Here is a 57671-nt window from a genome sequence, read left to right as displayed (position 1 = left end):
TTAAAAGGTTCTTTTTAGTGGTTGTCGTTCTCTGTGTAGTAGCCCTGGTTGTTGTGGTGATAACCAATAACAATGTAAGGGCTAAAACAGATTCGGCGATTTTCACGGAACTTAAAGATGTGCCAAGAACCAAGGTCGCCATAATTTTTGGCGCTGGTATTAATGGTGATCAGCCAAGTAGGTATTTGAAAGATAGACTCGATGCCGGGATTTCGTTGTACAAAAACCACAAAGTGGATAAAATATTGTTGTCGGGAGACAACGGAAGAGACGAGTACGATGAGCTTAGCGTAATGAAGTTGTACTGTCAGAAAAATGGCATCGATACCGCAAAAATTTATATTGACTATGCTGGGTTCGATAGCTACTCGACCATGTACCGGGCAAAATATATATTTAATGTTGATACGGCAATCTTGGTATCTCAGAAATATCATCTAAATAGATGTGTTTATCTGGGCGATAAATTGGGCATAAAATCATTCGGCTATAGTGCAGATCGGGGCGCTTACCCGGGGTATAAATATTATGCATTTAGAGAAAAACTATCAGTTACGAAAGCTGTTTTGGATATAATGAGAAATAGAAAACCAAAGTATTTAGGTAAACAGGTGGATGTAAACGGAAAGTCGAATTATACGAAAGAATAGGTTAGATTTTATAGACCGATAGACTATTTATTATCGTAAAATTGTTTGAGAAACCAGGTATTAATTTAATATTAGATAACAGACAAATGAAAGTTATTCTAAAAATACTCCTAGTTATATGTGGGATAGGGATCGCAATTTTCGTGGGTTTTATCGTTATGATTCAGGCCGCTTTTGGTGGTTTTGACAAAGATTATTCCGTAACGGAACTTAAAGAAAACTTTGAGAAAAAAAGAGCCGAGATTTATGAAGTCAAAAATTATATAAACAAAATAATTCCACCAGATAAATCTGTTGAAATAGAATTTAGCAAAAACAATACTTTAGGTATTTTTCATTTGAAAGTGGGCGGCAAGTTTGAAAGTAACTGGGATGTGAAAATTAATTCGAATAAAGCAGACTCTTTATTGCAAAAACTTGGTTGGACAACAGGGACTTTAAAAACACTTAAAGAAAAGTTAGATAATGCAAATTGTATCGGTATCACAAGCGGAGAACCGTGTAATATTAGCTTTCAACGAAGCGGAATGGGAATGTATTCCTTTAATGTGTTTGATAAACCAATTGCTGATAGCTTAAAAACGGCTTATAATGACGGTTGTACTTACATTATGGTAAATGACAGGCTTGTGCTGGAATATGGTGGTGGCGCGATTGGAAGTCAATGCTTTTATAATAGGTAGAAAGCTTAGTCGCTAAAAAGAACAGGCCGTATGAAATTGACTATTAAAACCTTACTATTTGTCATGCTTTCTCATTTTGCTTTTGGGCAAGCCAAAATGAGAGAATTAAAAGAACTTATTAATAAGGATGAAGACGCCATAAAGTTAATCATGGCTTGGAAAAATGCTGCAAAAAATAGGATTCAAATTTTAGCGAATGACTCATTAAGGTCCAATGAAGCATTATTTAATACCCAAATATCAACACGTTCACCAATGGGTGCAATAGTTTTTCATACGGGTGGTATTTTGATTGATAATGGATGGATCAGGATTTACGGTTCTGGAAGCGAGAAATTAAATCGAAATCTACCAAATTGGAATAAAGGGAAAACTTTTCAGAATTTTGGCGACAAACCCGGTTATTTAATTATTGCAGATGATGCTGTAGGTGGATTTTTCTTATTAAATGGAGGTGATTTAGGAAATGATTTAGGCAAAATATACTATCTGTCTCCGGATAATAATGAATATGAACAACTCGATCTAACTTATACAGAATTTATTAATTTCTGCTTTAGTGGAAATATTGATGTGTTTTATAGGGATTTACGTTGGAAAAATTGGGGAGATGACTTCAAGAAACTAAGTGCCAATGAAGCTTTTATCTTTTATCCCTATTTATGGACTAAAGAAGGAAGGGACATCAATAAAGTGGAAAAAAATAAAGCAAGTATGGAAGAAATCTATACATTGAGAACACAGCAACTATAATATAAATACTACAAAGATTGTATCCTCCGCTTAAGATATCCAAACTACTTTTTCAAGCAGAAATAAGTCACCTTTTTCATATAAACCATTGCATATTAGTTAGCAGTAATCGAGTTCAAGCTCTTTTGAAATAACTCATACGATGGAATAGTTGATTACTCCATCTTATCTTCAACCGAAGAGTTGTTCTTTGGTACCTTAACTATTCATAATTCCTTCAATAAACAAAAATCGTCATTCAGAAGTTTAAAATCATTTTAAAACTTCTGAATTGTTTGACTTGTAAGATCGCGGGATAAGAGTGAACGCTAGAATTAACGAAGTTTAATCTTCTGTAGCGCCAGTATTCTTCTTTCTTTTACTAGGAGCATTCGGGGATAAAATAGCTAAAGCTAATGTCTTCAGGAGTTTGCGGGAATCAAGTTGAATAAGTATTTTCGTATAAATTCCAACTTGATATGAAATTCCTTTTAACCTTTATTTTTTGTTCCTGCTTTTCTTTTTCACTATTTTCTCAGGTTGGGAAAGTAGGCAGGCAGAAAGATCAATTTGAAGTAATTGATTCTGTTCTCGGCCAAGTTTTAAAAGATCATCATGTGGCGGGTTTTGCCGTTGCGGTTGTGAAAGGCGATAAAATAATTTATAATAAGGGATTTGGTTATCGTGATTTCGCGAATAAAAAACCCGTCACACCCAATACGCTTTTTGCAATTGGTTCAAGCTCCAAAGCTTTTACTGCTTCATTGTTAGGTTTGTTGAGAGCAGATGGCAAACTAACATTTGAGGACAGAGCGGTATCTTTACTGCCAACGTTGCGGTTTTACAATGATGAGATGGATAATCAAATCGTTGTTAAAGACCTAATGGCTCATAGGACAGGCTTGTCCCGCTATGATTTATCTTGGTTTCTGTTCAATAGCAAAAATAGAGATAGTCTGATTTCGCGGGTCAGATTTATGAAACCCAGCTCAGGCCTGCGAATGAAATGGTTCTATAATAACTTCATGTACCTTGCTCAAGGAATGATTGTGGAGCGATTGAGTGGTAAGACATGGGAACAAAATATACAAGAAAAGTTTTTTGCCCCCCTACAAATGACCCGTTCTAATACCGATCTCTTAGCATTTCAACGAGACAGCGATGCTTCTTTGCCCTATACACTTTCCAAAGATAACACGATAAAACTGATTGATTATTATAATATTAGTGGTATGGGCCCAGCAGGAAGTATAAATAGCAGTGCTAATGACATGTCTAATTGGGTCAAGGTTTGGCTCAACCGAGGTTATTTCAATGGGAAAGAAATACTTCCTGCAAATTATATAAATGAGGCCGCGAGCTCCCAAATGGTGATGGATGCAGCTTTACCAGACAAACATAAAGATGTCTTCCTTTCCAATTATGGTTTAGGCTGGATGATTGGCTCCTATAGAGGACATTATCAAGTAGAACATGGTGGAAATATTAACGGATTTTCTGCGAATGTGGCATTTTTTCCAACAGATACACTCGGAATTGTCGTATTAACCAATCAAAACGTATCTAAAGTTCCTACGGTGGTCAGAAATTCTATAGCGGATATACTTCTTGGTTTGAATCCAATCGACTGGAATGGTGAAAAAAAGGCTGAAATCGACTCACTGCGTCATATTAAAAAAGAAGACGAAGAAAAGTTGCCCGTTACAGCGACGAAACCTTCCCATTCCTTAAAACAGTATACTGGTTCTTTTGAAAATCCTGCATATGGAATTATTGAGGTAAGGCTGAAGGATAACAAGTTATACAGTGAACTCGGTTATGAGAGGGTTGTTCTCATCCACCGACATTATGATGTTTTTGACCCGCGGTCTGTCGATAAAAATGGGGTAGCGGATACTGAACCAAGTAATCTTCTCTTTAACTTCTCTAGCGATGTGGACGGTCAGATTCAAGGTATAGGAATTCTATTGGACGGTAGTGAAAAACCAGTTATGTTTGATCGTAAACCCAGTTCCGTTGCTGCATCGCGATAACAGAACAATCGTATGGACCAATAAGATGAAAAGGAAGGTGCCGATGACACGCTTAAGCCAGTTGCCACAGAAAGGATGAGGTGTCAAACTGTAATTGAATATACGAAAGCAGAAGATTGGATGGATTTTAGAATTGGCAACTTTCGAATGACTTCTTTACCAAAATTCTTATTAATTGGGATATTCTTCTTATGGAGCGGAGCCCTTTATGGGCAGGCTACGGAAAATATCGTGCAGGGTAAGGTCGTCAATCCTGATCACGTACCTGTTTTCCTGGCTACAATAAGCTTATATAGTATTGATAGCAAACTGATAGCTAGTTCAATGACAGATAGCACGGGCTGTTTTCGGATTGCGCATAGACTAACGGGTAACTATTATTTGTTGATTAAGCACCTTGGTTATAAAGAGTTGAGGAGCAGTTCGTTTAACCCGTCCAATGGCAACGTTGGGACACTACATCTTCTCCGACAGGAGAATACACTGGAAGCGGCAGAAGTCGAAGGTAAAAAGAAGTTGTTTTCTGTAGATGGAGGTACAGTCGTCTATCATGTAGAGAATAGCATAGGCTCACAGGATATATCAGCTCTCGATGCTTTGAAGAGATCCCCTGGTGTGCAGATAGAAAACGATACAGACATTACACTCAATGGGAAAAGTGGGGTACAGATCCTTCTGGACGGAAAACAAACTTTTCTTTCAGGAAAAGAACTTAGTGATATATTGAAATCGATGTCATCCAATAACCTAAAATCCATCGAAATTATCAATAATCCAAGTGCCAGATATGATGCCACTGGAGCTGCAGGTATAATCAATATCAAAACCAAAAAAAATCAGACAAAAGGATTAAATGGAAACATTTCCACGGCCTTTGCCTATGGTGTCAGTCCCAAAAAATTGGAAAACCTTGCATTTAACTATCGGGTTAATAGGATTAATGTCTATGGAACTTACAATCATACATTGGGGTATTACAATTACCTCTATGGTACGGATCGCCAGCAAAATGGAAAGTCGTATGACAGCCATACGATCGACGTGGACAAACGTCAGAAAATGGCGGCTCAAGTCGGGGTCGACTATTTTATTGACGAAAAGAATACGGTCGGTTTTTTGGCAAATGGCAATTTTATCTTTGGAGGAGGTCTCACCAATACCGCTACAGCCATTACAACACCGCCTTCCAGCACGGTTGAGGAAACGCTGGATGCCATTAACGATTATTACGGGCAGAATACGAAACGCTACAATTTTAACCTGAACTACAAATACGAAGATACAATAGGGCATAGTCTAAATATTGATGCCGATTACGGTCTCTTCGGTAAATGGAACAAAAACCTGCAGTCAAATATTTACCGTGACAATCAGTATGTCGTTACTGACGAAAATCTTTACCGTACTCTTAATGATATCGATATTGATCTAAAAGGATTAAAGATGGACTATGCAACACGGTTGTGGGGTGGGAAGTTGGAAACAGGTGCCAAATACTCCGCAGTAGGCTCGAAAAATAATGCAAACTTTTACCATGTCAGACAATCGGAAGATAGCCTAGACAATAGACGTTCAAATGATTTCCACTTCGATGAGCATATCAGCAGTGCGTATGTTGACTACAAACGGTCCATTGGTGCCTGGTCTCTACAGGGCGGGCTGCGACTAGAATATGCTAGCTCCAATGGTACCCTACTTTATCAGGAGTATGGGACAGGTCTCAACGAGCATATCAATAGAAAGTTTACTAACTTTTTCCCCTTTTTTTCCATTGCCACACAATTGACTGCTAAACAGATGCTGTCTTTGTCTTATGCCAAACGTATAGAAAGGCCAGCATATCAGGATCTTAATCCTTTTGTATATATGCTTGACGAGCTTTCATTCTGGAAAGGGAACCCCTTCCTGGTACCTTCATTGACCCAAAGGTTTTCGTTACTTTATTCCGTGAAAAATTCGACAATAATAGGCATAAACTATGCCTATACAGACCAATTGAATGCAAAAGTAACCGATACACTGGAACAGGATAAAATCATGATGATCAGTAAAAATGTGGGGACACAGCAACATTGGTCCCTGTCCCTGACGCAGACTTATTCGCCTAGGCCCTGGTGGGACATGACTTTCAATGGCTTGTTGTATTATATCCATAATGACGTTTCCTTTGACCAGTACCAAAATCTCAACTTGAGGCAGACTGCGGGACGAGCCGGTCTCCTTCAGACCTTCAAACTCCCTTTTCAGATGCGGGCAGAAGTTTCGGTGGTCTACAATTCAAAACGACTCGGTGGGGCCAATACCATCAGTAGACCGGTTAGTCAAGCGGACATCGCGTTCCAAAAATCTGTATTAAAAGACAAAGCAACAATACGACTGGCTATCACCGATATCTATAAAGGTAACCAAGTTAAATACACGCAAAATTTACCAGGACTGCTTTCGTCAAGTTATGGCTACTACGAATCCAGACAGGTACGTCTGAGTTTCAACTATAGGTTCAGCAGTGGAGCGACTAAGGATCAACGTAATCGCAAATCGGCTCTCGAAAGCGAAAGGGGCCGGATACAATAAGATATCGGCACCGTTTGTACATATTTATTTTTTAATATTGGCCCTGCAATACATTGATGAATCTTCTAAATTTGAAATCTATAAATTAATAAAGACACGACATGAAGTTTACTATTTTCTTTTTAACATTAACATTTCTTTGCTTTAACTGCGAAGCCCAAAAGCAAGCTGAAATCTTCAAGGTGATGTCATGGAATATATTGCACGGAGCAAATGATAGTGAGGATGGCAAAGCCCATGCGGTACAGATTATAAGAGAAATAAATCCGGACATCATATTGATGGTGGAAACTTACGGTTCCGGAAAAGAAATAGCTGATTCCTTAGGGTACAATTTTCATTTAATTGCTCCCGAAGGAACAGCTTTAAATGATAAGAGTGTTAATTTGTCCATCATATCTAGGTGTCCTTTTGGTGAACGGATTGACACTGAATTTCCATTTTATCTAGGTGGAAGAGAAGTTATCATCCACAAGCAGAAAATCAGATTATTCTCGAATTGGTTTCATTATTTACCATGGGAAAACGAGCCCGAAAATTTGGGTAAAACAGCTGCCGAACTTCTTATTTGGGAAAGATCGGGAGCTAAATATGAAATGATACAAAAGGTATTGCCCTATCTAAAAAAATATGCTGCACAAGCGGATTCAATTCCTATGATTCTTGGTGGAGACCTCAATACGCCGTCTCATTTGGATTGGGGCAAGGATGCTAAGAAAATACATAATAATCTGGTGGTTCCCTGGTATTCAACAAAAGTATTGGCCGATATCGGACTGGTGGATACTTATAGAACCTTGAACCCCAATCCCATCACACATCCAGGTATTACATGGCATACGAAAGGGGAAAATGATGACCATCGGATAGATTATATATTTTACAAAAGCCCAAAGTTAAAAGCGTTAAAATCTGAGTCTTATAAGGTGTTCTTTAATGAGCCAATCAAACTGAACGGTAAAGAAATTTTATACCCTTCTGATCATGGTTTTGTAGTGACAACATTTAAGATAAGGTAAAAACGATCTTAAATATATCATACAAGTATTGCTGCGCTTATCTATTTTTATCATTTTTATATCGATTCCTAAATAATGTGATAGAAATATTTTCTTAACTGCTATAAATTTAAAATGTAAAAGGTTGAAAAAAACAGATTATGAACAGTTTGCTGGTAAAAAATGTCAGGAACTTATACAGATCCAGGAAAGATTTAGAGCGCAGTTTGAGCTAAGCAACTATCAGCAATGGTATTATGACGCTGAACTTGCGCTTCTGAGGTTATACAATAACGATGAATATCAGATTTATCTAAAATATATTCCGATAGGTACTTTTTCGTTTACATCAGAAACATGGATGTGGAGCTGGTTCAATGAGCATAGTGTCGAACCCAATAAGGGGAATATACTTGCTGTTAAAGATTTTGGAATCAAAAACAATTATACCAAATTGACAGAAGGAACTTTCCCTGCAGATGAATTCGATTGTTGGGAGTTTGCGGCGATTTCTTTGGATATGTTGGATGGCATGGGGCTTTATAGGGTAAGCACAGAAAAGCTCCAAAGTTATTTCCTGATCACTGCTGTTCTGGATGAAAATTCTCGGGAAGTTGTCCATTTCAACCAGGCAAAAGTAACATGCAAAATCCATGGCTTGTCGAGACCAGCATTTATATGCCAGCATCTTGATCTGAAAAATCCTAAAGGTTTTGAAGAAAGTTTCGATACCTATAAAGGGATGGAACTTGATGAAGAAGATGATTTTGCAGCTTGGTGCGATGAATGTGAAAGGGTCAGAATGAAATATAATGGTTGGAACGAAGACTCAGAAGAATTTGCGAAGATCAAACTTGTTTGTGAAGATTGTTACTTTGAGTTGAAAGACTTTAATAAGGCCGAGTAATTATATTATCCGTCTTTGAATTGCATATGTCGTTACCGATCCGGGGGAAGAAACTGCCTCAACTTGGAAGATAACAGATTTGCAACTTTCCATATCCAATGGGACAAACCAACAAAACGTTTAAAATATCGACTAAAAAAAGATTGAATCCTGACCCTAGAGTATAGTTTACCAAGTGAGCGGAGCGCAATACTGTTTTTGCATTTTTTTTAATTTAATAATTAGGGAGTTTTGTAAGTGTAAACTAAAAATCATGAAAAAAAACACGTTTTTACTAATCGCTATATTCTTTTGGATACCAATTTTTGCTCAGGTCAGCAGCAAGGACGAGCAGTATCCTATAGATAAAAAGGTAGAATATTATTTAGGAAGTATCGATATTGGAGGAATAAGCGTCGGAGCCTCCTTCGATACCTGGAGTAAAATTAGGAGCTATGCAAACAGTTTTCCCAATGTCAGTAACAAAGCGCTGACTTATGTCAACAATGGAAATAGGGTACAATTTAAAATTCGAACTAAACTACTTACAGGCATAAAGAACTATCGTTTTGCTATTGTCGATGATTTAAAAAATACGTTGTTATCCGGACGCTTAGAAGATCTGACCTTCAAAAAGCATGGCATATTTGGATATATAGCAGAATTGCCAATAACGGAGATTCGAAATAAGAACATTTCTGTAACCTTATATAACGAAAAAAATCCTTCACAACAGGGAACCGCTATTATCTATAACACGTTGATCCCAAAAACTGAAATTATCTTTCTTGGAAGAGAGGTAATTGATAGATCAAATAGATCAGCGGTCGAAATGAAAACAGATGCGTCGAAAATTATCTTCGACAAGGATGTTAAGGGTTTGATGGTTGCTGTTAAAAAAAATGATTACAGTTCCATTTACTCATTATTGGTAAAAGAAAAGAAAACTGGTAAGGTTGTATTTAAGAGTAACTCCTGGAATTACAGTTTTTACACTGTAGATGGAATAGAGCAACCGAATATTTCAATTGGCCGGGAGAATTTCAAAAATTCGGGAGAGTATGAAATCATTATTCGACCAGAATTAGAGAAGATGACGGAGAAAGAGATGGAATCGTCTAGTTTCAGACAAAATGTCAAAATACAAATTGATAGAATTTTCTCTATGAAAGATATGATCATGTGGTCTCTTTCATTAATTATTATCTTTAGCATTATAAGCTTTCTTCTAATTTATGTACTGCGTAGAAGAAATAGAAAAAAAATCCGAGAACAGAGTTTAAATAAAAAAATATCGGAAACAAAACTGATCTCGATTCAGGCGCAACTCAATCCTCATTTTCTTTTTAATTCACTTGCTAGTATTCAGAGTTTTATAAATAACAATGATGTGGACAATGCAAATAGGTATTTAAGCAAATTTGCCCGTCTCACCCGAAATGTGCTGGACAGTGAATTGGTGAATATACTCGCGGACGAGCGAGATCTCTTAACTGATTATCTTCAGATGGAACAGCTACGATTTGGCTTCGAATATGGGATAAATGTTAACGATCTTGATCCCAATAATATCGAAATACCGACAATGCTCCTACAGCCGCTGGTTGAAAATGCCATAAAACATGGAATATCAGAATTGAAGGGAGGAGGAAAGATCGGCTTATATTTTGAGAGGAGGGAGAGTGATATGATGATAGCTATAATAGATAATGGTCGGGGCTATGATGTCGCACATGCACCATTCGGATTAGGAATCAAGTTGACGAATGAGCGTATACAGCTTTGGAATGAATTGCATCCGGAGACAAATATTTTCATAAATACAGAATCTAAGAATACTGGAACATGCGTATCTTTAATTTTTAAAAATTGGTTATGATGATACGTGCTATTTTAGTGGATGATGAAATTTCAAACACCAAAAATTTAAAGGCATTATTGGCTAAGTATTGCCCCGATGTTGAAGTTGTGGCAATCGCAAATACGATTAATGAAGCAGCGAGCTCAATTAAAAATAATAGACCCAATTTGGTATTTCTTGATATAGAAATGGGACGTCAAACAAGTTTTGACCTGCTTAAGAATTTTGAAACGATAGACTTTCAGGTGATTTTTGTTACAGCATATAATCACTATGGTATACAGGCCATAAAACATGCAGCATTGGATTATCTTCTAAAGCCTATTGATATCGACGAACTCAAATTGGCCGTTGAAAAGGCTCGCAAAAACGTAAGTACAATAGCACAAAATTTACAGGTAGAATTTTTGGTTCAACAGCTGACATCAAAACAAAGGTTGCCTAAGAAGATAGCACTTGCTTTTCAAAACGAAACTCGATACTTACTCATTAGCGATATTGTACGTTGTGAAGCAGACGATACCTATACCGTTTTCCACTTACTAAATGAAGAGACAATAACTTCTTCAAAATCACTAAGAGAATACAGCGATATATTAATCCCGCATAGCTTTATTCGGACACACCAAAGTCACCTTATCAATCCCAGGTATATTCAAAGTTGGCTTAAGGAAGATGGCGGGACTTTACTATTGACAAACCGTGAGAAAATACCAGTATCTAAACCAAACCGTGAGCGTGTAAAGAATACTTTGGCTCAGTTGTGAAAACACTTGGCTCTGCAATACATTGATGAATCTTCTAAATTTAAAATCTATAAATTAGGAATGACTCAAGACAATATTTAAAATACCTCATACCAATTGATGACTAAAAGCACCCGGATTATTATTATCATTTTCTGTCTCGTTAAACTGACACTTCACATTATAGCCGATTTCCATTCAGGTTTTCAGGGCGACGAACTGCTACATATAGAAACTGGAAACATCTGGCCTTTGGCTATATGGAATTTCCGCCTGTCATAGGAGTTTTGGCATTTATCCAAAATTTGTTTCACGCTCAATCGGTCTTCATTCATCATCTTTTTCCACATATCGCGACAATACTCATCGTCATCCACCTTGGTAAGACCGTATTTGAACTTGGAGGGGGGAGTATAGCCACCGCTATCGCATTATCCTGCCTATTGATATCGCCGGGCTTCGGAGGGTCACAGCAGTCGTTTCAGCCGGTTGTATTTAGCCAATGTTTTTGGCTGATCTCATTTTATCAGTTGGTGAGGTTTGTAAAATATGAAGACAGAAAATACCTCTGGTATTTAACGGTCTTTATTTCCCTTGCTTTTCTTACGAAATATGATGCACTGTTTTTTTTGGTGGGCATTGCCGCGCTACTGTTCTTTCGGAGAATTCGAAAGGCTTTAGTAGCTGCCAGGTACTGGCAATGTATGGTCGTTGCTCTTCTTATTTTATTGCCAAATATTGCATGGCAATATGCGAACAATTTTCCAGCGTTGCAGATGTTTGCTAGGCTTTATGAGACGCAATTGGATGAACTAACTTTCAGCAAAATTGTTTTTGGACTTTTTTTAGATGTCAATCCTATTACAGCCATTATGCTTATCCCTACATTGATTTTTATCTGGGGTGGTCAAAAAACAAAGCACTATTATAGGCCTATAGCGAGTTCAATTCTACTGTCTATTGTATTTTTGGCCTATTCAAAGGGTAAAGCTTATTACTTTTTCCCGATTGTTCTTACGTTATTGCCCTTTTGTGGTATTTTGTTTGAACATATCATTCTGCCAAAGAGAAAATGGTTGTTAATTCCACTGAGTGTCATTTTATTACTTGGAACTGTTTTGATACCATTTGGTCTACCTATATATTCTTATGCACATTATATGGATCGGATTCATAAATATTTTCCTAAAAATGTAAAAAATGGTAAGGAAATTCTTCCTATGCAAGAGTATATTACCAAGCAAAAATGGGAAACGAGCATGCATGAACTACACTCAGTATACGACAGTTTACCCCTTAATGAAAAAACAAGTTGTCTTATTTGGGGCAAACATTACTCGCAGGCCGGTGCGGTTGAACTGATGAAGAGTACATTTGGGCTCCCGAATGCTTTTTGTTATCATGGTAGTTTCTATAGCTGGTCACCATTGGGGCAAATGCCCCAAACGGTGATTGCCATTTGTTATAACGATACCAGTGATGACTTCTTTTATCCTTTTTTTGAAGAAGTTGTTCCTGTACGAAAGTTGTATAGCCCCTATGCAAGTAGCGAAGGTTGGGTGCTGCAGACGATTTATATCTGTAAAAAGCCTAAATAGGACTTTAACAAAATGAAAGATTTGTTTAAAAGCAGAATATTTGAATAAACATACTACTTACTTTATTTGACTGGGGCGCATTCCAAATTGTTTTTGAAAAGCCGTTGAAAAAGCTTGCGTACTACCATATCCGTATTTTAACGCAATATTGCTGATCGAATCGACATCATTTTGTTGCAGTTCTTCAAAGGCTTTCGTCAGAACCGATTGATGGTAAAATTAAATAGTGGGAAAGCTTCATTATTTATTGGCTAAACTGAATTCTTCTTCTGTTACGGGATTTAGCCAAGTAACCTGAACATCTTCTTTAAAATTAGTGATGGCAACATGCACCATTTTAGTAGCAGTAGTTGCGCCGTGCCAGTGTTCTATATTCTCAGAAATATTGACAACATCACCTTTTTTGATTGCTTGTGCCGGCTTCCCTTTCTCCTGATAGAGTCCATTTCCTTCGATTACCAGTAAAACCTGGCCTTTAGGATGTGTATGCCAGTTTGTTCTCGCACCGGGTGCAAAAGTTACGCTACCTGCGGAGAAATCATTGTTTTTATCCTTTGCTACCAAAGGGGTTAAAAATGCATCTCCAGTAAACCATTCCTTAGGCAATGGTTCCCCTTTGGGGAATATTTCTGCTGTGTTCATTGTATGATCTGTTTTAGTGTTGCAGGCGAATAAACTTATCGCCATAATTGGGATAACGAATAACCCGTTCATATAGTTTGCAATTTGGTCTTTATAAAGACGATCCGATATAAAGATGATCCGAATTCTTTATTATATGTTTTTAATAATTTTTGCCGGAATTCCACCAACAACTGTATTATCCGGTACGTCCTTGCTGACTACGGAACCAGCTGCTACCACCGCATTTTCTCCAATCGTAACGCCGGGCAGGATTGTTGCATTTGCCCCAATCCAAGCATTCTTTTTTATATGGATCGGAGCCACAGTTAACGATTGTCTCTTTTCAGCCTCAATTGGATGGCCTTCTGTTAATAAACTCACTTTGGGAGCTATTAACACATCATCTTCTATAATTATACCACCTAAATCCAAAAAAACACAGTCGAAGTTGATGAAGACATTTTTTCCTATCGTTGTATTCTTGCCATAGTTGATATATAATGGTGTAAATACAGTCGTACTTTCATCTATAGCTGAACCGGTAATCTGACTTAATAGATTTCTTATCTCTTTGGGATCAGCCGAATTGTTCATAGGCACCAATAATGCTTTTGTAGCAAAAGAAGCTTGCTGTAAACGGTATCCCTGGGGATCATCGGAAGAAATACTTTTATTCTTTTTCAATCGTTCAAAAATATCTTCCTGATAACTATTATCTGATGTTTTCATAGAATGGCTAGTTAAATCTCATATGTAATTTAATGAAATAAGTACGTTATTTTAAATTAGCAATAAAGAATGCTGTCAGTTTATCGAATGGAATTTTGTCGAATTGATCATATAAGTCAACATGAACTGCATTGGGGATAATCATTAGCTCCTTTGGTTCGGTAGCAGCTTTATAAGCGTCTTCACTGAAATATCTTGAATGAGCATTTTCACCTGCAATGATTAACATGGGGCGAGGTGCAATTTCCTTGATATAAGAGAGAATCGGCATATTCATAAACGACAAGGGGGAAGTTGCCGTCCATGAAGCATTTGAATTGATAGAACGAGGATGAAATCCACGAGCCGTTTTATAATAATCAAAATATTCCTTGACAAACTGAGACTCACTGCCAGTCAATTTTTTCGGTAAATTGTTTGTTGAAGATGCGTAATATCCGCTTTCGGCATCTTTCCAGCGCTGCAGGCCTAATTGTTCCAATGTTTGTGTACGTTGCGCAGCAGTTATCATATCGTTATAGCCTTTTGACATGACACGCGTCATATCATACATACTGGTCGTTGCTACTGCTTTTATACGTTTGTCTACTGCCGTTGCATTTAATGCAAAACCAGCAAATCCACAGATGCCAATGATTCCGATTTTGCTCCTGTCAATGTTTTTCTGCAGCCCTAGAAAGTCTACAGCTGCGCTGAAATCTTCGGTGTTGATATCTGGCGATGCTACGTTACGAGGTGAACCGCTGCTTTCACCTGTGTAGGAAGGGTCGAACGCCAAGGCAATAAATCCTCTTTCCGCCATTTGGTTGGCATACAATCCAGAAGATTGCTCTTTCACTGCACCAAAAGGGCCACTGATGGCAAGTGCCGGTAGCACTGTGTTGTCTGTGTTTTTAGGGATGTATAAATCACCAGAAAGTGTGACACCATAACGGTTTTTAAAACTTACTTTTTTGCGGGTTACCTTATCGCTTAATTGAAAAGTATAATGATCTGACGAACTATTCATCGGTTTTAAATTTTGGTTTGATTGTACATGCTGCGCGGAAGTCCTATCAGAAAACAGGAAAGACAAGACCAATAATGTTAATGCTATTTTCATATCTGTATTACATTAATTATTACAGATACAAAGGTAGATCAGTATAAAGGGGAGGTGTTAACGATTATCAAACTAAAACTTAAGAATTTCAAACCTCAGATTCCCGGAGCGATTTCGGGTTTGTTCCCGTCAGTTTTTTAAAGAAGTTATTGAAATAAGTAGGATATTCAAATCCCAGCGCGCTGGCTATCTCTGAAATATTCCAGTCTGTATGTTGCAGTAGGGCTTTTGCTTCTGTCAAGATTCTTTCTGAAATCAGCGTCGTTGTAGATTTGCCCGTAATTTCTTTTACAGCACGATTCAGATAGTTGACATGGATGTTGAGGTTTTGCGCATAATCTTGCGCTGTTCTCATTTTGAGCGGACTTGCAGGTGTTTCGATTGGAAATTGACGTTCTAATAGTTCCAAAAACACCGATGCGATACGTGCTGTACCATTCTTGGTTGGGGTATACACTTCTGACGGTTGAAGTTTAAGGGCTTCGTGAATGATCAAGTTGATGTAATTGCGTATGAGTTCATCTTTAAACGTATAATCACTTTCTTGCTCTTCGATCATCTTCTCGAAAAGTGTGTTAAGGAACAAGCGTTGATCCTCAGTGATTTTTAAGACAGGTGTACCTCCGATTTTAAAGAACGGCGATTGCTGCAAGCTTTCCGCGCGGTCGGCCTGTTTTAAAAAGTCTTCCGAAAACAAGCATGTATAACCTGCATAGGTCGTAGAAATGGTTTCCCAGGAATATGGGATATGCGGGTTCCCAAAAAATAGTATCGTGCCTTCTTGTTCAAAGCTTTTATCTGCGTAATGAATCTTGCTTTTACCAGTTGTAAGGCATATTTTAAAGAAATCTTTACGACTATAAACACGTGTAGCATTACTGTCATCCTCAATCTGAAATGCTTTAAAACCCTGCAATCTCAGTTCACTATTGAATTCAGAGACACTTCGGGCTATTTTTGTTTCCATCGGGCAAAGTTAAGAAATTCAAATATAACATTGGATTTAGTACAAAAATAATCTAAATAAAACGGCTGTATTATCTCAACGGCTGTATTATCACAGTGCTAAACTCGACCTTTTTTTATTTTTATCAAACCAATCACTTCAAGCATTTGTCTATTTATTGACGATCGATTCAATTTAGGAAGTTTAGTTTCGGTTGATTTAATTGTATGGTCAGGTTTAATGCCTGGCCATTTTTAAGCTTAGGTTTAGGGACTGGGCTTTTAGAAAGTATACTCCGATCCATAAAGGATTCGTTTATAATTTAGTTAAGGGGCTAGTCGAAAGATTAGTCCTTTTTTTTTAAAATTAAGGAACGATTCTCACTGGATAACGTTCATTGAAGAGCTTCGGATGTTCTGATGTGAAGGAGAAAATAGGCTTTCTATTCACGCTCGCTTGACGAAAAAGTAAATTTGACGAATTCAGAATAAATGCTTATCATGGCCTCTATGATAGTTTATCATCTAAAAGATATACAATATAAAGCTGAAAGGGCAATCACCCCTTTTCATATTTTTGATTTGGACAGGGAAGCTCTCGCAGCTTATAGAGAACCTCATACAAAAGACCATTTTTGCCTTTTGTTTGTTAAAAAAGGTCGGCTCAATCTGCAGGTGGAAGACCGCCGTTATACCGTCAATGCACCTCATATATGTGTCATCTTTCCCGGTCAGCTCTCCGCCAAAGAGTTGCTAAGCGACGACTTTGAAGGCAAATTGATCCTGTTTGACGAAGTACTATTCTGTTCGGATATCCTGAAAAACGAATTGAGTATTTACAACTACAATATCTCCGTAAAGCTCAATCATATTGAATTGCCCGAGGCAGAAACCTCAGAAATAGAGATGTTGCTGGAGCAGGTCGAAAAATCATATCAGGATTTAACATCGATCAAGAAGGAGCAAGCGCGTTTCTACATCAAAATCATCTTACTCAAATTGGTGGAATTTGTCCATACTAAATGGGGAAACAGCCAGCTCAGCAATGAAAACGCAAAGATCTATGGTAAATTTCTGGAATTGTTGGAAAGGCATTATAAAACGGAGCGTACCGTGAGCTGGTATGCAGAAAAATTACAGCTGTCTCCAAAAAAGTTAAATGAAATTACCCGCAAGATTGCAGGACTGACCTCCATAGAAACCATTCATGCGCGGATTATGAATGAAATCAAACAACTGCTGCTGTTATCCAACTATTCGCATAAAGAGATTGCCTTTGAACTCGGATTCAATTCACCTGCGGCACTGAACAAGTTTGTGCGCGCCAAACTGGATGAAACGCCAACCAATCTGCAGCAGCAATTGGCGCAAATGTATAAGACTTAAGTCTATTATGTGATTTGATATGGTTTTATCCTGTTGTTGTATTGGATCAAATGTATATCATATCGTAAGTAAAGTATAACATTTGGCTTCTTGGGCATAGTAACTTTGCATCAGAAATTTAATGTAAAATATATGAGCAAGTTATTTGTTGCCAGCGAAGTATTCCACGGGACTGGTACATTGTCGGAATTGAAAAATCTAACTGGAAAAAAAGCCATCATCGTAACTGGTGGTCAATCCATGAAAAAAAGCGGAACTTTGGACCGTGCCATAAGTTATTTGACCGAAGCAGGATTGGAAACTGCTGTTTTTGACGGTGTCGAAGAAGATCCATCATCAGCGACAAGCCTTCGAGGTGCTGCAGTGATGACTGATTTTCAGCCTGATTGGGTCATCGGTCTAGGAGGTTGCTCGGCAATTGATGCGGCAAAGATGATGTGGGTGTTTTATGAATATCCCGATGCAAATTTTGAAGCGATGACCCAACCTTTTAACGTTCCAACATTGCGTCAAAAGGCTAAATTCATTGCCATTCCATCAACAAGCGGTACAGGTACGGAAACCACAGGATTGGCTGTGATCACTGATCGGGAAAAAGGGGTGAAGTATCCAATCGTATCGTATGAATTGACGCCGGATATCGCTATTGTCGATGGAGAAATTTGTGCCACGATGCCTGCACATATTACCTCCAATACTGGTCTAGATGCTCTTACACACTGTGTGGAAGCCTATGTGTCCAACATCGAAAATAACTATGCCGATGCCTTGTCGAAAGGGGGACTGGAAATTGTTTTCGAAAATCTGGAAGAGGCGGTCAATAACCCGACAAACATTAAAGCACGCCAAAATATGCACGATGCATCTTTTATGGGCGGACTGGCTTTCAACAATGCCTGGTTGGGTATTGTCCACTCTCTCTCGCATCAGGTTGGTGCACTCTACGGCGTCCCTCACGGAGCTTCCAATGCGATATTCTTGCCTAATGTGATCCGTTTTAATCAAACATCTACAACAAGATATCCTGATTTGGCTAAACTTGTCGGTAGAGATTCGGCCGAAGGATTGGCACAGGAAATTGAAAAACTAAGAGCTGCGGTCAACAATATTGGCTCCCTTAAGGCATTTGGCATTTCCAAGGAAGACTGGGAAAAAAATCTGGATTATATGGCCCAAAATGCTTTGCAAGATCCATGTACTGGCTTTAACCCGCGTAAGCCTAGCCTACAGGACTTAAAAGACCTTTATAGCGCTTGCTACGAAGGTGTGATTTACGAGAATTAATCGAACAGACCACAGAAAGCGGTTGTAGCGAAAGTGCGCAATCGCTTTCTTCTGAATAAAAAGCACTGCTCCAGCTGAAACCGCAACCAATGTCTTATAAACGAAACTAAGTTTCAATCGTTTAAAATAAAAGATGCTGTATCGATAAAGATGCTATCGATTGAGGGTGATCGCCATTTTGTCTTCTTCGGGCATGGACATGACCAGTACTTGGGGAATAAAGCAATACGCTATTCCATCAATCTTCGAGATATCCATATCGACATAGTTAATCATGGATTCAATTTTAACCCCGTATTTTATAAGAGAAGAATAAAGTTCTTTGGTCACCTTTGTTGCTTGCTCAATGCCGCCCATGCTTTCAATTATACGGGGCGATGTTTGACTTAGAATACCTTCGATATCTCCGGAAATAGACGCTTTTGTCATGGTTGAAAGTGCTTCCCTAAGCTGCGGATCTTTTTGAGCAGAGCTTATATGGTGAAAAATAGTAAATAATGTAATTAACAAAAATGTTCTTTTTCGCTGAATGTTTTTAAACTTGTTGAACCAATTGTTGCTTTGCATAATGGAAAGAGGCTATTTCGTTTTAAATTCCGTAGGTCTCATATTGGTGAGCAGATAAAAGTTATTGCTAAAAGCCGCTATATTTGAATAGCCAATCTCGTAGGCAATCTCAGTCATATTGAAATCTGTATCGTTGATTAATTCCATTGCCTTAATAATTCGTAGCATTTTTAAGTACTGAACAAATGTAATGTGCAATTTATGCTGGAATAATCTGGTGAGACTGCGAACACTCATTCCAGATTGCTGAGCAATCATCGCTAAACTTAGATTTTCATTTAACCGATTTCTAAAACTGTCGATTATGGTATTGAGCCTTTGATCGTCTGTTGTAGGAAGTTGTATGGAGAATTTTTTGAGATTTTCTTTTGATAATACGCCTTTCAGCGTATTTAAAAATTCATACTCCCACGAACCTTTGTAATAATCACCTTGCCACTTCTCACTAAATGAGAGCATTTCTGCCAGGAGCTTACTCACTGGATAAATGCCCAATTCCTCATAAAAATTACCAGCACTTTCTTCCGGAAAATAGATATTGATAATAAACAGGTCCTGAGTATTGAACATCAGGTTGTGCCGATAATTTTTTGGTATCCAAATATAATGATTTGAGGGAATATAGAAGTCCTTTTCGTCAGTCTGCAAGTAAGCAATTCCGCCATAAACTAATAACAACTGAGCTTTATTGTGCTGGTGAGCAGGCAAACGCTGCTCCGTTTGCTGTCGCATAACGAGGATTGAATCAGGGTTTTGATCAACAATATGTATTATTTGATTAAGAATTTCCATGTGGCCAAATTTAATAAATATTAGGCTAATTATATGAAATCATACTTCGTCATGCTGGATAATTTTGCAGTATAAATAAGAGTAAAGTCATTATGAAACATAAAATCATAACATTTCACACAGATTTTAAATTTGAAAAACAAGCTCAAAAGTCTGATAATAAATCACATCATTCAGATGAAGAAATTGACAGTGCAAATATCTTCTGGTTTGCTTATGGGTATAACTATGCTTTTATGCCAATGGTAGATTTAACTTTTGCCTTTGATGAATTGAAAGAGATCGTAAAACCATGGCTAGCAAAAGGAAAGAAAAATATAAAGAAAACTGATGAAACAAAATAGAACAGTCCCGATTTTGGGCATATTGTTAGCCCTATTTGTACAATCACTCTATGCCCAGCATATAGAAAATGCGCGGGTATTGAGTTTGGAAGAAATTTGGAAAGTAGCAGAAACAAATAACCGTCAACTGAAACTATCCGACCTAAATCTCCAGCAGAGCAATTTAGAAATATTGGAAGCGAAAGACCGTTTGTTGCCGGAGCTTTCGGTTGGTGGAGATGCAAAACTCAATTCCAAATTCCTGATCTATGACAATGGATTATTTTCTTCTCCACAGGATGTGCCCGTAAAAGGTTATGGTTACGGCGTGGGTTACAATCTGAACGTCAATCTCTACAATGGTGGTAAAGACAAAAGAAACATTGTCATGAAAAAGGAAGAAGCGGTACGCATACAATATGAAGTTGATCTGCAAAAGCACAGTGTAAAATACAATGTTGCAGCTGCTTACTTTGATCTATACAAGTTTCTGCATTTCCATGATTTTCTTGATGCAGAAATTGGTGCAGAAAAAAAACAACTGGCACTCGTAGAAAGCCTGCATAAAAACGGCACTGTGCTAAAGAGCGATGTACTGAGAACCTCCGTAAAATTAGCGCAACTGGAGCTCAGCCTTTCTGATGTTACGAAGAAGATTGAAATCGCTAAACAACGGCTCAATATTCTGATGGGGCGTGAAAATGATGCTGAGCTGGCAATAAAATACCAAGATACAATCGAGTTAAGCGCTATCACTGAAGGTGACTATGAGGATTATGTAGACATCGCTTTTAACAAATCGCCGGAATACAAGATAGCCTATAGCGCTGTCAAATTGAGCAAAATGAACATCAAGCAGGTAAAAGCGACGCTGTTACCTAAAGTCTCCTTGTATTCAACTTACAATTACACCTATCCGCAGATTTCATTCTATCCGTATTCCAATGATTTATGGGGATTTGGTCAGACAGGGGTTAAAGTCCAGTTTTCTATAGATAATCTATACAAAAGCAAGCATTCCATCGCTCATGCCCAAGTGGTCAGTAATGAGGCAAGAGAAAAAGCGAACATTAAAAAAGATGAAATCTATCTTCAGGTAAAAGATGCCTATTTGCAGCGGCAACAGGCTTTGGAGAGCATGGAAACAGCGGAGCAAAATATCATTAAAACCGCCGAAACTGTTCGTGTTATCAGAAGTAGCTACATAAACCAGGAATCACTTCTTACCGATCTTCTAGAAGCCGAAAATGCTTTACTGGAAGCTAAGTTTAATCTGACAACGGCACAAACAAACGTCAAACTTACGCATATCAGGCTATTGGCAATTATCGGAATTCTTTAATACAAATATCATGAACGAAAATAAAACAGATAAAATTGTTGTAAACCTAACCAAATGGTTTGGTATCACATTATTCGTAGGAATCATTATTTGGGCAGCAGCTTATTTCTTCGAGGAATATCGCTATGAACAGACCAACGACGCTCAGATTGATGCCTATCTTTCCCCGATAAACGCAAAAGTAGGGGGCTATATCCGTAAAATATATTATAAGGACAATCAGCAGATTAAAAAGGGCGATACCCTTGTGGTGATTGAATTGGATGAGTACTGGCTGAAAAGAGATGCTGCGTCTGCAGAACTCATGAGCTCACAGGCAAAATTACCGATCTTGGCGGCAAGCGAAGGAACGCAGGTTAAAAGTATTGCAGTCATCAAAGCCCAATTGGGAGGTGCTAAAGCGCGATTGAACCAGCAGCAAAAAGAATTTGACCGGTATAAAAATTTACTGGCGGACGAATCGACCACACAACAAAAATTCGACAACATCAGTGCTACTTTATCCATCACCCAATCAGATTATGACCAGACAAAAGCTTCTTTACAGGTCGCCGAATCTAAACTAAACGATTTCAGGGTGCAGCGCAATGCCATAGAGGCAGAGATAAAGATAAAAGAAGCACTTCTCGAAAGACAGGAATTGGATATTAGATATACCGTTATCACAGCACCTTTTAATGGACAAATCGGGAAGAAGACCATTCAGGCGGGACAACTGATACAGCCCGGACAGACATTGGCATTCTTGGTGAACAGAGCCGAGGAAAAGTGGGTAATAGCAAATTTTAAGGAAACACAGATTGGGAAGTTCAAAATCGGTCAAGCGGTATCTGTTGAAGTCGATGCTTTTCCAAATGAAAAATTCACCGGTACAATCGAGTCCCTTTCGCCAACCACAGGATCCCGTTATTCGCTGCTTCCGCCAGATAATGCTACCGGTAATTTTGTTAAAATCATCCAACGTATTCCTGTTCGGATTAAACTGACCGATATGTCCGAAAAATTAACTAAGCTTTCTGCCGGAATGAATGCGAATGTTTACGTTTTAAAAAACTAACGATGCAAGCACATAAAATACCAATTTTTAAATCCTGGGTATCAGAATGGATGGCAAGGTCCGTCATATTTGCTATTCTCATGAGCAGTCTGTTTAGTTTTGCCTTTTACGGAAGTCCGGTTGCTGCGATGGGCTTTTACGGAATACAAGCTACCGATGTACAATATGGTATGGTCGTTATTTATGGTTCTACCGTAGCTTTTCTGGCTCTGGATTTTAGAATCGTAAAATATTTCGCACCAAGGGAATATCTACTGTTGGCACTTGCGGTAAATGCACTATGTGCTGTGGTCTGTTTTTATTTAAGAGATTGGACATTATTTGTTTTCTGTCAATTTTTGCAGGGTATTACCTGTGCATTGATGTCGGGAATTGTGTTACAGCTTATTTTTCCACGGTTACAGTCTGTACGTGCCCGTGTGATTGCTTATAGTCTCCTTTATGGCAGTATACAAATAGCTGTACCATTTTACTCTATCTATATCAGTGTCATCATTCATTTCTTTGATTTCAACTGGATATTCTACGGATTTATTATTGTAGTCATTATGCTGACAAGTGTTGTTTTACTTACCATGAACAGTAAGGCCCGGTTTACCAGAAAAATACCACTGTATCAAGTGGATTGGATAGGCTATTTGTTTTATGTGTCTTTTATCTTGATCGTTGGATACATCCTTGTGTACGGACGACAATTGGGATGGTTTGATAGTTCATTAATCAGCACACTTTGTTTAGTTAATTTAATTATTCTTTCTCTTTTTATTAGCAGAGAATTGAAACTTAAGCGACCATTAATCAATTTACAGATCTTTAGAACAAAGAATTTCGTTATTGGACTTTTGCTTCTTTTTACCTTTTATATCTTTAAAGGAAGTACTGGGCTTGCCTATGGTTACCTTGAAACGATTTTAGGAAACCATCCACTGAGTACCATTCCGATATGGATTGCTGTAATTGCTGGAACTGTTTTGAGTATGTTTATCATTTCCCGATTTGTCTTGATGGGTTATAACCTGATCCGGATGATTATTGTTGGTTTTGGGTTGATGGCAGTATATTATGCCTATATGATACTATTTGTTTCTGTACAGGGCGAAACAGCCGATTTCCTTCTGCCCATGTTTATTTATGGTGTGGCAACAGGTATATTGTTTGTTCCAATTGTTTCATTTGCGGCATCGTCAGCGCCTTCCAAAATCGCCGTCAATGCCTCTCTGATTGGTATATTTTCAAGGTTCATAGGCTTTGCAGCTAGTCTAGCACTTAATAACGAGCTTCAATTATTTACAAAATCATCCGTAAGGGAAAAGGTGCGGGAATCGCTCACCGAAACCAGCGCTCAATTGCCTGTTACCTTACTGGATATTCAAAACCAGTACATAAATGCAGGCAGCGATATGTACACGTCAAAAACAGTATCTTCCGGCTATTTTAATCAAATGATCGGTCAGCAGATATTGGCTCGCGCTATCAGGGATTATTATGATCTGATGTTGACAGGTTTGATTTTTGTCATGATTATTCTGCTGCTCTTGCCTCAAATTCAACATGTTGTTTTGAGATTAAGAAAAGGAAATGTTCCTTATTAAGATCTTGTAATTTCAGAAATTATCAAAGCAAAGTATTATCCAATTCCAAGGTCGGGATCGAACACTTGGCGCATGAGCCTATGGGCTACAAGATTACGCAACCGATTTCGTTTGAAAGAAATTTTCTGATCCCAAATTTTATAAATAATTTGTTTTAATGACGCGTTTTTAGCAGTCAAACGTGTTAATGCAATTATTCTTAATTTTGTATGCCGGATTTGGTATAGGCTCCAAATTTTTTAAGATCAGCAATAGAGGACAAAATAAGATGATATGACGGATGTGCTCGAAAAATATCTATTCTCGATAGGGATGTTGTCGGCTGACGAGATAAATTTTTCTGTTCAGTTCTTCGAACCACTTGGTTTGAAGAAGGGTGATTTTTTTATTCGTGTGGACGAACCCTGTCGTCATGTTGGATTCATATCCTGTGGTGCGGTAAAAGCATATGCTATTGACAGGGAAGGTAAAGAAAATATAACCTGCTTTAAATTTGAAAATGAATTTGTAACCTCTCTCCCTGAGTTTGTCGCTCAGGAGAAATCCAGAAGGAGCATGAGGGCTGTGGAAGATAGTATGATCCATAGGATAAGCTATACTGATTATCAATACCTGCTTGGTCAAGTGACTTCTTGGCACAAGGTTATACAAGCTGTGATGGAACGGGAATATAGCCAAAAGGAACAATATCTCCTGAATTACAATAATAAGTCAGCTCTGGATAAATATCACCATGTTCTTTCGAATGAACCCAAGCTCGTTCAGCGCATAGCGACACAGGACCTGGCATCCTATTTGGGTATTACACAGAGATCTCTTACACGGGCGAAGGGACAAATACACAGCCCCAAAGTATTATAGGACAAATGTCCTTATGTATTTCTGTTCAGTGATATAGATTTGCACAAAAAAGCTATGTTACATCAAATTGCCCAAGAAGTGTTCCATGTTCCATTGATGCCACGAAACAGTATCAACTGCTATATCGTAGAGGGTGTATTAGTTGATTGTGGGATACGAAGTTCATACAATGTGCTGAAGGATGCCCTTCAGAAAATACCTGTGCACCAACATGTACTTACGCATGCGCATGCAGACCATCAGGGCTGTAGTGATCAGCTCTGTGATGAGTTTGGAATACCTTTACGTTGCCATGGAAATGAAGTATCTAGGACGGAAACAGCTATGGTAACCAATGACTATCCAAATCCCAAACATTGGATTGCAAAACTTCAACAAAAATATTGGGCAGGACAGGGCCACAAAGTCGACGGTACACTCGTTGAAAATGATAGCATCGGAAACTTTCGGGTCATAGAAACGCCAGGTCATTCAAGCGGTCATATTTCTTTATTTCGTGAGCGAGATGGTGTATTGATAATCGGGGATGCCGCTACAAATATGAACCTGCTCACAACAGTGACTGGCCTAGGGCCCCCTCCAAAAATATTCACGTCGGATCAACAGCACAATATTAGATCGCTTCAGAAGTTGGCAGGACTGAGTCCCTCCATCATATGTTTCGGTCATGGCCCGGTGATGCGAAATACGGACCGAAAGTTTGAGCAATTTGTAGCGGAATGTGTATCGTCGTTTAATTCGCGAACCACGGCCCCTGTATGAAAGTAAAAAACAAAATAAGAAGTTCCTTATTTCTTGCGATGCTCTAGTGAATTTTTCAAATTCAGGACTTTTATGAAAACTGGGAACATCTTATTGCCTAAGAAGTTTTAAGTAAGTTAATATTATTCCGCTGTGCTCGGCTTCGTGAAAGTTAGCCGCTTGAAGTGCTTGGATGTGATTATTAATGGAGAAGCCAATTGGTAAGCTGAATGGTTGGTATTCAACAAATATACCCGATGCTAAATCTTTACTAAGTTGGTTTACTGTATAAAGCAATAGATGTTTCATTTCATCAAGGTCTGGCGTATTTTTCCATGTATGCGGTGCAGTTCCAATTTTGAACGTTTCCATAAAATCCTGTGATATATGCATTGGAAGTCCACTACGCATATACATATGTCGCTGTTGGGAAGTGATACAGTGACCAATTTGCCAAACGATATTATTGTTAAAGCTTTCTGGAATCTTAAATAGTATGTTATTATCAACTGTTTCCATTAATTGTAATAACCTGGTTCTGCTGGCTTTTAAAATTTCAAATTCAAATAATTCATTCGTCATAGTATTGGTTAATATTTTAAATTAATTTAATAAACTCATTGTGAATTTCATCTGATATACATATATTAACGAGTAAATATTCAAAGTCCAGTTAATAAATATTCTAAACCAAAATCTTGTAATTATGATCTATCTCAAGCTAAATATACACTATAAGATTTTGGTATTTATTTTTTTTCTTTCTAGCTGTACAACTGTAAATAGACCAATAGCTAAATTAAATAAGTTTACTCAAGGGCTAATGAATCAATTGACAAATGATTCATTAGGATTAAAGATTGATTTCTATGGGAACGCAAACCTCGGATCTAAGTATATAGATTTAAAAGATGTCATGTCTGTTTTTCGAAAGAGAAAAATAAAGTTTCCATCAAAGAATATTGTTTTGTGGGGTACATATGATGTGACAAGAAACCCGATGTATTTTGTGGGTAGCTTGGAAACTTTTTTAGATGTCTCAAAGTTCACTGCAGATACTTCTATGTATCATTGCATTTATTATCGAAGTATTCAGAAAAATAGAGATAATATAATAAGTAGTGTAGCGATCCCGTATAAAAAAGATTCATTTCTTTTGATTAGCGAGGTTAGGACGGAGATCACCGATATGCAAGAAAGTGTTAAGGATGTTTTAAACAGCATAAAAACTTCCTACAATTCTTTGGCTTACGGAGCAAAATTTGCCGAACAAAAACCAGATGAAGAACCCGATTATTTTAGTATAGCTGAATCAGCTTTTAAAGACAGGGGATATGTTAACTATGTATATCCAAGAGATACCTTAGAAAAGCTTGTTCTGCAAAACGAAAACAGCCAATTTGCGAACGAGTTATTTAAATCATATAGTTCGTTTCTTGGTGAAAGTGTTCAATATGATAGCGCGACTAAACAAGAACAACAAGCAGTCGAAAAAGCGGCTATTACAATCGACGAGATAGTCGAAAAAATTAAGGCACATCGAGTGCTTATGTTTAACGAGAATCATTTACAACCACGCTGCCGTTTGTTAATCAATCTTTTGCTACCAAAACTTTCCAAAGAAGGTTTTAATGTTCTTGCTTTAGAAAGTCTATCTGAAGATGAAGACCGGATTAATAGATTGGGATTCCCAAATGTTGAGAGTGGATTTTACACTAGGGACCCAAATATGGCGAATCTCATTAGAACGGCAAGAATTTATGGCTTAAAAGTGATTGGCTATGAAGATTTTGGCAATGCAAGTCAAAGAGATCTCCAACAAGCTAAGAATCTTATTCAAAAAAGTGAAATCGCTACAAAAAATCAAGTTAAAGTTATTGTATTAGCCGGGGGAGGACATATTCACGAGGGGGATACTGGAGAAAATAAAAGTATGGCTCAGTATTTTAAGAAACTGACTAAAATTGATCCCTATACGATTAATCAAGTTAAATTTTTAGCTATGCAAGAAATTAACGATTCAATATACTTTATGGATAACAAGGTGTTGAATGGTAATGACTTGTATTTATCAAATAATCTGAATAGCGATAAAATAGTGATTGGATCAAATGATTTAAATCGAAGATATCGTCTATCGAGTACTGATTCGACCAAATCAGGCAAATCTGCCATTTACATCTATCATGAAAAGGAATATCAATTGGATAAAACAGCGATTCCAGTTTACTTGTCACTTTCCAAAAAGGATTCGGTACAGATAGAGCTTCCAAAGGGAATGTATAGATATCTTAAGAGAGATCACTATGGGGCTATAATTCATCAAGAAATTATTGAAGTGGAATGATAAACTGATATGAGTTTTGGTCAGAAGAACTGGAAGCGCAACTTGACAATACTTCTTCATTTAAATCATATCAATCTTGAAGGGTAATTCGAATAGATAACCAATAGTTAAACTTAGGAGTCCGCTTTTAAATTTAGGTATTAAAATTAAATTACTCAGCGATCATCACCTTTTCCTCCTTGATATTATTTAGAAAATCCGTGTATTTTATGGGTAGCTTTTTTCTATGGTAATAAAAATAGAAGTCAAATGAGCCCCCGATGATTCCCTTATCCGGAGCATATACAAATCGATCAATTCCTCGCTCAAAATCATAATTATACTCATGTTGTGTCCAATCTACATAGGTCCAAAACTGATATCCCGTTGCATGCTGTGCTAAGGTAATTTTTTTGGATAGATATTCTCTTCTGTCCCGGGACCAATCTAAAAAGGAGAGCGGGGCTTCACCTATCCGATATAAAGGGAATTGTAAACTAGGATAAGCGCCTTTAAATATTTTTTCGAATAGAAGTACACTATAGGCCGAATCTTGTGTATTGATAGTCCCTAAGACATTCGTAAAAGCTTGCGGACGATTGCGGACTGCATAAAACTGTAACAAACAATACTTTGGTGCATAATAAGTATCTCCTTTTTTTATAATTAGCTTATACGCATTAAAATACTTTGTTGTTTGCTTCACAGTGGTGTTGAAGTACGATAACGTATTTTTTTTATGAAGCTCTTCCAGATCTTTAAAGTTAATCATCGAAGAACGTACAGTATCAGGGTTGATTTCATACCAATCTTCTGAACCATCTAAATCAGGTAGAATGGAAAATAGCATGATATTATAATCATGTTGTCCATTATATATACCCTTAATTACCGATAAACGTCTGTACCCTACTCATTACATTAAAAAGATGCACTTCACGCTTGATCTTATATAACGGATAGGTGTTTAACCTAAAGGATGACGTTACGAACTCCTTGCTATCTTCTTCAAAAAGGAAATATTTGGTCTGACTAAATCCTTCAGTATAGAATAATAGGTAGATAATGATCAACCAAATTTTAAGGCACTTTGTTCTAAGCTTAACAATGTTCATTTTTGACTTTTATTTGAATTCACCATCCCATTTTAAAGTGATTCTGTTCCCCGCATTGGTCTCGAATTCTAAAATTTCTCTATTCCCATATTTTTTGGTTACCAATGTTCCCTTGGTTACGTTGATTCTGTCGGTTTGTCCGTAATCTTCCTCTAATTTATAGGATACATCTATAGCATTATTTTTCACAATCATTGAGACAGAATTGATAAAATAGATGCCAGAAGAAAGTTGATTGTTACGGGTAAAGAACAGTAATTTTATGCTATTTTTACCAGTCGCAGAGCTAAAAGTGTACAGATGATTTATTCCGTCTACTAGCTTACCATCAACAATTAGATTTCCGATCGATGTTTGTTTAGATCCCTTATCAAAGGCATAAATAGCCTTGTCTATTGTAATTGTACCTATGCCGTTTTCTTTTTCTTCGTTTTTTTTACATCCGATAAAAAAAGAGACTATAAAGATGACTGGAAATAAAAATTTCATATATGGTTTTATTGGGAAACTCAAATCTATATATTATGGAGTATTAATGCAAGTCGGTGTTTTAGGTTTGACGAATGGAAGAGTTGCTACCTTATGCTACGCAATCTATCTGCGTACTTTTATATTCCTATGTAAGGCTCGATTTTTTTAAGAAAACTATCTGACTGATATAGAGTGATCTCCTGTTGTTTTTATACTCTTTTTTTACTGCGCAAAAAGGCTTCAGTATCGCAATCGATCTTTGTGTTAATGAAAAATTAAAAAACACCAAGAAATGAAAGCACAGATCATCAAAAAGCTAATGGAAATAGAAGCGAGCGAAGGAATGCGTATACTTTTCGCCTGTGAATCAGGAAGTCGGGGTTGGGGTTTCCCCTCTATCGACAGTGATTACGACGTACGTTTTTTTTATGTGCGAAAAACGGAGTACTACACCCGCTTGTTTCCGCTGGCTACCGAAATGCGATTTCCAATAATCGATGACCTCGATATGGTAGGCTGGGATCTCTTTAAAGTACTCACATTACTGTATAAGAGTAATGTGAGTCCATTTGAATGGATACAGTCGCCAGTCGTCTATTACGAGTTTAACGGATTCAAAACAAGTTTTATGACAATGATCGGAAATTATTTTGACGCACGTAGGCACGCCCATCATTATTTAGGGATTGTCCGTAGCAAAATTGAAGATCTCCAACGAGAAACGATGAAGCTCAAGAGCTTATTTTATATCCTAAGATCTTTACTTGCAGCAGACTGGAATATCACCTATCGCAGTTATGCGCCTATGACATTGGCAGAACTATCCGTATTATTGCCTGATGTTGTAAAAATCGAAGTGTTGGAAATGCAGCTGTTGAAGAGTCAAGTAGATGAGGGGTTTATATACAACTGTTCAGCGACCATAAGGAATTATATTGAAACAAGATTAATAGATTTAGCGCATCAAGTAAAACAGGTTCCCGTATCCGTATCGGATAAGGAAGGACTGGAGAATTACTTTAAAACCGTATTAAGATGACTATAGACGAACTTCGAGATAGCGGGCTGATCCTGTTTGAGAGCGTTGTCGGTAGCCGGGCATATGGATTGGCCACAGCATCTTCCGATACCGATATCAGGGGGGTGTTTTATCTGCCCCTGGAATATTACTTGGGCGGTCAATATATTGCGCAGGTTGCAAATGCAAGCAATGATGAAGTTTACTATGAGCTTGGGCGCTTTGTGGAGCTTCTTTCAAAGAGTAATCCTAATGTATTGGAGCTTTTGGCTAGTCCTACCGATTGCATACTATACAAAGATCCTCTGTTTGATCAATTTAAAATGCAGGATTTTATCACCCGAGAGGCCGCAATGACCTTTGCGCAATACGCTATGGTACAGGTGCGGAAGGCAAAAGGATTGAACAAGAAAATCAACAATCCGATGGATCGAGAACGTAAAAGTTTGCTGGATTTCTGCTTTATCATAGCTGGTAGTGGTAGTTTATCGTTAAGAGCTTGGTTAAGCAAGCAGTTGTGGAAACAGGAAAACTGTGGTTTGGCGAAGATCGAACATGCAAAGGGGATGTATGCCCTGTATTATGATGAGACCCAGACTTTGGGTTACAAAGGCATCGTTGCTACACCAGAGAGTACTGAGGTTTCCTGCAGTTCTATCCGTAAGGAAGAAACACTTTGTGCGTACCTCTTTGTTAATCACGAAGCTTACTCTTCGTATTGTAAGTCCTATAATGAATATTTTAGTTGGGTTTCAGAACGCAATGAAGCGCGCTTTCGAGGGACAATGAATCACGGGCAGGGCTATGATGCCAAAAATATGATGCATACAATACGTCTATTGCAACAGGCAAAAGAGATTTTGTCTAAAAGTGAACTACAGGTACAACGTTTCAATAGGGAAGAGCTCCTGCGCATCAAAAATGGTGCTTATAGCTATGATGACCTTTTTGTCAGGTCGCAAACGCTCTTTCAGGAAGTGCAGGAACTCTGCTTGCACAGTTTACTTCCGGTAGTGCCAGATCAGGATAAGCTAAGGCAGCAATTGGTTGACATGCGTAAGCAGCTTTATCAGATCAAGCTTTAATTCCTAATGCAAGGATCTAATCAGTTATTCCAAATGATCTTACGAACTTTAAATTAGATCGAAGACCAAAACCGGTTAACTTTTAAGTGGACATATTCGAGCATAAAGCGGACATTTGTATCTTAACGATCTTCTAGCCAACTGAGGAACTGGGCGGTCTTTTCTTTGCCTATAAGCAGCTTATCGTCTGTGGGGACAGTCAATTTGACATATAGCTTCCTGGCAAAATAATGTTCAACCTCTTTAACGGCCGAAAAACTGATTAAATACTGTCTGTTCAGTCGAAAAAAATCTTTGCCAGATAATTGGGAGGCTAGTTGATCCAAGGATTGACTGAGATCAAAATGCTCACCCTTAAAAGTCACCATGGTCGGAGAGGTGTAGTTGATATAGATAAAAGCAATATCTTCTGTCTTCACCGTCATGTACTTATTGTTTTTGAAGACGAGAAAGCTCTTCTTTTTATTGTCTTCGCCACTGATCTTCTGGATCAGTTCAACAAGATTATTTTCGGTGGTTTTCTGAAAGAAATTCTTGAAATTATCTACCTTTTCAAAAGCGTTTCTTAGGTCTGTTTCTGAAAAGGGTTTAAGCAGATAATCAATTCCGTTCTCTTTTATTGCCTCCATTGCGTATTCACCAAATGCTGTGCAAAAGATGACAGGACATACAACCTTTACCGACTTGAATATATCAAAACTGATCCCGTCAGAAAGTTGTATATCCATAAAGATAAGATCCGGCGTGGCACTGTCAGAGAGGTAATCTATAGCTCCTTCAACGCTCTGGATCTTTGCCATAATCTTAGACTCTGGACGAAGTTTCGATATCAGGTTCTCGAGGGAACGGGCAGCTTTAATCTCGTCCTCAATTATTAGTATGTTCATATATAATGGGAAGTTTTATAGTAAAAGTTTCAGTATTCATTATGATACTGATCTCCTTTTCGGATAGATGAAGATAACGCTGGTTGATATTTTCAAGTCCTAAACCGGTAGAAGATTCCGATATTTTCCTGGGCTGCATATTATTGCTGACAATAAGGTAATCATCTTCCTGCCCAATGGATATATGTAGGGGTTTCTCAAGTGAAACTATATTATGTTTAATGCAGTTCTCTACCAAGAGCTGCAATGTAAAAGGAGGAATAAAACTTCCATAAATTTCACGTCTTAGATTCAGTGAAACAACTAAACCTTCCTCAAAACGTGCTTTTAATAGGTAAATATAGGAGTCCATGATCTGTAGCTCCTCTCCGAGTGGAAGTAGGTTCAGTTTGAGGCTGCCCAAAGTAAACCTGTAAAAATCAGCAAGCTTGATGATAAATTCCGCTGACTGAGTGTCATTGCTTTCCACCATGTATTTTAACGTGTTGAGACTGTTGAACAGAAAATGCGGATTTACCTGCTGTTTTAAAAGCTCATACTGTGCTGCGAGGTTCGCGGACATCGAACGCTCAAGTTCCCGTACCACCTGCTGGTTGAGATAAGTCTGGTATAGGAGATGTATAAACATATAGAAAGTCAGGTTGATGAGTACACCTCTGACCTCATACATCAGCATTTTAGGTCCAAAATTGAGATGTGAAAGGATGTAATACTGTATTGAGGAAAGTACGAACATCAATACCAAACCAACTCCTAAACCTATGAAAAGTTGAGGTGATATCACATTTTTGCTGCCCGTTTTCTTTGTATAGGCTGGTATCGAATAGATATTGTAGTACCAGATCAAAAGGGCAAAACCCGTGGTTACACCAAAGTCGGCAATACCCTCAGAAAGAATAAAATTATGGTCCACAATCTTTGGGATAGATGTTAGTATACCCAATGATATTGAACTGATCCAGATTAGTTTATGGGATATATAAAAAGGTGTCTTCATACTTTGCTCACCGTTGTTAAGCTGATAATGTTTTAAATAATTTGCTGGTATTTCGGGCTGTTTGAAATGCCAGCAAATTAGCGAAAAATGTTTTATATCTAAATACCTGATACTTGTAATTTAAGTATTTAGATCTTTTGCTGTATAAATGACATGATTTATCCTATTAAATGAAAAATAGGTAACTGAAAGTATAGTAATGGCAACGCATGTATCGATTACGGAAGAAGGTTCAAGAACAGCAATTTTTGAGAAGAACGCAAAAATAATGTCAAAATACATACCCGCGAAAACCCATTCCTTAAGCCTTTTAAATCTATTCGGGATCAGTAATATGGTAACACCTAAAATTTTGAATACGCCGAGAATGTATATAAAATGCGCTGGATAGCCTAATTTTTGTGTGATGTCCCATACTGCAGGGTTATTTGTCAGTTCAAAAAAGCCGCTGAGCCCAAACCATATTGATATCAGGATACTTCCTGTAAAATAAATCTTTTTGTATGTTGAATTTTTCATAATATTTTTTGTGATTAATTTCTTTATTATTTAGAAAGCGAGTCGGCCTCAATAATGGCATCCGCAAATTCTTTGGGAGCTTCCTGTGGCAGGTTGTGTCCGATCCCACCCGTCAGGTTATGGTGTTTGTACTTTCCTTTATATTTGGAAGCATAGTTTTCAGGGAGTGGAAACGCCGCACCGTTGGCATCACCTTCCAGGGTCACGGTCGGTACGGTGATATCCGGTGATTTGGCGAGCTTTGCTTCAAGTTCGTCGTACTGTTTCTCTCCGGGAGCCAGCCCCAACCGCCAGCGGTAATTATGGATCACGATAGCAACATGGTCAGGATTTTCAAACGATCTGGCCGAGCGCTGATAGGTTTCCTCATCAAAAGACCATTTCGGGGAGGCTGTTTTCCAAATTAGTTTGTTAAAATCCGCTGTATGTGCTTTGTAACCTTTGTAACCCCGCTCCGTTGAGAAATAGTACTGGTACCACCACAAGAATTCAGCAGCCGGTGGAAGTGGGATCTCATTTGTTTTGGGGCTCCCGATCAGATACCCGCTTACGGCTACGAGTGCAGAAACACGTTCCGGCCAGAGGGCAGCCATGATATCGGCAGTCCTGGCGCCCCAGTCAAAGCCCCCAACAACAGCTTTATCTATTTTCAGGGCATCCATGAAGGCGATGATATCGAGCGCCACAGCTGACTGCTGTCCGTTACGTACAGCCTTTGGCGAAATAAAGGTTGTTGTTCCATAACCCCGGAGATAGGGCACAAGTACCCAGTATCCTTTTGCTACAAGCAATTCAGCGGATTTTTCAAAACTATGGATATCGTATGGCCATCCATGGAGCAGTATAACGGGCTTTCCAGTTTTTGAACCGACCTCTGCGTAGCCTATATCAAGCAGTCCTGCCCTTATTTTTTTTGTATGCTGGAATGCGGAGTCTACGGTGTTGTCAGCCTGTGCATGTTTATCCTGAGAAAGCTGTTGGGCGTGGACTAATGATGCACCTGCTGTGGCAATCAGGGATAACGAGAGGGTGAAAATCACCTTTTTGCCAAAATTTGCTATTGTATTCATTGGATCTGTTTTTTGTCGATTTTAAATTATTGAGTTGAAGCTATCATTGTGGAAAATTTACGGGATCAGTATCCATTATGTCGGCAATACGCTGCTCTCTAGATTCCCCGGAGGGTATTTCACCATATTCTGTGGTATAGTCCAGTTTGCCATCGCCGCCGGCTTTTACCGTTTCTACACGCAAGAGTTCACCGTTTACTTTACTCCCAAAATATTGCGGATCTTCCATCATTTTATAGGTAACAAGCTTGAGGGAAACGCGGTCGTGACTATGTCGGGCTCCTTCCAGGAGGGACAGGGCTTCCTTATTCCCGTATAATGCCGACATCGTCTGCCTGTCCGTATTAAAAGATGATGAGATAAATTTCAGTTCGCCGGGTTCAAACATGAACCGTATTTTTCCATTCTCTTTATCTGATATGTTCTTGCTGCATGAGCCGAAGATTAAACTACATAGAAATAGTACGGATAAGATCTTTTTCATTTTTGGACAGTTTTTAAATATTGCTGGATCATTCTTTTGGAGCTCACTTTCGGCGGAACATTGAACAGGTAACCCGTCGATTCTGCGAGCTGCCTATGACAGCTGATACAGGACTGTTGGGCAAACAGTGCGGTCTTTCCGGTAGGTTTTAAATCTTGACCATTGAATTTCGCAAAGCCCCAGCCTTCGGTTTCCTTAAATGTTTTTCCGTCTTTTACCATGTACTGCATGTTTACGAAATCTCCGGGCACGATATCTCCATTGGATTTTCGGGTCTGTTTAAAAACCGCCTTGGCCACTGCACTGCCATCGGGCCAGGGGTGGAAGTTTTCCTCTTCGATAGCGCGGACAGCGATGTCATTTCCGTAAATCACGCGTATTGTATTGTCGATAAGCGTGCTCATGCCGATCACTTTCCAGTTCTTAAAATCGGCATTGTACGGGATTCCGTTCGGTGATACCGGGGCAAGGGCAGCTGTTGTTTCTATTACGTTCGCAATACCTTGACGTGCAGGTAGCAAACCATCTTTTGCGGATAGCGAAAGGGCATACAGTTTTATGGTCGCTACTTCAACAGCAGATAGTTTTGAGTCCGGATGTGTGAGCGCATAGGAAGGCAGGGGCATCTTACCCGCGTTTACCATATTGTAAATGGCATAAAATTTACTTTTCTGTTCCGCATCGGAGAGCTTATCCCACTCGGAAAAATTCATCACTTCCCGTGCACGGTTAATATCCCTGTTTACGATCCACGATACCGGGGCAATTTTATCAAAGAAAGATAGCCGCTGCTCATTGGAATGGCAGTTGAAACAGGAACGTTCTAGGATAAGCTGGACCTGTTTAGGCACATTTCTGATATGTCCGGTTACGGCTTTTTGTTCAATGGTTCTATTGAAAAATTGAAGGGCGATAAGACCGACCACAATGCAGATGAATATGGTGGGTATCAGTTGGATTCGCTTTAGGAGTTTCATGATCTTGCTCTTTTGTTATGTTAAAATTAAGGTAAAGTACTGCCCTAGGGAAGCTCAAAATAGTTGGACCGGACATATTGCAGGTTGAATTCTTCTTTTGGATCCCCGAAGTGGACAATCTATTTCCTAAAGGTTTATGCTTGTGGCAGCTAGTATTTCTCCGGATTTCTTGTCCTGCTCGAAAGCGATGATTTCCCATGCATGACCGGTTTCCGGAAGTTTAAAAGAGAAACTGTCCTGGGCTTTAGTGCCCATGCTCTTCAGCTCGCGTACAACCTGCACATGGGAGAGGGCTTTTCCGGCGTTCTCTCCCGCAGATACCTGAGAGGAAGCGTGTTTCTGGACAAGAGCGACCAGGATGTCCGAATTTTTGGAGCTAGAGGATGATACATAAGCGATCTGGATATTTTTGCCTTCGGCTTTCAATACTTTTAAAGCAAGGGTTTCAGTATGTTGTTCCAGCATCGCGGACTGGATGCTGCTGATGACTTTGCCTGTTTCCGATCCGACCATTTCCTGTTTGCCATTGATGACCATCTGGGGGGTATATAAGGTACTTAGATTCATCCATGTGGCGTACTGTTTCTGTCTTTCGGTAAAACTGCTTTTGCTGAAGTGATCTTTCCATCCCTGATGATCCCAGTAATCGACATGAAAGGCCATGATATAAAGTTTTTTATTCAGGTTATCCTTCTCAAGTTTTGCAATAAGCTCATCTGCGGGAGGGCAACTCCAGCAACCTTCTGAAGTAAAGAGCTCGACCACCGCGAAGCTTTTGTCGGAGTTGCTGCTTTTGATCTTTTGCAGGTTTTTATCATCATTGATACCCTTGAAGGCCATGATCAGGGCAATGATCAAAGGCAGGCTCAAAACGTATAGTATTTCTTTTATTGATTTCATGATCTAAATTTTTAAGCTGTTTATAGTTTGTTTTTAGTTGAAGATTTTTAGGGAGAAGCCGAAATCCTGTGGCGGAACACATACCTGATCGCTGCACTGCATAAACTGAATGGTTCCCCGGATTGTTCCATTTTTGCCCTTTAATCTGATCTTCTGACCGAACTCGACCTCATTTTCAAAATAGGTAACTGGCATGCCCAGAAGTTTATCAAACTTCAACAGTGGGCTGGGCTGGCTCACATTTCCCACCAATTGGTAAGTTCTGTCAGGCTCGAATTTAAAATTCATCTTGATCGGGCTCAGGGGGCTGTTGCCCAGTGCATACATATGCCATCCGGGGGCGATCCTGGCCTTCATCCGTATTTCGCCTTCTTCGGGGGATTTCCTTTTAAGCGTGCATTCCCATGTCACCTGACCAGATAAGGTCTGTCCTTTTGAGTGTGAGCAGAACATCATCAAAACTGTCACTACTAAAATTGCTAATCTGTTCATTTCTATATTTTTAATAATTAAACCTTAAATTCTTTGTGCAAATAGACTGGAATTATGCTTTTGCTGCCACTGTAAACTGCTTGAAATAGACGTTTTAAGCCCTGAATGGACAGTTTGGATCATAAAGGAAGATCATCACAGTTGATCCCGTAGCGTTTTAAAAGCGTTCCTCATTTCCTGCGTGAAGAGCTCCGGCTGTTCCCATGCCGCAAAGTGCCCACCTTTTGGTGCGATATGATAATAGTATAAAGAAGGATAAGCCGCTCTCGACCAGCTTTCTGGTGCTTGATAGATTTCATGCGGAAATACTGAAATAGCTACAGGAATTTTTATGCGCTTTGTTTGCTGATGTTCGGAACTGAAATTGTTGTTATTATTTTCCCAGTAAAAGCGGGACGAGGATGCTCCGGTATTGGTTAGCCAATACAATGTTATATCATCAAGGATCGCATCGCGGCTAATTACTTTTTCTGGCCGGAGATTACTTTCTGACCACTCAGCGATCTTTTCGTATAAAAACGCTGCTAGTGCAGTTGGAGAATCAGAAAGCAAATAGCCTGTAGTTTGTGGCCTAGTCACCATCATCCCGCCATACGCTGCGTTTCTGCCAAAGAAAGTGCGCATTGAATTATAAGCCTTTGTTTCTTCTGGAGAAAGGCTTGTCGGAGCGGGATCACCGGTGTTGATTGGTTTTACCAGGTCTGCAGGAATTGTGGCCGGCATAGTCAGGTGGATACCCAATAGCCCCGAAGGAGCCTGTCTGGCAAGCGCGTCGGAGATTACAGACCCATGGTCTCCACCTTGAGAAACATATTTTGTATAGCCCAGACGTTTTACCAAAATATCCCAGGCTTTGGCAACACGCTCTGGGTTCCAGCCAAGTTCTTTAGGGATTTCGGAAAATCCATATCCTGGAATTGCGGGAATGATAACATCAAAGGCATCTTCAGCTTTACCACCGTATTTGACGGGATCTGTCAGTGGGCCTATAGCATCGATAAATTCCATGGGTGACCCTGGCCACCCATGTGTAAGGATAAGGGGTAAGGCACCTTTTTCCTTTGAACGCACGTGGATAAACTGTATGTCAAGTCCATCAATCTTGGTGACAAACTGTGGCAGCGCGTTCAGTTTGTTTTCAAGCTTACGCCAGTCATAGCCATTTCCCCAATAATTGATCAGTTCTTTTAACTGGGCTAGTTGTATGCCCTGTGATTCATCGTTTACCGTTTCGCTATCTGGAAACCGGGTCTCCGAAATACGTCTTTTCAGTTCATCAAGTTTAACTTGTGGAATATTGATCTTATAAGGTCTGATACCGGTTTCTGAGTTTACGCTTTCCGTTTTTGCTATGGTGTGCTGTGCACTTGTAATTGTAGGAATACATAGTGCGCATGTCGCTACCATAAGGATTGTTGTTATTTTTGTCTTCATTTCTTTTTTGTTTTAGATTTTACGATCTGATTTCTTTTGTTGCAACAAATGTATGTTGGTCGGCGTGGGTGTTAAACGGAGAATAGGTTCAAGTGGACATATTCACAGGTGAGCTGGGAGTTTTAAAGCTCGAACAGGAAGTTCCATTTTTATAAATCGGATTGAAAGTAAGATATCGGTAGATAAAAGAACCGGCTATGTAGGTTTTTGATAGAAAGCATTGTCCTTTAATGAACGTAGAGGTACTTTTCTATGAAACTATATGAGCCGCGGAATTGACTAATTCACTTACAAAATTGTCCGGTTCAACTGTTTTGGGTATGTACTGCTTTGGGGATCGTTTTAAGTTTGCTTCATAATCATTAAAACAATAATAAAATGAAGACATTCAGAAAATTTACTATCGCAGGCGCACTATGTTTAAGCCTTTTTTCCGCAGTATCGTTTTCGTGTATCAACGATAATGATTTACCAATAGGGCAGGAGACAACCATTGTAAATCACAAAAATGCGAAGACCAGCTTCATCAATGTGAAAGGAACAGATTTCGCTTACCGAAGTTGGGGTAAAGATGGAGGAATTCCGCTAGTATTACTACCTGGAACAGGTGGTTCTATGGATGATTGGGATCCTGCCGTGACCGACGGTCTCGCGAAAGAATACAAATTGATCATATTTGATAATAAAGGAGTGGCATCTTCCAAAGGAGCTACCCCCAATACTATTCAGGCAATGGCTAACGATGCCATTGATTTTATCAGAGCATTGAATTTAGGGAAGGTCAATATTATGGGATTTTCAATGGGCGGATTTGTGGCTCAAAGAATTGTTTTGACGGATCCCGGATTAATTAATAAAATAATTTTAGCTGATAGTGGGCCTAAAGGAGCTATTGGTCTTTCCAATCTTCCAAATATAATTGCTGGAAGTGCTGGACTTAGCCCCGAAGATTCCTACTTAAAATTCGGATTTACCGATTCACAGTCAAGTATTGCGTCTGGAAAATCATCTTATGCTAGAGTTCATCAACGGATAATTGATAGAGATCCAGTGCTTAGCGATGCCAGTTCGTCTGCTCAGTTTACAGCTGTACTAACCTGGGCACAGCCAGACCCCGGAGCACTGAATGAAATTAAGGCTATCAAAAAACCTGTTTTAATCGTACATGGTGATCAGGACCTTCCAATTTCCATTCAAAATGCCTACAATATGAAACAAAATTTAGAAAACGCTATTCTTTTGGAATTTTCAGATTCGGGGCACGCCGCATTTTATCAAAATTATGAGACTTTTTTAACGAAGGCTGTTGCATTTCTTGCTCAATAGGTTATCTGAAACAAAAAATGATAAATAGCTAACACCCAACAATTGCTTGGACTTTCTGCCAATATAATTTTGAACTTCTCACGAATTAATTTCATCGCTAATTAGTCCAATTTTGCTGTATAACTTTTAAATACAGAAAATATGAGCAAGAGAATTTTAATCACAGGAGCTGCAAGTGGATTTGGAAAAATTGCCGCTTTTGATTTAGCAAAAAAAGGACATAAGGTGATTGCAACAGTGCAAGTTTATCCGCAAATGAGCGACTTGATAAGAGATGCCAAAGAGCAAGGCGTAGAAATGACTGTGGATAAATTGGATGTAACCAATGCTACAGATATCGCTTATATCACTAAAAAATACGATATCGATATTTTGATCAGTAATGCCGGAATTATGGAAGGTGGTCCCATTGCGGAGCAGCCTGTAAACCTAATCCGTTCGATGTTTGATGTCAATGTTTTTGGTGGATTGCAACTGGCGCAAGGTTTTATCAAAAAATTTATTGACGAAAAAAGACCTGGTAAAATTGTTTTCACAACTTCTATGGGAGAATTATGGACCGTTCCTTATGTGGCCGCTTATTGTGCATCCAAGCACGCAATGGGATCAATCGCTGAGGGGTTGAAAACAGAATTGGCGCCATTCAATATCAAGATTGCAACCTGTAATCCGGGTATTTTTGGAACCGGTTTTAATGATCGAGGTGTTGATACAATTTCCCGTTGGTACAATCCCGAAACCAATTTTACACCTCCATCTGCATTCGATGGTACTGCCGAAGCTTTGGCCAACCAGTTAGATCCTCAATCGATGGCGGAGTGTATCGTTGATGTGGCGTTGGATGAAAATTCGAACTTCAGAAATGTACATCCAAAAGAAACAGAAGATTTTGTAAAACAATTGCAGGCAGAAGCTTGGACGGCTAAAAGCTAAATAGAAGTCCATAAAGCACGGATCATAAAAACTTGAAAAATGAACATAACTTATAACGAAGCAACGAAAGCCTTAAATGCTTCCATAGAAAAAGCGAAAGCTTTAAACATTCCCGTAAGCATTGCAGTGGTTGACGCTGGGGGGCATCTGCTTGCTTTTGCAAGATTAGACAGTGTCTTTGGAGTAATAGAATTTGCCGTAAAAAAAGCCAGAACCGCCGTAATGTTCGGTGTAGATAGTGACATAATGGGCACAATCGTTTCCGGAGCAGATATTCACGGATATGGAATGCTGAATTCAAATGACGGACTATTGACCATTGCTGGAGGTGTCGTGCTGAAGGATAAAAACGGGAATATCATTGGGGCTATAGCTTCTTCGGGGGGCTCTCCAGAACAGGATAAAGAAATCGCGGGTGCAGGAGCTGTCGGGTTGAATTAAAATTTAAGATATTTGTGGTATGGAAGCAAAGCGTGAAATTATTTTTGATAAGTTGGTCTATTCCTGTGTATTTGAAAAGCATAGAGGAAATGAAGAGTTTATTCCCGAGCATTTCTTAGGATTTCAATTATCGGGAGAAACACACGCTTTTCACGCTGACGGAAATAGCGTAATTCCTGAAAACGTCGTCGTATTGGTTCGTAAAAATCAATTAATAAGAACGATAAAATATCCTGCAAAATCGGGGAAATACCAATTTGTATCCATTACGTTGGACAAGGAAACATTGCAACAGTATGCCTTGGAAAACAAAATTGTGGTGGACAAAAAATACACCGGCAAACAGAAATTGTTATTTGAACCGGATGATTTTCTGCAAAATTATTTCGTTTCACTGGCTCCGTATATCAATAAGAAAAAAGAAGCAACGCCACGATTGGCAGATTTAAAAATCAGGGAAGCCATCGAGTTATTAATACAGTGCAACCCTGATTTTAAACAAATTCTGTTCGATTTTTCCGAACCCTACAAAATAGATTTGGAAGAATTTATGAACCAGAATTTTATGTTCAATGTATCAGTAACATCTTTTGCAAAACTGACCGGAAGAAGTCTTTCCGGCTTTAAGCGAGATTTTGCTAGAGCATTTGGTACAACGCCAAAAAAATGGTTATTGGCAAAGCGTTTGGACGAAGCCCATTATTTAATCAGGCACAAAAAACAAAAGCCATCCGATTTTTATCTGGATCTAGGGTTTGAGAACTTATCCCATTTTTATGCTTCGTTTAAAGAAAAATTTGGAACAACCACAACTGGGCTCTAATAGAACAATGGAATTTTTAGGACAATTGGGCGTATTGTTCAAGCAATATCGCGACAACAACGACTCAGTCGCCCGGCACCGCGATCAAGGGAACGAATTGGACAACAGACCCGTGATCGGGTCGGTGAGTTTTTTATAAAAGATCAAACGAAAAGGAATCAACCATTGTTATAAGAATACTTTTCATAAATTAGGTTAATAACAGGTAGTAAAAACCTTGAGATCCCTCTCCTCAAGGTTTTTTTATTTTTTTAGGAACCGACCATTCCTTTATGATAAGGTTTGTTATGCATACTTATTGAAGGAGGAAGAATAGTTGGAGAGGGATCCTGCCAGGCTGGTCTAGTCTCTTCACTAAAGATGTACCTTTGGCTCTGAAAATGGCGGATTGTCAGGATTAAACCGTAATTTCATCGATCAAATACGTTGAACATGACATTTCTATACCAATATTTTCGTTTTTATGGGGTGCTAGTGGCATTCATATTTTCCTTCAATGTTTCTGCGCAAAAGCAATCAGGGGTGGACAGCAATGCGTTGGCAATTAACTTCGTTGACGGACAACTTCCTGAAGGCAACTATACGGCAGCGGTGTTGGGAATTCCCCGACCGAATGCATCGCAGCTTGCAATTGTTGGGAAGATGAAACAAGCCATGAAAACCAATGAAGATTGGTTTTTCAAAACCATGAAGGAGTTAAAACCGGGAGAGCCTATACCATATCACAAAAATCTAGGTATTAGTGAAGAGGAGTATGCTGCTTTTATGGAGTTCTCGCAATCTATCAAATTAGACAAAATAGGGGCTATGGAGCTCAAGATCATTCGCAAGGACAATAGTATCCATTTCGAGCCTAAAGACTTCGGCGATTATTTGAAATATCTAGTCATCGATTTAAAAGACCAGCGGGTCAGGGTTGATAGTCTGGGCTTGGAATATAAAGGACAGATCAGTTTGGATGCCAAACAGACAACATTGGTCGCAGGACCTTGGACAGGTTACTCTTGGCAACTCGAAGAATTTAAGAAAGATGGAAAATTAATTTCAGATCCGAATAAAGTCGTTCCTGCGGAAATGGGAGAACTGGATATAAAGTCTATAAAAGTGTTAATAGGCAAACTCGATCGTATCGATCAATGTTTCCTTTATCTCAAGAGTAATATTGTCCATAAAGGCCATGTGCTTGCAAAACAGGATATAGCCCTTTTATTAACGAAAGAATAAGCCGAAATCCAAAAATATACCTAATTTTAAATTAGATCAAAGCCCAAAGTCGGTTAACATTTAGCTAAAGCGTACATATAGCCAAAAAAGGTTCCCTTATCGGTTAAGAAGGGAGCCTTTTATTTGAGAAAAGTAGCCTAAGATGTTGTGTAGGTACGATTGAATTCAAAGAATATATCGAAAGCTTAGACTCAACACTCCTAAACCATGTCCTTTAAATCGGCGGAAAATAAAGTTTTATTAGCGAAAATGCCTAACGGGGATCCAATGGAAATGGAAGGAGTAAGAGTTATAAACTCTGATCTCCTAATATTAATTAAAGATTTTTGTTAGATCCACTAATTCAAACTTTTTATCAACCTCAAAAAATGTTCTAAATATTGAAGCATGTCCGGTTCCAACCAAAATAAAGATGGTTTTTGTACCAGGCTTAATTTGATTTTGGATATTGGCATACATAATTAAATTTCTTTTATACCAGTCAGTAACGAGTCTAGCACCAAAATAATCTTTCCCGATCATAATTTTGTTTGCGAATGAAAAATAAAAGCCAATATTGTTGTCTAGTTTCGATTTTTCATTCATGCATAAAAAGATTTGACTCAAATTCTTTTCTTCCAGACACTTATCCGACATTGACAATTTTATTTCTTCAAGTTCTTTTTTTAAGGTAGGATTGGAATTAGCCTCTTTCATCAAAATATCAAATCTCATTTCGATCAGTGTATCAATTGGATACAATTCCTGATGTTTCAATTTTTTTGCCAATCGAAATCCCAGTTGAACCGTTTCACCTTCCTTAAAAAATCTTCTCATCCGTTCGCTTTTTATTGTATCGGTGAACGCGTTATATTGATTCTTTAGATAAGACTTGTAATTTGCATCTAACTGTTTCTTTTCATTAAAATTGCTTTCAACAAATATTTGTTCAGGTTTATAATCAGATGAATAGATTTTTTCCACGACATTATCCAGGTCCTTTTGATTTTCTGGGGATAGGATATTTCTATCCTGTACTTTAATCATATCGTTTCCTGGATTATTGAAATGATAGGTTCCGAGTAAAATAACCTTTATTTTCTCCTGAGCCGATAGCGCTGAAAATTGAAAAAGTATCAGAAAAAGGACCGTGAAAATTTTAGTGAAATAAGAATTTTGCATACAATAGTGTTAAAAATAAATAATTCACGAAACTAATAAATAGGGATTGCTTATCTGCTACGAATAATAAATGAACAGTCACGAATAATAAATCATTATAAGATTAATCATGGTTGTTTTTACTGTTCCAAGTCTATACTTCTCATTAACTTTTCATCCAACTCTGTGAATACTTTAAGAATAAACGTCTTTAGATCATAACATCGTTTAATATCTCGCCGATATAACATGAATCTTGAATTATTTATCGATCAATTTCAGTTGATGCTGGAATTCACTTAACGAGATTTTCCCGGATGCAAAGTTGACATCTAAAATAAACTTCTTTTCGTTGGAGGACAGTTCACGTCCATAAATTTTCCCTAGTAGTTCATCTTCATCAGGTAAAGCTTCGGTCACATCTGCTGCATTTAAAAATGCCTGATAGTATCGTAGTCCGAATTTTCTAAGCGACGACGCGTTGAAATGAATTTGGTCTTCGTTTGCAGTTAATCCTTTTGCCGAAACGAAGTGACAATTGTTGTGCGATGCTGCATATTTTTTTAAGGCGCTGTTGACCAAATGGTAATCATTGAAATGCGCTCCAAATAGACCATAAGGCAAAAAATCGCCGATCGCGCCGATAATCAGGGGTACTTCAGGAGCCCCTAATTGCTTCCGTAGCTCATTGACTATACTATCAAACTTTTCACCATATTTTGCGGCCAGTTCGGCGGAAGAGTCATTTTCTCCCTGATGCCACAATATTCCTGTCAACTGGCTGCTACGTTGAGCAAGTTTAGCCTGAAAAATAGCGTGGTCAAAGAGCGCGCCACCAACCTGCCAGTCATTTAAGCTGGTACCGCCATCAGCACAAGGGATAAGGCCGATCTCCTCGCCAATGTGATCCGCATGCCAGGAGGCAGCAAATGATGATGCGAGCCCCACACCAGCCATAAGCCTGTCATTGTGTATGGGTTCGGCCATTATCTGCCAGCGTCCATTGCGAAGCATCTTTATTGATTCGTTGATGATAGGCGGCACTGAATCCGGAATTCCGCGGCCGGCCATATTTGATTGCCCTATTAGCAAAAAAGATTGTATCATAGTTTATTATATATTTAAGACTCCACGATTCCTATACTACGGCTAAATGATAGCCAGGCAAATTTTTTAAGATCATTTGGAGCGACGTCACCAGAATTTAATGCCTTCACACTTGCTCTTGCCACACTGGCAAAGAGATGTCTGATCCAGGCTGAGGACAAGCGATTGTCTATAATATGTTTCGCCTGCAGCTGGGGAACTATAGCAAACCACTTTTCTTTTGCTTGTTGATAGGCAATAACTTTTTCTTTGTCCATCGCTGCCACATCAACCTGCCTCTCCTCAAGGGCGTGTAGGAAAATATATTTTACACCGCTGTCGATAGCTGCGTATAGCATTGCTTCCAGTTGTTTGACCGGATTAGTATCGCTGTTAAATGCAGAAACCATAGCGATATACCAGGTTTCAAGCATATCGACATAGCAGGCAGTTATAAGTGCATCTCTATCCTTAAAATATCGATACAAAGTTCGCTTACTGATTTTTGCAACCTCGGCTACTCGCTCTAAAGGAGCGTGAAAGTCTTCATTTAAAACTTTTACTGCACTATAAATTAGCTTTTCTCTATTCATTTGGCACAAATGTATGACAAATGTCTTATATATGTGTTAGTTTATTCCAACTGATCTTACGACCTTTTGGGTTAGAACGAAGCCCAAAGCCGGTTAACATTTTAGTAAGCAAATTAATCATACCTTCTCAATCTTAAATAATATCCCAGTAATTATTGCAGCGATCGAATAATATATGGCCCTCTCCATTGATCCCATTGTTAGTGCCATTGTCATTGCAATGCCAGCCAATGTAATCAGTATTAAAGTCATTTTGATCCAATTGACATTGAGCGTATTGTTCTTGAACCAATAGAATGCCAGTGTACAACATATCAACGTAGGAATAGAATATATTGTGCTATAGCAAAGCCAAAGTAGCGAAAAGAGGATCGTTTGACCAATACCCGGAAAATTTAATGGGTTAAATCCTGGGGATATAGTCACTAGTAGTACCCAATAGTAAGGTACCTATCCAGTGCTTAAAAATATAAGACCATCTTAGACTGTGTAACATAATCGGTGTCATTAGATCGAAAACTCAAAAACCACGTCAAGTTTGTGGTAGTTATTAAAACTGGTAAAGTTCATTCTAAATTATCTAAATATCCTGTTAAAGCTATTCCATAGGCCTCTGTTCGACTGAATGACTTTCTAAAGATGAATTAGCTATGTTTTCTCTCAAGAACTTCTGTGCTCGGACTTGCTCCAATTTAATTAATTGATTTAAGATCTCGATGGCTTTTTCGGTCTGACCCGTTTCGTTATAAATGGCTACCATGTTGTATAATGCGTCAACATTTATCTTTGAAAGGTCAAAGCACTTTTTAAATAAAAATAATTGTAAGGCCGAACAGACGAACTCAACTTTTTTATAAAAAGATCAAACGAAAGCGAACTAACCATTGTTATACCAATACTTTCATAAATTAGGTTAATAACAGGTAGTAAAAACCTTGAGATCCCCCTCCTCAAGGTTTTTTTATTTTTTTAAAACCGACTATCCCATTATTGGGATCATAACTATATATCAGGGCTGGATTATTTCGGCCTTTTTTGTGCCGACACGATCAGCATCATAGGCCTTCTGAGTTCGTCTGCCATTCCGGCGACACTGTTAATCATTTCCATGTTTGGCTGTGGTTCAGTAACTAAATCGATCGCAAAGTTATTGGCAAGCAGGATTGTAAGATAAGTGGTAAGTGTCCTATGGTATTTTATTACATTGTTTTGTAAGAAATGTGTTTCCCGCTTTCCTTCTTCAAAGTAATGGTCCACGGGCCAGTATAACTTGTTTCCGGCTGCATCGTAAATCCAGTCTTGGTCGGGTCTTGCAGTAAATATCGGATGCTCAACAGAAAACACAAAACTGCCGCCCGGTTTTAGCCAACGGTTTATATGCATGCAAAGCGGATCAAAGTCTTTGATGTAATGGAATGTAAGGGAACTGATGACGCAGTCGAACTCCTGCTCATCAAACCTGATATCCTCCAATGCGCTTCTGATATAAGTGATGCCAGGGAGGTCATTGATTTCTTTCGCCTTATTGAGCATCCTTTCGGAAAGGTCGACACCTGTTACCGTTTTAGCTCCGTTTTCAATAGCATAGCGACAATGCCAGCCAAAGCCGCAGCCCAGGTCCAGTACATTTTTGCCATCAAAGCTCGGAAGGATATTTTTTAACGCATGCCATTCTCCGGCACCTTCAAGACCTTTAATAGATCTGTCCATATTTTTATATTGATCGAAGAATGTTTGCTCGTCATATTTGTTCTGCTTCATAATCGGATAATAAATTTTAATAGGTTAAGATACATCTTTTTATCAGGGGACAGTATCACAGCCCCCATGTATTAAACCATTTCCTATTTTTGCTTTTCTTTCATAGGGTCTAACTCGGTAGTATGCTGAAACTGGTAATTTTCCATCCACGATTCAATATGAAGCAGCAATTGCTCTAGGCTTTTACCCGTTTCAGATAAGCCATAATATACTTCCGGAGGAAAGGTGTTCACTTGTTTTCGAACCACAATTCCATCGTTTTCCATTTCTTTTAGTTGTTCTAATAATACTTTTTTGGAAACCTTGGGCATTTTACGCCACAATTCAATGAAGCGTTCATCACCCGTATAAAAAAAATGATGGAGGATCAGGGGTTTCCATTTCCCGGAAAATATTCTGAAAAAAAGATTTACGGAACAGTTTTCAAATTCCTTATAATTCATTAGGTAACAATTTTGTAACCGGGAAACCTCTGGGTAAATATCTTTCGTTAGCCGAAGGTTGTACCGAAATTTACCAGCTAATTTAGGAATTTAAATACGTTATCACTATGACAATACATCAAATACGTAATGCCACTATTATTATCGAATCGGACGACAACTTTATATTGGTTGATCCTTTATTGGGAAAGTCAAAGACATTTGTTCCGCTAACCCTTTTCCGTTTCAAACCCCGTCGCAACCCTTTGGTTGATTTACCCATTGAAAGCGAAAAACTGTTGCAGAAAATCGATTATTGCCTGATTACACACCTGCATCCCGACCATATCGATGCGGTAGGAATCGAGTTTTTGCGTAGCCGTAAAATTCCCGTCCTGTGCGGTGAAAACCACGCCCGCCAATTAAAAAAATGGGGATTAAATGTCCTGCAAGCGATTGATTATTGGGAGACAATCTCGTTTCTGAAAGGCAAACTTACTGCGACACCTGCAGTTCATGGCTATGGCTGGGTAAGAAAACCAATGGGGCATGTGTATGGATTCGTATGGCAGTCATCCGATGATGAATCGGTATATATAAGTGCAGATACCATTTATACCGATGACGTAAAAAAGGTGTTGGCTACCTACAAGCCCGACGTATCTGTGCTAGCTTGCGGTTCGGCACAATTCGATTTCGGCAGACCACTATTGATGACAATGGACGATATTGTAAAGTTTATCCGTGATGCGCCAGGAAAAGTATTGGCAAATCACATGGAAGCCATCAACCATTGTCCTACCACACGCCTTGAGTTAAAGCAAAGATTGGAGAAAGAGGGATTGCTGCACAAGACATTTATTCCGGCCGATGGAGAGCGTATTGAAGTTGTAAAACCATTGCATGAATCCAAGATATAATTTTAAGCATAGTTTTTCCATGGAACACAATTGCCTGGTTTAGTGTTTAAAATAGGATAAGATCTTTATCAGGGCTGGCTCCATCCAGCCTTTTTTCTGATATAAATGTTATCTTAGCGCTATGCTGAACAATCTCTTTGAACAAGTCAAGGTTATGAAGCTTTCGATATGGGAGGGATTGCCGCCATTGCGGAGTGATACGGCACAGACTTCGTTGTTTTAAATTAGCTATTTTATGGGAAGTTTAACAAAATATGTATCAAACGATCATCCAGAATTCGCCGTACTTATCGAAGATGACGATAAGGTTTGTTATGCATACTTATTGAATGAGGAAAGAATAGTTGGAGATATTTGGTTATACAATAGCGTTCCTACTCCCAGAGAATCTGAATGGCATAAAAGGGAGAATCTACCGTTTTTAAATCCTGCGGAGTTTGTCAAAGAAAACCTTGAAGCATTTGATGCGATTTCACCTGTCGAGGTAACCTGGGATTTGGTGGAAGAAACGGTGGCCAATATATTTCTAGCGTCCAGATTGATCGCAAAGCTAACCGTAGGGTCTTTTCCCGGTTGGTCTAGTCTGGTCACTAAAGATGGGCCTTTGGCGCAGAAGATGTAGAGCTTTTAAACTATGATTGTCAGTAAAGATTCCTACGTTTTTTTATTTCTTCGATCCTTTTATAATAAAGTTTTCTTTGTTTTTGTTTACGAAATGGGTCAACAGACAAATAAATAAACAACAATATAATAATTCCAGAAAAAAAAGCAGCGACATACATTAACCAAGTAAAAAACTTTTTCATTTTTTTCGGGACTGTCCCGCGAAATGTGTAAATAAAAACTAGGGATTCCAGTTATGTTCCTTATAACGGGGCTCTTTTTTCAAGTAAAGTTAGGAATTGATTTAGGACCTAGCGTGTCAATTCTTTTACTTATTTTTAGCGTATGAATGATAATCAAGCATCGGGCTTGTTTCTAGCCATTTTTAGCATTATTGTTGGACTTATTATGAAAAGGTTCGGACAACCTTCATATTGGTATACCCGACCAATTGCTCTAGGAATATTCGTTATCATTCTTGTTCTTTTTGATGTTTTTATTAATAGATCATGAGTTTTATCTGCCCTTCTTTATCTGGTATTTTTTCCTTCTTTTTTCAATCAACTCTTTCGCGATAAACAACTGTGATAAGATCCATAGTTATTGAGATTTTATTATCGTTAACTCGCCATCATCAAATCCCACTGCTATTTCCTTTGCTTGTGCAAAAATTGAAGTTTTGAAATTTTCGGATTTTACATATGACTGAACTGGACATCCAGCATAAAAGAAAAATAAGCATCCCACTTTGTGCCCCAAACCGGATTAGAGATCAGCATGGGACTATGAATCGGGGTCTAATGTTAGAATGTATGGTATTTTAGATGATAAGTTAGTAACTTATCATGCCAATGGTTCCGTTACAGCATTGACAATAGGACACAGGATTGAAATCAAATCAGCTGGTGGGTTCAGTATTTTTCTTCGAAATTCAGGGGAACTTTTTTAACAAGGAAATAGAAATGGAGAATTACTTAATGATGTTCAACAATACGATTGAGTTCTTGAAAAAGAATAATTTAAAGTATGAATATATGAAGTTTTCATCTGGTTCAATAATGCTTGATGTTTGGTTTAATAAAAAATTCTACGTTTTTCAATTTGAACCTAATCAAATAGGATTCTCAGAAGTTGATGAAAATGTGGGCTTTGATGCGATACCTGATAAAATAATTTTGAATTCGGATATGTTAAGACTTGTATTGACTAGCCTTGTTTAAGGCGCTCTTCTTTTATATTGGAAGCTCGTAACCAAATAACTAATGATATTTTCCAGTTGATGATAACTAAGTCAGAATTGAAAGAAAATTTTAGATAATTTTTTTGCTGGCATGCATTTCAGTAAATTTGATGCATAAACTAAACTTTAAGTAAGAATGGAAAAGTATAATTACGGGGTCATTGGTCTGGGTGTAATGGGAAGAAATCTGCTTTACAATATTGCAGATAATGGTTTTTCTGTCGTAGGATTCGATTTAGATGAAGAAAAGGTAATTGAACTTCGTAAAGGAGTTGCTTCAGGTACAAAGGTTGTTGGAACTGTTTCTCTAGATGAATTTGTGTTGAGTTTAGACAGTCCGCGAAAAGTTATTTTGATGGTTCCTGCAGGTAAACCGGTTGATGCTGTTCTTGAAAGCATAACACCGCTTCTGAGTCCAAATGATATTGTCGTTGATGCGGGAAATTCTTATTTCAAAGATACCGAGAGACGTATAGCTGATTTAGCTTCTAAAAACCTTCATTTTATGGGAATGGGTGTTTCTGGAGGAGAGCAGGGCGCAAGAAGAGGACCGAGTATTATGCCGGGTGGAGATTTGGAAGTTTTCAATTTAGTGAAGCCTATGCTGGAAGTTATTTCAGCAAAAGTAAAGGGGGAGCCCTGCACCGCTTATATGGGAAAAGGAGCTGCAGGGAATTACGTTAAAATGGTTCACAACGGTATAGAATATGCCATCATGCAATTAATCAGTGAAGCATACGATTTACTGAGAAAAGGAGCTAATCTTAACAATAACCAATTGCATGAAGTTTTCAAAAGATGGAATGAAGGCGAGATGAATTCTTTCCTTATTGAAATAACAAGAGATATTTTCCAGCAAAAAGATGATGTAACCGACGGTTTTCTTGTCGACAAGATTTTAGATAAAGCAGGAGCAAAAGGAACCGGAAAATGGACCTCCCAGGAGGCTATGGAAGTTGGGGTGTCTATTCCAACCATCGATATTGCGGTCACATCAAGAATTTTATCCGCTTACAAAGATGAGCGCGTGAAAGCTTCGCAATTATATGCTAAAGAAGAAGTAAAAACTCTTGAAAGCACAGAATTGTTCATCAAAGAGGTGGGGGATGCTTTGTATTTATCTACTTTAATCAGTTATGCGCAAGGATTGGCATTATTGGTAAAAGCTTCGGAAGAATATCAGTTTGAAATTCCGTTAAAAGATGTTGTTAAAATATGGAGAGGTGGATGTATCATTCGTTCGGTTTTATTGGAGAAATTTTATCTGGCTTATTCAAAATACGAGAACTTATCTAATATTTTATTGGATCAGGAAATTTCAGAAATTGTAAAAGATAAAATTTCTTCATTAAGAAAAACAGCGGCTTTTGCTGTATCAAACGGAATTCCAAGCTTAGGAATTCAGTCGGCTCTAGGGTATTTCGAAGCTTATACCACAGCATCTTTACCTGTAAACCTGCTTCAGGCTCAGCGTGATTATTTTGGTGCACACACTTACCAAAGAACTGACAGAGAAGGAGTCTTTCATACGTCATGGCAAAACCCAAATAACTGAATTCAACAATGAGTGACAATACAATCCTGCATCCAACAACGATCGTTATTTTTGGTGCAACAGGGGATTTGGCAAAAAGAAAGCTTTTTCCTGCCTTCTACAATTTATATATCGATGGCAGAATGCCAAAGGGGTTTAATATCTTAGCTTTAGGAAGAGCCGAAAATACGGATGAAAAATTCAGGGCTTATATTAAAGAAAACATAGAGAGTTTTTCCCGGAAGGCTGTAATCAAGGAAGATTGGGCTGGTTTTCAGGCTCACATCTGCTATTTTCAGCATCAGCTTGATGAAGAAAGCTCTTATCGGAATTTATATCAGAAACTGGAAAATTTTGATAAGGTGTACGGAATGAGAGGCAACAGACTTTTCTATTTGTCCATTGCACCAAACTTTGTATCTGTAATTTCAAATCATCTTAAAAATACGTCAATAGCATCTGATCCTGCAACAGATCGAATTATTATCGAAAAACCTTTTGGTCACAATAAAGAATCTGCCATTGAGCTAAATAACCTTCTTTCACAAACGTTCCAGGAAGAACAGATTTATCGTATCGATCATTATTTAGGTAAAGAAACCGTTCAGAATATTTTGGCGTTCAGGTTCGGAAATTCAATTTTTGAACCTCTTTGGAATCACAGACATATAGAATCGGTACAGATTACGGTCGCCGAAGAAGTAGGTGTGGAAACAAGAGCCAGTTTTTATGAGCAGACAGGAGCTTTGCGCGATATGATTCAGAACCATCTTTTGCAAATTCTTTGTATGGTTGCTATGGAACCTCCGGCTTCACTTGAATCGGGTGAGATCAGGGATCGTAAAGTTGATGTTTTAAAATCCATCCGTAGGATTTCTCCCGAAAAAGTAGATCATTATGCGGTAAGAGGACAGTACGGACGAGGCAAAGTAAATGGGGTAAAAGTAAATGGCTATCGCCAGGAAGAGGGAATTGCTCATGATTCCAATACGGAAACATTTGTCGCTATTAAGTTTTATCTGGATAATGAAAGATGGGAGGATGTTCCTTTTTATGTTCGTACCGGTAAGAAGATGAAAGAAAAGCATTCTTATATAACGATTCAGTTTAAGCCACTTCCAAATTCTACGTTTTCAGAAAGCACCTCGCTTCTGTCGGCAAACCGATTGGTTATTAATATCCAGCCACAAATGGACATCAGATTGCAGTTTATGTCTAAAAAACCAGGCTTGTCTTTAGAGCTTAAACCTGTGGAGATGATTTTCGATAATTTTGCCTGTCAGACCGATACTCCCGAAGCTTATGAAACTCTTTTATTGGAAGCCCTTGTGGGAGACCTTACACTGTTTATGCGCTCTGATCAGGTAGAAGAAGCTTGGGATGTGATAAAAACGATTCAGGAAACCTGGGAAAAAACCAAAGACCCATCTTTCCCAAATTATGCTTCAGGAAACTGGGGCCCTGATGACAGTGATGCACTGGTAGAGCGGCAGGGACATCAGTGGGTTTAAAATCTAATGAAAAGAGAATGAATATTACGATATTTAATAATCTGGATGCTTTATATAAAGAAGCAGCAGATACATTTGTTGAGCTTTCGAAAAAAGCGATTCAGAAGCATGATAAATTTGTGGTCGCGTTGAGTGGTGGCTCTTCACCGAAAGCTATTTTTAGTTTATTAGCTACTCCTGAATATGCAGATAAAATAATTTGGAACAAAATCCATTTTTTTTGGGTAGATGAAAGATGGGTTTCTCTTGAAGATGAGAAAAGTAATTTTAAGATGACTTTGGAAGTACTTTTGAATAAGGTTCCGGTCAATAAAAATCAGATTTTCCCCATGTATAAAGAGGGAATTGAGCCTGAAAATTACGCTAAAGCATACGAAGCCCAAATCAGAAATGTTTTGGGAGCTGAAGGTATTTTTGATTTCATCCTTTTAGGAATGGGTGATGATGGCCACACAGCTTCTCTGTTTCCAGGAGAAAAGATCTTACAAGAAAAAGAAAAATGGGTTGACGCCTACTATCTAAAGCCACAGGCAATGTTCAGAATTACTTTGACTGAACCTATTATCAATAAAGCTGAAAATATTCTGATTGTTACCTTTGGTAAATCCAAGAGAAGCGCTTTGAATGAAGTTCTTAATGGTGTATATAATCCTGAACTATATCCGCTACAGTTAATTGAAAAGAAAGCAGGAGTCCAGATTTTTACCGATAAAGAAGCTGGAATTTAATATCATTTAACTATAGGGACGCCTAGCCAAAAAGGCTCCCTTAACGATTGACAAGGGTGCTTAAATACTCTTGTCAATACAGTTATAGCCCCTTATGGAAATATTGGATCTTTTTTATCCTATGTCTCGGGCGATCCGCCGTGCCAAGACGCCTTTAATGTGATACCCAGGGAATGTGTAGGGAAACTTAAATATAGTTAATTGGTCTATTCGATTTGAAAATAACAGTTAAGCAAAAATACCAGGATAAGCGTATATACGAACAACTTATTTTGGTAAATTCATCTACCAATTATCAATATTGGCGGATTTTTCAAGAATGGATTTGATCAGCCCATTAAAGTACGCGTTTACGAATTGATGGCTTTTCTCCCTTTTGGGATTACCGTTACCTTTGAAATAAAATTTTTTCACGTCCATTTTATTCCAAGTGCCGTTGTAGTTCATAATTTGAGCATTAAAAGTTGGACTATTAATTCTTATTTTTCCATCTTTAAACAAAAAAGACAAGGTGTAATCGACATCATAGTAAGCAATAGCGGATGTTTTAAGTCCTCTATGTTTGTAAGCCGCTAAAGTGATCGCCTGCCCAGGAACCAAAGTTAGGCCTTCTTTGGGATTGGAATATAAGCTATTGATCGACTTTAGTACATTATCGTAAAGTTCTTGGAAAAGCAATTGCTGTGGGCAGCTCACCTGATGATGAGCAAGCATAAGCCTGTCGCAGCAGGTATGGCGCTCTTTGAGACCGAGAGTCGCAAGCCTATACTGCCCCCATTGGAAGAAGATATCTTGGAAGACTATTACGACGAGATGGAGCTGATTGGATTTTGCGTTACTGGGACGCTTTTCGACCTTACCAAAAGCGATTATCGGGGCGATATGCCCGCTCGGGAACTCCATCTGCACGAAGGGAAAATAATCCGTGTGGTGGGGGATTTTGTCTGTGAGAAATTTGTGAAGACCAAGCGTGGCGACCTGATGAAATTTGGTACTTTCCTCGATGCCGAGGGACGCTTTTTTGATACCGTCCATTTCCCGCAGAGCCTAGCCAAATATCCACTCCGTGGGGCCGGAGTCTATTTGGTTGAAGGCAAAGTTGTTCTGGAATACGGTTGCCCTTCCGTTGAGGTGATCCGCTGTGGCAAGATGCCGCTAAAACCCGATCCGAGGAGTGAATAGGACGGAAATGATCTTCATCGGGGAACTTGTTTTAATTCATATACATACTAATATTTTTACGCTAAAAATATTAGTATTAAAATGTTTTTTTACTTATATTTGCATTGTTAACCAATTTAAAAACAATGTATTATGAGTGAGTTGAGACAGTCGAAATATATCGATATTACAACAGATTATGGATTTAAAAAAGTTTTCGGATCAGATACCAATAAAGATCTTCTGATCGCTTTCTTAAACGAACTGTTTAGAGGACGCAAGATTATTGCTGACCTGTATTATAACAAAAATGAGCATGTCGGGGATACAGAGGATATCGGTAC

General features: G+C 38.5%; 57 protein-coding genes and 2 pseudogenes (1 of these 59 running past the window's edge). 33 read left to right on the top strand and 26 right to left on the bottom strand.

Features of this window, described 5'->3' with window-relative positions:
• The 10 genes from IQ31_RS05505 to IQ31_RS05460 all read left to right on the top strand — a co-directional run.
• Positions 1-650, top strand: partial view of a SanA/YdcF family protein gene (locus IQ31_RS05505; RefSeq protein ID WP_198386088.1) — the 3' portion only. Its footprint begins 10 nt before the window's first position; 650 of the gene's 660 nt are visible here — the last part of the coding sequence; the start codon falls outside the window, past its left edge; the stop codon is at positions 648-650.
• An 86-nt stretch (positions 651-736) separates the two neighbouring features.
• The gene (locus IQ31_RS05500; protein ID WP_145327378.1) at positions 737-1333 is read left to right on the top strand and encodes a hypothetical protein; all 597 of its coding nucleotides are present in this window, start codon (positions 737-739) and stop codon (positions 1331-1333) included.
• Positions 1334-1363: 30 nt separating this feature from the next.
• A complete protein-coding gene (locus IQ31_RS05495; protein ID WP_145327377.1) occupies positions 1364-2086 on the top strand; it encodes a DUF2625 domain-containing protein in 723 nt (240 codons plus the stop codon).
• 458 nt (positions 2087-2544) lie between these two features.
• Positions 2545-4098 carry a serine hydrolase gene (locus IQ31_RS05490; protein ID WP_145327376.1) on the top strand — a complete coding sequence of 518 codons (1554 nt, stop codon included), beginning with the start codon at positions 2545-2547 and terminating at the stop codon, positions 4096-4098.
• Positions 4099-4218: 120 nt separating this feature from the next.
• A complete protein-coding gene (locus IQ31_RS05485) occupies positions 4219-6672 on the top strand; it encodes a TonB-dependent receptor (protein WP_158638801.1) in 2454 nt (817 codons plus the stop codon).
• Positions 6673-6857: 185 nt separating this feature from the next.
• Positions 6858-7691 carry an endonuclease/exonuclease/phosphatase family protein gene (locus IQ31_RS05480; protein WP_158638799.1) on the top strand — a complete coding sequence of 278 codons (834 nt, stop codon included), beginning with the start codon at positions 6858-6860 and terminating at the stop codon, positions 7689-7691.
• Positions 7692-7815: 124 nt separating this feature from the next.
• On the top strand, positions 7816-8577 hold the full coding sequence (locus IQ31_RS05475; RefSeq protein ID WP_145327373.1) for a DUF6882 domain-containing protein: 762 nt from the start codon (positions 7816-7818) through the stop codon (positions 8575-8577).
• A gap of 253 nt (positions 8578-8830) precedes the next feature.
• Positions 8831-10435 (top strand): sensor histidine kinase, encoded by a 1605-nt coding sequence (locus tag IQ31_RS05470; protein ID WP_145327372.1) that lies wholly within the window; start codon positions 8831-8833, stop codon positions 10433-10435.
• Positions 10432-11184, top strand: a complete 753-nt coding sequence (locus IQ31_RS05465) for a LytR/AlgR family response regulator transcription factor (RefSeq protein WP_244294356.1) — start codon at positions 10432-10434, stop codon at positions 11182-11184. Before IQ31_RS05470 ends, IQ31_RS05465 begins: the two co-directional genes overlap by 4 nt.
• Positions 11185-11423: 239 nt before the next feature.
• Positions 11424-12761, top strand: coding sequence for an ArnT family glycosyltransferase (locus tag IQ31_RS05460; protein ID WP_145327371.1), 1338 nt, complete (start codon positions 11424-11426; stop codon positions 12759-12761).
• Between the two features lie 57 nt (positions 12762-12818).
• On the opposite strand, the pseudogene IQ31_RS28195 reads toward IQ31_RS05460, so the two are convergent.
• From IQ31_RS28195 to IQ31_RS05435, 5 genes and pseudogenes are all read right to left on the bottom strand, one after another.
• Positions 12819-12965 (bottom strand): annotated as a pseudogene (locus IQ31_RS28195) (helix-turn-helix domain-containing protein); the annotation flags it as partial.
• A 36-nt stretch (positions 12966-13001) separates the two neighbouring features.
• A complete protein-coding gene (locus tag IQ31_RS05450; RefSeq protein ID WP_145327370.1) occupies positions 13002-13403 on the bottom strand; it encodes a (R)-mandelonitrile lyase in 402 nt (133 codons plus the stop codon).
• 132 nt (positions 13404-13535) lie between these two features.
• Positions 13536-14114, bottom strand: coding sequence for a sugar O-acetyltransferase (locus tag IQ31_RS05445; protein WP_120334553.1), 579 nt, complete (start codon positions 14112-14114; stop codon positions 13536-13538).
• Between the two features lie 46 nt (positions 14115-14160).
• Positions 14161-15216 (bottom strand): alpha/beta hydrolase, encoded by a 1056-nt coding sequence (locus IQ31_RS05440; protein ID WP_145327369.1) that lies wholly within the window; start codon positions 15214-15216, stop codon positions 14161-14163.
• Between the two features lie 88 nt (positions 15217-15304).
• Positions 15305-16183, bottom strand: a complete 879-nt coding sequence (locus IQ31_RS05435; protein ID WP_145327368.1) for a helix-turn-helix domain-containing protein — start codon at positions 16181-16183, stop codon at positions 15305-15307.
• A gap of 479 nt (positions 16184-16662) precedes the next feature.
• Here IQ31_RS05435 and IQ31_RS05430 point away from each other — a divergent pair, with 479 nt between their 5' ends.
• Both IQ31_RS05430 and IQ31_RS05425 read left to right on the top strand, forming a co-directional pair.
• Entirely contained in the window at positions 16663-17547 is an 885-nt protein-coding gene (locus tag IQ31_RS05430; protein ID WP_158638797.1) for an AraC family transcriptional regulator, read from the top strand.
• 132 nt (positions 17548-17679) lie between these two features.
• Positions 17680-18831, top strand: coding sequence for an iron-containing alcohol dehydrogenase (locus IQ31_RS05425; protein ID WP_145327366.1), 1152 nt, complete (start codon positions 17680-17682; stop codon positions 18829-18831).
• Positions 18832-18984: 153 nt separating this feature from the next.
• On the opposite strand, the gene IQ31_RS05420 is transcribed toward IQ31_RS05425, so the two are convergent.
• Entirely contained in the window at positions 18985-19398 is a 414-nt protein-coding gene (locus IQ31_RS05420; protein ID WP_145327365.1) for a hypothetical protein, read from the bottom strand.
• Between the two features lie 12 nt (positions 19399-19410).
• Positions 19411-20190: an AraC family transcriptional regulator gene (locus IQ31_RS05415; RefSeq protein ID WP_145327364.1), complete on the bottom strand. Its 780-nt coding sequence runs from the start codon at positions 20188-20190 to the stop codon at positions 19411-19413.
• Between the two features lie 92 nt (positions 20191-20282).
• Between IQ31_RS05415 and IQ31_RS05410 the strand changes: the two genes are divergently transcribed.
• The 6 genes from IQ31_RS05410 to IQ31_RS05385 all read left to right on the top strand — a co-directional run bounded on the left by IQ31_RS05410 (position 20283) and on the right by IQ31_RS05385 (position 26127).
• On the top strand, positions 20283-20534 hold the full coding sequence (locus IQ31_RS05410; RefSeq protein ID WP_145327363.1) for a hypothetical protein: 252 nt from the start codon (positions 20283-20285) through the stop codon (positions 20532-20534).
• Complete coding sequence (locus IQ31_RS05405; protein ID WP_145327362.1) at positions 20521-21855, top strand: TolC family protein; 1335 nt, start codon at positions 20521-20523, stop codon at positions 21853-21855. Before IQ31_RS05410 ends, IQ31_RS05405 begins: the two co-directional genes overlap by 14 nt.
• A 10-nt stretch (positions 21856-21865) precedes the next feature.
• Complete coding sequence (locus IQ31_RS05400) at positions 21866-22912, top strand: HlyD family secretion protein (protein WP_145327361.1); 1047 nt, start codon at positions 21866-21868, stop codon at positions 22910-22912.
• A 2-nt stretch (positions 22913-22914) separates the two neighbouring features.
• Complete coding sequence (locus tag IQ31_RS05395; protein ID WP_145327360.1) at positions 22915-24504, top strand: MFS transporter; 1590 nt, start codon at positions 22915-22917, stop codon at positions 24502-24504.
• Between the two features lie 273 nt (positions 24505-24777).
• The gene (locus IQ31_RS05390) at positions 24778-25365 is read left to right on the top strand and encodes a Crp/Fnr family transcriptional regulator (protein WP_145327359.1); all 588 of its coding nucleotides are present in this window, start codon (positions 24778-24780) and stop codon (positions 25363-25365) included.
• A 54-nt stretch (positions 25366-25419) separates the two neighbouring features.
• Positions 25420-26127 carry an MBL fold metallo-hydrolase gene (locus IQ31_RS05385; protein WP_145327358.1) on the top strand — a complete coding sequence of 236 codons (708 nt, stop codon included), beginning with the start codon at positions 25420-25422 and terminating at the stop codon, positions 26125-26127.
• A gap of 90 nt (positions 26128-26217) precedes the next feature.
• On the opposite strand, the gene IQ31_RS05380 is transcribed toward IQ31_RS05385, so the two are convergent.
• The gene (locus IQ31_RS05380; RefSeq protein ID WP_145327357.1) at positions 26218-26688 is read right to left on the bottom strand and encodes a DinB family protein; all 471 of its coding nucleotides are present in this window, start codon (positions 26686-26688) and stop codon (positions 26218-26220) included.
• 124 nt (positions 26689-26812) lie between these two features.
• Between IQ31_RS05380 and IQ31_RS05375 the strand changes: the two genes are divergently transcribed.
• Positions 26813-28453 (top strand): hypothetical protein, encoded by a 1641-nt coding sequence (locus IQ31_RS05375; RefSeq protein ID WP_145327356.1) that lies wholly within the window; start codon positions 26813-26815, stop codon positions 28451-28453.
• 151 nt (positions 28454-28604) lie between these two features.
• Here IQ31_RS05375 and IQ31_RS05370 read toward each other — a convergent pair whose 3' ends face one another.
• Both IQ31_RS05370 and IQ31_RS05365 read right to left on the bottom strand, forming a co-directional pair.
• On the bottom strand, positions 28605-29282 hold the full coding sequence (locus tag IQ31_RS05370; protein WP_145327355.1) for a hypothetical protein: 678 nt from the start codon (positions 29280-29282) through the stop codon (positions 28605-28607).
• Between the two features lie 274 nt (positions 29283-29556).
• The gene (locus IQ31_RS05365) at positions 29557-30036 is read right to left on the bottom strand and encodes a hypothetical protein (protein WP_145327354.1); all 480 of its coding nucleotides are present in this window, start codon (positions 30034-30036) and stop codon (positions 29557-29559) included.
• A 274-nt stretch (positions 30037-30310) separates the two neighbouring features.
• Here IQ31_RS05365 and IQ31_RS05360 point away from each other — a divergent pair, with 274 nt between their 5' ends.
• Positions 30311-31057, top strand: a complete 747-nt coding sequence (locus tag IQ31_RS05360) for a nucleotidyltransferase domain-containing protein (protein WP_145327353.1) — start codon at positions 30311-30313, stop codon at positions 31055-31057.
• Positions 31054-32121: a DNA polymerase beta superfamily protein gene (locus IQ31_RS05355; protein WP_145327352.1), complete on the top strand. Its 1068-nt coding sequence runs from the start codon at positions 31054-31056 to the stop codon at positions 32119-32121. The genes IQ31_RS05360 and IQ31_RS05355 overlap by 4 nt, the downstream gene beginning before the upstream one ends.
• Before the next feature lie 122 nt (positions 32122-32243).
• Here the strand turns inward: IQ31_RS05355 and IQ31_RS05350 are convergent, their stop codons facing one another.
• From IQ31_RS05350 to IQ31_RS05310, 9 genes are all read right to left on the bottom strand, one after another.
• A complete protein-coding gene (locus IQ31_RS05350) occupies positions 32244-33008 on the bottom strand; it encodes a LytR/AlgR family response regulator transcription factor (RefSeq protein WP_145327351.1) in 765 nt (254 codons plus the stop codon).
• On the bottom strand, positions 32989-34005 hold the full coding sequence (locus IQ31_RS05345) for a sensor histidine kinase (RefSeq protein ID WP_145327350.1): 1017 nt from the start codon (positions 34003-34005) through the stop codon (positions 32989-32991). Before IQ31_RS05345 ends, IQ31_RS05350 begins: the two co-directional genes overlap by 20 nt.
• A gap of 120 nt (positions 34006-34125) precedes the next feature.
• A complete protein-coding gene (locus IQ31_RS05340; RefSeq protein WP_145327349.1) occupies positions 34126-34524 on the bottom strand; it encodes a DoxX family protein in 399 nt (132 codons plus the stop codon).
• A 26-nt stretch (positions 34525-34550) separates the two neighbouring features.
• Positions 34551-35594, bottom strand: coding sequence for an alpha/beta hydrolase (locus tag IQ31_RS05335; RefSeq protein WP_145327348.1), 1044 nt, complete (start codon positions 35592-35594; stop codon positions 34551-34553).
• A 43-nt stretch (positions 35595-35637) separates the two neighbouring features.
• Positions 35638-36078 carry a hypothetical protein gene (locus tag IQ31_RS05330; protein WP_088161203.1) on the bottom strand — a complete coding sequence of 147 codons (441 nt, stop codon included), beginning with the start codon at positions 36076-36078 and terminating at the stop codon, positions 35638-35640.
• On the bottom strand, positions 36075-37055 hold the full coding sequence (locus IQ31_RS05325) for a heme-binding domain-containing protein (RefSeq protein WP_145327347.1): 981 nt from the start codon (positions 37053-37055) through the stop codon (positions 36075-36077). The genes IQ31_RS05330 and IQ31_RS05325 overlap by 4 nt, the downstream gene beginning before the upstream one ends.
• Positions 37056-37181: 126 nt before the next feature.
• Positions 37182-37955, bottom strand: a complete 774-nt coding sequence (locus tag IQ31_RS05320; protein WP_145327346.1) for a DUF1223 domain-containing protein — start codon at positions 37953-37955, stop codon at positions 37182-37184.
• 33 nt (positions 37956-37988) lie between these two features.
• The gene (locus IQ31_RS05315) at positions 37989-38447 is read right to left on the bottom strand and encodes a protein-disulfide reductase DsbD N-terminal domain-containing protein (RefSeq protein WP_145327345.1); all 459 of its coding nucleotides are present in this window, start codon (positions 38445-38447) and stop codon (positions 37989-37991) included.
• 135 nt (positions 38448-38582) lie between these two features.
• Entirely contained in the window at positions 38583-39881 is a 1299-nt protein-coding gene (locus tag IQ31_RS05310; protein ID WP_145327344.1) for an epoxide hydrolase family protein, read from the bottom strand.
• Positions 39882-40259: 378 nt separating this feature from the next.
• On the opposite strand from IQ31_RS05310, the gene IQ31_RS05305 reads away from it, so the two are divergent.
• The 5 genes from IQ31_RS05305 to IQ31_RS05285 all read left to right on the top strand — a co-directional run bounded on the left by IQ31_RS05305 (position 40260) and on the right by IQ31_RS05285 (position 44628).
• Positions 40260-41207, top strand: a complete 948-nt coding sequence (locus IQ31_RS05305; protein ID WP_145327343.1) for an alpha/beta fold hydrolase — start codon at positions 40260-40262, stop codon at positions 41205-41207.
• 141 nt (positions 41208-41348) lie between these two features.
• On the top strand, positions 41349-42140 hold the full coding sequence (locus tag IQ31_RS05300) for an SDR family oxidoreductase (protein WP_145327342.1): 792 nt from the start codon (positions 41349-41351) through the stop codon (positions 42138-42140).
• A gap of 39 nt (positions 42141-42179) precedes the next feature.
• On the top strand, positions 42180-42581 hold the full coding sequence (locus tag IQ31_RS05295) for a GlcG/HbpS family heme-binding protein (RefSeq protein ID WP_145327341.1): 402 nt from the start codon (positions 42180-42182) through the stop codon (positions 42579-42581).
• A gap of 19 nt (positions 42582-42600) precedes the next feature.
• Positions 42601-43404 (top strand): helix-turn-helix domain-containing protein, encoded by an 804-nt coding sequence (locus IQ31_RS05290; protein WP_145327340.1) that lies wholly within the window; start codon positions 42601-42603, stop codon positions 43402-43404.
• A gap of 432 nt (positions 43405-43836) precedes the next feature.
• Positions 43837-44628, top strand: a complete 792-nt coding sequence (locus IQ31_RS05285) for a hypothetical protein (protein WP_145327339.1) — start codon at positions 43837-43839, stop codon at positions 44626-44628.
• Between the two features lie 312 nt (positions 44629-44940).
• On the opposite strand, the gene IQ31_RS05280 is transcribed toward IQ31_RS05285, so the two are convergent.
• The 6 genes and pseudogenes from IQ31_RS05280 to IQ31_RS05255 all read right to left on the bottom strand — a co-directional run bounded on the left by IQ31_RS05280 (position 44941) and on the right by IQ31_RS05255 (position 49651).
• Entirely contained in the window at positions 44941-45789 is an 849-nt protein-coding gene (locus tag IQ31_RS05280; RefSeq protein ID WP_145327338.1) for a DUF5694 domain-containing protein, read from the bottom strand.
• A gap of 240 nt (positions 45790-46029) precedes the next feature.
• Positions 46030-46875, bottom strand: coding sequence for a sialate O-acetylesterase (locus IQ31_RS05275; RefSeq protein WP_145327337.1), 846 nt, complete (start codon positions 46873-46875; stop codon positions 46030-46032).
• 14 nt (positions 46876-46889) lie between these two features.
• Positions 46890-47447 (bottom strand): TetR/AcrR family transcriptional regulator, encoded by a 558-nt coding sequence (locus IQ31_RS05270; protein WP_145327336.1) that lies wholly within the window; start codon positions 47445-47447, stop codon positions 46890-46892.
• A gap of 598 nt (positions 47448-48045) precedes the next feature.
• Positions 48046-48249, bottom strand: a pseudogene (locus tag IQ31_RS28190) (hypothetical protein); the annotation flags it as partial.
• A 218-nt stretch (positions 48250-48467) separates the two neighbouring features.
• Positions 48468-49208 (bottom strand): class I SAM-dependent methyltransferase, encoded by a 741-nt coding sequence (locus tag IQ31_RS05260; RefSeq protein ID WP_145327335.1) that lies wholly within the window; start codon positions 49206-49208, stop codon positions 48468-48470.
• An 83-nt stretch (positions 49209-49291) separates the two neighbouring features.
• Positions 49292-49651, bottom strand: a complete 360-nt coding sequence (locus tag IQ31_RS05255; protein WP_145327334.1) for a winged helix-turn-helix transcriptional regulator — start codon at positions 49649-49651, stop codon at positions 49292-49294.
• Positions 49652-49758: 107 nt separating this feature from the next.
• Between IQ31_RS05255 and IQ31_RS05250 the strand changes: the two genes are divergently transcribed.
• The 6 genes from IQ31_RS05250 (at position 49759) to pgl (ending at position 56166) form a co-directional block, all read left to right on the top strand.
• Positions 49759-50550: an MBL fold metallo-hydrolase gene (locus tag IQ31_RS05250; RefSeq protein ID WP_145327333.1), complete on the top strand. Its 792-nt coding sequence runs from the start codon at positions 49759-49761 to the stop codon at positions 50548-50550.
• A 235-nt stretch (positions 50551-50785) separates the two neighbouring features.
• Positions 50786-51172: a hypothetical protein gene (locus tag IQ31_RS05245; RefSeq protein ID WP_145327332.1), complete on the top strand. Its 387-nt coding sequence runs from the start codon at positions 50786-50788 to the stop codon at positions 51170-51172.
• 868 nt (positions 51173-52040) lie between these two features.
• Positions 52041-52373: a hypothetical protein gene (locus tag IQ31_RS05240; RefSeq protein ID WP_145327331.1), complete on the top strand. Its 333-nt coding sequence runs from the start codon at positions 52041-52043 to the stop codon at positions 52371-52373.
• Positions 52374-52529: 156 nt separating this feature from the next.
• Positions 52530-53948, top strand: a complete 1419-nt coding sequence (gene gndA, locus IQ31_RS05235) for an NADP-dependent phosphogluconate dehydrogenase (protein WP_145327330.1) — start codon at positions 52530-52532, stop codon at positions 53946-53948.
• 8 nt (positions 53949-53956) lie between these two features.
• Positions 53957-55438 (top strand): glucose-6-phosphate dehydrogenase, encoded by a 1482-nt coding sequence (zwf, locus tag IQ31_RS05230; RefSeq protein WP_145327329.1) that lies wholly within the window; start codon positions 53957-53959, stop codon positions 55436-55438.
• A gap of 17 nt (positions 55439-55455) precedes the next feature.
• Entirely contained in the window at positions 55456-56166 is a 711-nt protein-coding gene (gene pgl, locus IQ31_RS05225) for a 6-phosphogluconolactonase (RefSeq protein WP_145327328.1), read from the top strand.
• 285 nt (positions 56167-56451) lie between these two features.
• Here the strand turns inward: pgl and IQ31_RS05220 are convergent, their stop codons facing one another.
• Positions 56452-57201 (bottom strand): hypothetical protein, encoded by a 750-nt coding sequence (locus IQ31_RS05220; RefSeq protein WP_145327327.1) that lies wholly within the window; start codon positions 57199-57201, stop codon positions 56452-56454.
• Positions 57202-57480: 279 nt separating this feature from the next.
• On the opposite strand from IQ31_RS05220, the gene IQ31_RS05215 reads away from it, so the two are divergent.
• On the top strand, positions 57481-57671 hold a 191-nt coding region (locus IQ31_RS05215), incomplete at its 3' end, for a PD-(D/E)XK nuclease family transposase (RefSeq protein ID WP_208734124.1).

It is taken from the genome of Sphingobacterium siyangense (assembly GCF_007830445.1).
Classification (GTDB): domain Bacteria; phylum Bacteroidota; class Bacteroidia; order Sphingobacteriales; family Sphingobacteriaceae; genus Sphingobacterium; species Sphingobacterium siyangense.
The sequence above is the reverse complement of the archived record's forward strand: the minus strand, read 5'-3'. Positions and strand labels throughout refer to the sequence as shown.

Coding starts and splice junctions, on each gene's coding strand:
- IQ31_RS05290 (WP_145327340.1), top strand. CDS start 42,601: ATGGAAGCAAAGCGTGAAATTATTTTTGATAAGTTGGTCTATTCCTGT.
- IQ31_RS05465 (WP_244294356.1), top strand. CDS start 10,432: ATGATGATACGTGCTATTTTAGTGGATGATGAAATTTCAAACACCAAA.
- IQ31_RS05445 (WP_120334553.1), bottom strand. CDS start 14,114: ATGAAAACATCAGATAATAGTTATCAGGAAGATATTTTTGAACGATTG.
- IQ31_RS05325 (WP_145327347.1), bottom strand. CDS start 37,055: ATGAAACTCCTAAAGCGAATCCAACTGATACCCACCATATTCATCTGC.
- IQ31_RS05485 (WP_158638801.1), top strand. CDS start 4,219: ATGGATTTTAGAATTGGCAACTTTCGAATGACTTCTTTACCAAAATTC.
- IQ31_RS05385 (WP_145327358.1), top strand. CDS start 25,420: ATGTTACATCAAATTGCCCAAGAAGTGTTCCATGTTCCATTGATGCCA.
- IQ31_RS05470 (WP_145327372.1), top strand. CDS start 8,831: ATGAAAAAAAACACGTTTTTACTAATCGCTATATTCTTTTGGATACCA.
- IQ31_RS05335 (WP_145327348.1), bottom strand. CDS start 35,594: ATGAATACAATAGCAAATTTTGGCAAAAAGGTGATTTTCACCCTCTCG.
- IQ31_RS05355 (WP_145327352.1), top strand. CDS start 31,054: ATGACTATAGACGAACTTCGAGATAGCGGGCTGATCCTGTTTGAGAGC.
- IQ31_RS05280 (WP_145327338.1), bottom strand. CDS start 45,789: ATGCAAAATTCTTATTTCACTAAAATTTTCACGGTCCTTTTTCTGATA.
- IQ31_RS05345 (WP_145327350.1), bottom strand. CDS start 34,005: ATGAAGACACCTTTTTATATATCCCATAAACTAATCTGGATCAGTTCA.
- IQ31_RS05285 (WP_145327339.1), top strand. CDS start 43,837: ATGACATTTCTATACCAATATTTTCGTTTTTATGGGGTGCTAGTGGCA.
- IQ31_RS05375 (WP_145327356.1), top strand. CDS start 26,813: ATGATCTATCTCAAGCTAAATATACACTATAAGATTTTGGTATTTATT.
- IQ31_RS05295 (WP_145327341.1), top strand. CDS start 42,180: ATGAACATAACTTATAACGAAGCAACGAAAGCCTTAAATGCTTCCATA.
- IQ31_RS05450 (WP_145327370.1), bottom strand. CDS start 13,403: ATGAACACAGCAGAAATATTCCCCAAAGGGGAACCATTGCCTAAGGAA.
- IQ31_RS05330 (WP_088161203.1), bottom strand. CDS start 36,078: ATGAAAAAGATCTTATCCGTACTATTTCTATGTAGTTTAATCTTCGGC.
- IQ31_RS05410 (WP_145327363.1), top strand. CDS start 20,283: ATGAAACATAAAATCATAACATTTCACACAGATTTTAAATTTGAAAAA.
- IQ31_RS05430 (WP_158638797.1), top strand. CDS start 16,663: ATGGCCTCTATGATAGTTTATCATCTAAAAGATATACAATATAAAGCT.
- IQ31_RS05245 (WP_145327332.1), top strand. CDS start 50,786: ATGGGAAGTTTAACAAAATATGTATCAAACGATCATCCAGAATTCGCC.
- IQ31_RS05340 (WP_145327349.1), bottom strand. CDS start 34,524: ATGAAAAATTCAACATACAAAAAGATTTATTTTACAGGAAGTATCCTG.
- IQ31_RS05255 (WP_145327334.1), bottom strand. CDS start 49,651: ATGAATTATAAGGAATTTGAAAACTGTTCCGTAAATCTTTTTTTCAGA.
- IQ31_RS05315 (WP_145327345.1), bottom strand. CDS start 38,447: ATGAACAGATTAGCAATTTTAGTAGTGACAGTTTTGATGATGTTCTGC.
- IQ31_RS05400 (WP_145327361.1), top strand. CDS start 21,866: ATGAACGAAAATAAAACAGATAAAATTGTTGTAAACCTAACCAAATGG.
- IQ31_RS05250 (WP_145327333.1), top strand. CDS start 49,759: ATGACAATACATCAAATACGTAATGCCACTATTATTATCGAATCGGAC.
- IQ31_RS05380 (WP_145327357.1), bottom strand. CDS start 26,688: ATGACGAATGAATTATTTGAATTTGAAATTTTAAAAGCCAGCAGAACC.
- IQ31_RS05405 (WP_145327362.1), top strand. CDS start 20,521: ATGAAACAAAATAGAACAGTCCCGATTTTGGGCATATTGTTAGCCCTA.
- IQ31_RS05480 (WP_158638799.1), top strand. CDS start 6,858: ATGTCATGGAATATATTGCACGGAGCAAATGATAGTGAGGATGGCAAA.
- IQ31_RS05425 (WP_145327366.1), top strand. CDS start 17,680: ATGAGCAAGTTATTTGTTGCCAGCGAAGTATTCCACGGGACTGGTACA.
- IQ31_RS05390 (WP_145327359.1), top strand. CDS start 24,778: ATGACGGATGTGCTCGAAAAATATCTATTCTCGATAGGGATGTTGTCG.
- IQ31_RS05220 (WP_145327327.1), bottom strand. CDS start 57,201: ATGGACGGTATCAAAAAAGCGTCCCTCGGCATCGAGGAAAGTACCAAA.
- IQ31_RS05395 (WP_145327360.1), top strand. CDS start 22,915: ATGCAAGCACATAAAATACCAATTTTTAAATCCTGGGTATCAGAATGG.
- IQ31_RS05370 (WP_145327355.1), bottom strand. CDS start 29,282: ATGCTATTTTCCATTCTACCTGATTTAGATGGTTCAGAAGATTGGTAT.
- IQ31_RS05440 (WP_145327369.1), bottom strand. CDS start 15,216: ATGAAAATAGCATTAACATTATTGGTCTTGTCTTTCCTGTTTTCTGAT.
- IQ31_RS05310 (WP_145327344.1), bottom strand. CDS start 39,881: ATGAAGACAAAAATAACAACAATCCTTATGGTAGCGACATGCGCACTA.
- IQ31_RS05305 (WP_145327343.1), top strand. CDS start 40,260: ATGAAGACATTCAGAAAATTTACTATCGCAGGCGCACTATGTTTAAGC.
- IQ31_RS05490 (WP_145327376.1), top strand. CDS start 2,545: ATGAAATTCCTTTTAACCTTTATTTTTTGTTCCTGCTTTTCTTTTTCA.
- IQ31_RS05415 (WP_145327364.1), bottom strand. CDS start 20,190: ATGGAAATTCTTAATCAAATAATACATATTGTTGATCAAAACCCTGAT.
- IQ31_RS05320 (WP_145327346.1), bottom strand. CDS start 37,955: ATGAAATCAATAAAAGAAATACTATACGTTTTGAGCCTGCCTTTGATC.
- IQ31_RS05460 (WP_145327371.1), top strand. CDS start 11,424: ATGGAATTTCCGCCTGTCATAGGAGTTTTGGCATTTATCCAAAATTTG.
- IQ31_RS05260 (WP_145327335.1), bottom strand. CDS start 49,208: ATGAAGCAGAACAAATATGACGAGCAAACATTCTTCGATCAATATAAA.
- IQ31_RS05275 (WP_145327337.1), bottom strand. CDS start 46,875: ATGATACAATCTTTTTTGCTAATAGGGCAATCAAATATGGCCGGCCGC.
- gndA (WP_145327330.1), top strand. CDS start 52,530: ATGGAAAAGTATAATTACGGGGTCATTGGTCTGGGTGTAATGGGAAGA.
- IQ31_RS05300 (WP_145327342.1), top strand. CDS start 41,349: ATGAGCAAGAGAATTTTAATCACAGGAGCTGCAAGTGGATTTGGAAAA.
- IQ31_RS05495 (WP_145327377.1), top strand. CDS start 1,364: ATGAAATTGACTATTAAAACCTTACTATTTGTCATGCTTTCTCATTTT.
- IQ31_RS05365 (WP_145327354.1), bottom strand. CDS start 30,036: ATGAAATTTTTATTTCCAGTCATCTTTATAGTCTCTTTTTTTATCGGA.
- IQ31_RS05435 (WP_145327368.1), bottom strand. CDS start 16,183: ATGGAAACAAAAATAGCCCGAAGTGTCTCTGAATTCAATAGTGAACTG.
- IQ31_RS05420 (WP_145327365.1), bottom strand. CDS start 19,398: ATGCAAAGCAACAATTGGTTCAACAAGTTTAAAAACATTCAGCGAAAA.
- IQ31_RS05350 (WP_145327351.1), bottom strand. CDS start 33,008: ATGAACATACTAATAATTGAGGACGAGATTAAAGCTGCCCGTTCCCTC.
- IQ31_RS05360 (WP_145327353.1), top strand. CDS start 30,311: ATGAAAGCACAGATCATCAAAAAGCTAATGGAAATAGAAGCGAGCGAA.
- zwf (WP_145327329.1), top strand. CDS start 53,957: ATGAGTGACAATACAATCCTGCATCCAACAACGATCGTTATTTTTGGT.
- IQ31_RS05270 (WP_145327336.1), bottom strand. CDS start 47,447: ATGAATAGAGAAAAGCTAATTTATAGTGCAGTAAAAGTTTTAAATGAA.
- IQ31_RS05500 (WP_145327378.1), top strand. CDS start 737: ATGAAAGTTATTCTAAAAATACTCCTAGTTATATGTGGGATAGGGATC.
- pgl (WP_145327328.1), top strand. CDS start 55,456: ATGAATATTACGATATTTAATAATCTGGATGCTTTATATAAAGAAGCA.